Origin of the sequence: Paraflavitalea pollutisoli, from assembly GCF_029360705.1 — a bacterium.
GTDB classification, from domain to species: domain Bacteria; phylum Bacteroidota; class Bacteroidia; order Chitinophagales; family Chitinophagaceae; genus Paraflavitalea; species Paraflavitalea pollutisoli.
In genome coordinates this window covers 1-57671 of record NZ_JARKMX010000002.1, presented here as the reverse complement: position 1 = coordinate 57671, position 57671 = coordinate 1, and the positions used below count along the sequence as shown (strand labels likewise).

The window sequence follows — 57671 nt, the reverse complement described above, 5'->3', positions numbered from 1 at the left end:
CAGGGAGTATCGTTTTCGCCGTTCTCTTTATTGCCGGAGGAAGGCTGAGCGCTTCGGGCAGCAAAGACGCCGGTGCCGCCTACGGCTACTTCCGGGCTGACACCCAGCACATTACTCAATACATCGGCAAATACAGCGTCAGACTCTGCGTCGGCCTGGGTACTGGCTTTGGCGAAGGTGGCCTGGTCGTCTTTACCTGGATCATCAGCCTGGTTATCTTTCTTACAGGCGGTAAACAGGAGGGCTGCGGCAAGGGTAGCGGCAGCGCCCTTTTGGAGGAGCAGATGCGTGATTTTCATAAAAACGGGATTGTTGGTTGTTATTTAACGTCTTCAGACGAGATATAGAGGTGGTAGTTTAAAGGTTCTTTCGATTAATTTTGCGGGGACGAAAACAGGAATAATGCAAATAATTGATACTCATACCCATTTATACGGAAACGCTTTTTTGGGGGATATAGATGCGGTGATAGCCAGGGCAGAAGCGGAAGGGGTGGGAAAAATGTACCTGCCGGCGATCGATAGCGAGACCCACGAGGCCATGCTGAAGCTGGAAAGTAGGTACCCTGGTAAATGTATAGCGATGATGGGGCTGCACCCTTGTTCTGTAAAGGAAGACTATAAGCAGGAGTTGGCGATCATTGAAGAATGGCTGGGTAAAAGAAGCTTTGCAGCGGTAGGGGAAATTGGCCTGGATTATTACTGGGATAGAAATTTTGACAAACAGCAAATAGAGGCATTTCACCAGCAGATCGAGTGGGCCTTGCATTACAAGCTGCCTATTGTTATCCATTCCCGTGAATCGATGGAAGACAGTATTACGATCGTACGCGAGCACCAGAAAGGGGCACTGGGCGGCATCTTTCATTGTTTTACGGGTACAACGGACCAGGCTCGCAGGATCATCGATGCCGGGTTTTACCTGGGGATAGGCGGGGTGCTGACGTACAAGAAATCCGGTTTGCCGGAGGCGTTGGTAGATATACCGCTGGAATCGATGGTGCTGGAAACGGATGCGCCTTATTTACCGCCCGTGCCTTACCGGGGAAAAAGGAATGAAAGCAGCTACCTGAAATACATATTGGAAAAGTTGGCGGAGGTAAAAGGGGTGTCGACGGAAGAGGTCGCAAAAATAACTTCGGCAAATGCCCAAAAAATATTCGGTTGATAAGGGCCGAACCTGTATTTTTGCCACCCATTTTTAAGGTACATGCCTGAGAGTGGGAGTTTCAACCTGGAGACGTGTCCGAGTGGTTGAAGGAGTCCCGATAGCAATCGGGAGAAAGTGTGAAGATCGAAAGGGTACTATAGTTCTTGAATTGATTTTTCTAAATATTGGAGACGTGTCCGAGTGGTTGAAGGAGCACGCCTGGAAAGTGTGTATACTCGAAAGGGTATCGCGAGTTCGAATCTCGCCGTCTCCGCTTCAAATTTCATCTGTGTATGGCGCACAATGAAAAATTTTATGTGTATGTCCTTCAGTCTCTGAAGGACTTTTCTTTTTATATAGGTCAGTGTGACGACCTCGACTGCCGGATGAGCAAGCATACTGACGGCTTGAGTCAATACACCTCGGGTAAAGGCCCCTGGCGACTGCGATATTTTGAATGCTTCAAATCCCGGTCCGAGGCTATCCTTCGCGAAAAAGCCATCAAAAAGAAAAAATCCCGAAAGTACATTGAATGGCTGGTTAGTAGCAGGTTTGAACATGCGATAGTAGATTTTGAATAGAATTCGAGTGGTTGACGGAGTCCCGACGAATGTCGGGAGAAAGTGTGTATACTCGAAAGGGTATCGCGAGTTCGAATCTCGCCGTCTCCGCCAGGAAAATATAAGCCCCGCTTTTGGCGGGGTTTTTTGTTTTTGGACTGTTTTCCAGCTTGTGCCCTAAAACGGATGCCTCCTGGATTTGCAATTATTTTAGGGTCGCCATCATTACCTGATTGCCTGTTCTTCCCGCCCCGCTTCTTTTGCCATCTGTTCTTTTGTATCAGGCCCGACTTCTGTATATTTATGCGAACGGGCTAACCCTAACCAGGATGTCTAGCCAATTTTACCATTACTGACGGGAATAAGGCAGTTCTGCTTAAATAAAGAATCTATGAACAGGAATTTACTGGTATTGATGATAGCTATGCTATTGGGACAGGTTTCGTTTGCCCAAATGATAGACTCCACGACCTACTTGCATTTACGCAACGCTGATAAAGATGAGTTTATGAAGTATGCGAAATCTGTTGGCCTGACCACCGATTATGACACAACCGCACAGTCTTTGTTTGCGAAAAAGAAAGGATGTATTTATACAAAACCAGCTGACGACAAGAATAATAACGAGTACTATGATTTGGTATTGATCGTTTCCACGCAAAACAAAGAGAACAACAAAGTAATATTGAAAGGTGCTACAGAAATGACAGACAAAAAAGGGTTTTGGCTCGATGGGGCTTATTTATACAGGGAATGGGATACGGAGAATCCTATCTCAAAAGAGATGTGGTATAAGGTGTTGGTATACAAAAGGAAAAAATAAGTTAAAGCTCGATGATTTCTTTCCAGCAACCTTGGGACGGTGAATATTACACATAATCATTGTGGCGTCACCTGCTGAATGGGTAACAACAATATAGCGCCTATGGCCCCACCTACAAATAAACTCATTTTTACGCTATGCAGCTTGTTGCTGACGATTGCCGCGGCTGGGCAATCTGTTACGGTTAAACTTGCACTACAAGTCAATGGGGATTCGACAGGAAATCATGTATTTCGCGTGACAGTTAAGAATAACCGGTTCGAGCGGTACTATGTACAGGATACCACAATTATTCAGTCCCATCGCTGTTTTTTATACCAATTTTCGATGACGACAGACATTGAGCGAAAGAGCAAAGGGAAATATGAGCTGGTAGACGATAGATGCTCGAGCGGTGACCCGGCTCCAGATCAATGCCTTCTGAATTGTTGTACTTGCGTAAGGCTGCTGAAAGGGGATCAGGTTCACTTTGATGTCAAATTGATCGACTGCTGCACATTGACTAAAGGTAACTATCGGGTTAGATTGAGGATATTCCCCATAACCATTCCGGCGGACGCGGGTAAGGACGAAGACCTTTGGTTTAAGTCGAATTATGTCGATTTCTCTATCCCTTAGTGAAGAAAAGTGAAGACCTGGTCGAGCACCAAAATCTTTTTTCAAAGAATTTCTCATGAATAGGTTGAATCTGTTGCTGATTCTTTTCACAGTATTAGGGATAAACTCGGGCGCTCAGTCCGTTTCAGTAAAGCTCACCATGCTGAAAAGCGGCGATTCTGCAGGAGGCTCTCATCGCTCGCCCGGTCACCGATGCACCTTGGGAAAGGTTGACTTGTAATTTCTAAATCTGGCCTATTAGCCGCGTGAAAATAGCAGCCCTTCCTTTTGGCGGGGCTTTAACTTTTGGGGTAGGCTGTCTTTAATATATTTACGGATACCCCTGACAATACAAACCGTAATGCTGTTTAGAAGCCTTTTCACCATACTATCGGTAACCATTTCGATATTGACTCTTCCTGTCTCTCCTTGCATGGCTCAAAATATTAATGATACTTCTCTATTCCTTACCCGGTTTAATCGCGGGGAAACCAGTTCATATAAAATACCTCTTACGAAAGCCTGTTTCATACGAGAGGCAACGCTGGACGCGCAATATACCGGTGGGTGGATCATGAAGTGGGAGGTTACGAAGAAAGCCCATTCAAATTTGCTATTCCTGGAAATGAATAGCTCTGAGGTGAAAGGAGGGTGGGGGCAGGGAGATGTGAGTGGATCTGTACAATTGATGTTTGAGTTGCCTGCCATAAATGATAGTATCGTCATGACCAACCTGTCCTATAAGGCAAACGGTGTGCACGCGATTAATAATTATGGAGGCATCGATGCTAAACGGGAATACTTGACAGGAAATGTGAAGCTAGTTCGCGATGGTGATAAAATGGTGTTGACCGCTTTTATTGACCTTGTTACCCAAAATCCAGATACCAGGCAGCAAATAGTACTTGCTAATCATTCGATGCAGTCGTTCAGCTGCGAAGAATACCAGCACTACATGAATCAAAAGGATTCAATCCAAAAAAAGGAAAATGATGAGCTCGTTAATGCCATCACCCAGGCCGTCATTGCGAGGGACTCAATATTGGAAGCCGGGAATAAGCGTATACAGGATTCACTAAAGCTGCATCCCTATACAGGTCCATTCAGGTTTTGGGTGTCAAAAGTCGACAAACCTGAATACTTACGGACGACCTATTCGGTCAACCAGGATTCAATTGTCGTCAAAAAAGGGCCCTATGATTTCATATACCTGGCAAAAAATTATCCGGCAGATGCTGTCTATTTTAAACGCGCGTTGACAAAAAAGGAAAAGAAAGCATTGGCAGCGCTTGAGCAACAAGCGGGTTTGGATAGTTTGGAACGGTTCTATTCGAATAATTGCATTTTAGACGGCCTGATACTCGTTTTCGATATGGCGTCGGCCGCTTTCTCAAAAGAAGTATCTGTTACAAATTACTACCAGGAAAGCCTTGGTGCTGTTGTTCGGTTTTTGAACGATATCGTACCAAAGCCATACCGGATTTGGTACGATAAGAAGCAGCTTGTAAAAGACCAGAATGCATGCGGCAGATAGAGGTGTGCAACAATGCTACTCCAGCATCCTTTTTACCTGCTCCTTCTTCAATTTCGAGATCGGGATCTTCGAGCCATTCTCCAGCAATAGGTAACCGCCATCCTGCTTGATCAGGCTTTTAATAAACCGTTTGTTGACCAGGTGTGTCTGGTGGCAACGTATAAAACCATACCCCTGCAACACCTCTTCATATTCAAAGATCGGCTTGGAGGTGACAATGACCTCGCCATGCTGCAGGTAAAAGGTAGTATAGTTGTTAGAAGATTCACAGCGCACGATCTCCTGCGTCCGCACAAACCGCGTCTCCCTGGCCGAAGGCAGCGCAATGCGATGTTCCTCTTTTTGGTGCTGATGTTGCAGCAGTGCCAGCAGGTTCTCCAGTTGCCTGTTTTGCTTTTTCTCCAGGATCCTGCCGATCGCTTTTTCCACGGCCTTCTTTAACTCGTCTTCTTTGATCGGTTTAAGCAAATAATCGATAGCGGAAAACTTGACCGCCTGAATGCCAAACTGATCAAAGCCCGTAACAAAAATGAGTTCGAAGTGATGGTCCGGTAAAGAAGTCAACAGCTCGAACCCGTTTTTCTGCGGCATCTGGATATCCAGGAATACAATATCTGGCTTCCCTTGTAGGATCAGCTTTTCTCCATCCATACCATTCGTTGCCACCCCCACGATCTCAAGATCCGGAAACAACTTCTTCAGCAGTATAGATAGGTTGTCGATATTGTTCCTTTCATCGTCGATGACAACAGCCCTGATCGCCATACTATAACCAGTTTTTGAATGCTAAATGTACAATTGTTTCTCTGTCCTGCTTTCGTTCGATCGTTAGTTCGATGGGCTGCTCCCGCAATGTCTGGGCCAACAGTGATATCCGGTTCCTGGTCAATTTCAAGCCATACCCCTCGGCTTCCCTCGATACGTTGAACGTACGGCCATTGTCTGTAATAGACACGAGCATGTCCTGCTCCCGTTTTATAAACGCTATTGAAATAAGCCCTTTTTCACCCAATGGCCCGGCGCCATGCTTAACCGCGTTTTCCACCAGCGGTTGTAACAGCAGGTTGGGTATTTCGGTGCCATTTTTATCTATCGCCTCGTCAATACTAATTGTGTAGTTAAATCCAAACCTGAGCTGTTCCAGGTTGAGGTAGGAGTCCAACAGATGTGCCTCACTAACAAGCGGAACCATTTCTTTTTCGGAGTTATGCAGCGTATCCCTTAACAGGCTGCTAAACTCAGTGAGGTAGCGGTTGGCCGCGGAAATCTCGTTTTTGTTGATCAGCCCCTGGATAGACGACATGGCATTGAATATAAAATGCGGGTTGAGTTGGGAGCGTATGGCTTTGACCTCCAGAGAAAGTTGTTCCCTGCGCCGCCTGCTCCTCGTTAACTGCCGCCTGTAAATGAATAGCCAGGTAAGTAACCCGCCCAAAAGTAATACACCGGCAAAAATGATCTTTGTCTGCGTCGTCTGGTACCATTGGGGAACTACATAGATCGTATGCTCCTGCCCATCGCTGGGGTGAAACTCATAACGGACTTGAATCCTATATTGATCACCGGCAACCAACTGCGGAATAACCAGTCTGTGACCGGTTTTTTTCCAGCTGGTATCGCTAATCGACTTGCTTAGCAACCTGAATTCTAAAGAAGAGTCTGGATAACCACGCTCGTTGTTGAAATACAATACCAACTCGGATGTCTTGTAAAAAGGCTCATAGTTGAGCATCTTGGGGATGTCCGGTTGTTTAGAGGGTTCCTTGTCTATAACCTGCCCATCCTTGATATCGATATTAGGTAAGGCGATCAGATTTTCGCGGACCTTGTGAAAAGAGTCAATGATCTTTTTATTGGATTCTTCCTGAGTTGCCAGGATCAGAAATGGGCTAAGCGGTTCATCGATACCACGGATCTGAAAACGAATAACTTCCTCCTTCGTTTTTTTATTCCTGATACTTGCCTCCACGCCTGGGTATACCATATTCGCTTGCTGACGAAGCTTAAAGTATTTGCCTTTTGTCAATGGAAGCGTTCCAGGCGAAAAAGGAAAAAGAGATAGGGGAGAGTCTTTTTCGAGTAATGGATACGACCGAATATCCTTCCAATTGCCAAAATACAGATCTTCAGGGTAATCGATCTTGAATTCCAAATCCTCTGGCATAATTTCGGACGACTCGTTATGATTTTTGTTCAACTTAACAGTCCTTACAGGTTGGAAAAATGGCTGCAGGTTCGCTGTGACGTAAATCCGTAACAAATCTCCTTGTGCGGTCAATTTTCGGTGCCTGTCAGGCCAGGTAGCATTGGCAGACGGAAAATCCAGGACAGAGTCGGTGATGTGTAGCGCACCGAGAATAATGCTGAATTGATCAAACTTATATACGACCACCGACCGATGCGTGAGTGAATCCTGGGCGCTGGCCCGAAGGCCAGCTGCTACCAACAGGATTACGAATACTATTCTTCGCATGGTCCTAAAGTTAATGGTAAATAGTGCTTAATAACTCATCAAGTTTGGCATCGTTATCACCTCCGTTAAACCGGCCAATAATGTAGCCGCAGGGGTCGATGAGTATCTTCGTTGGAAAAACATGAACGCTGAATTGTCCGGCGATGGTTGGACTGCCTTCAGCCGGTGGTCCTGCAATCGGACTGCTCAGGATATTATGCCATAGACCAATGCCATCTTGCTGAATCGCCTTCCTCCAAGCGGAATCAGTTTTGTCGTATTCAGTGGCGATGCCGATGATCTCGAAGCCCTTGCCCGAATACTTTTTGTACAACTCGATGAGGTGTGGATTAGACGCCCTGCACGGTACACACCAGCTTCCCCAGAAATCCAACAGCACATACCTGCCTTTAAAGTCCGACAACCGGAGTTCTTTTCCCTGTACATCCAGCGCCGAAAATGCCTTAGCCGGGCGGCCCTCCGCATTGTCCTTCATGGCGTCGAGGTAAGATTTCGTATACTGCCCATATTTGCTTTCCCGGTATTTTACGGGAAAGCGATTGTACAGGTATTGAACCATGTTATTGGGCCATCTGCCACGATAGAAGGATAGTTCATACACGCTGAGGTAGGACCCCGGATTTTTCAGGATATATTGTTCGGAGAAAGCACTGTGCCGCTCTGACAAGGAATCCGTAAACGTCTTATTAATATAGTCGCGCTGCTTTTTCACCTCCTCATATTCAATATGCGTGGCAGATCCGGTTAAAACGATATCCCTGAACTTGTCATTTTCCAGGCTGGCTGTCATGGCTGCCGGTTCCAGAAAAACCTCGGTGATATTCAGGTTTTCATCGTCAGGGATAATCTTTCTGTTGGTTTTCAGCAAAGCCATCGTGGGCTCATCGATGTGGCCATGAAAGGAAAAACGGCCGTTCTCCAGCCCACAACTGTCCGTTACATTTTTCCCTTCGGCATCCTTGTACTGTAAATAGATCATTTTTGCCGGGGAGCCTTTTAGGTGACCGGATAAAGTAAATGCATTGGACCGGGGAGGCTGTGCGCTACACAGCAGGGTTGCGGCGATAAGCGTAAACAGCAGCAAACTTGCCCTCATAATGAAAGGTTTAGATTTGTAAATGATTGTTGACCGGTTAAAAGTAGTGCGCAAGGGTGGCCGTTAGTAGGGCATTTGTGAAACCCGGAAGGCTATTTGTGAATTCGTCCAATAATTGGGTAAATTCAATAATGAGGAGAATATCAGTATGATTCAAACATCCATCAACTGTAGCGCACCCCCCCTGGGATGTATACCTGCACGTGACCGATCCCTACGCACTGGCCGCTGAATTTGCAGCACGTCAGGTCACCTTCTTCAGACCGGTCGAGACCAATAGCGATCATTTAAGGGGATTTGAAGTGCAGGATGCCGATGGGTTTATACTGTATTTTGGAACGCCGCTGCAAATGTCATGACATTTTAGAAAACGCTTGGAAATCCCCTCCATCGCGAAGTATATTTGCGCGCGAAGCAGAAGATTACCTGGTTGTGCAGGTATCGTACCCCAGGCGCTCCCGTACCCATCCCGTACCGTTCCCGTACCGATCCCGTATAAATAGCTCAACTTTTAAAACAAGGCCATTTTCGCTAAAAAAGGAAGGGATCGACGTGTCTGGAGAGAAGTAACACCGACATGTTGGGTGATCTGGAGGGTGCCGCTCCCTACTCGCTTCCATACCGCTCCCATGGCGCTCCCATGGAAGTGTAATGAAAATAGCACAACTTTTCTAAATCAATCTCTTACGCCAAAAGCGATAGGGATGATCGTGTCCAGCCAGTAAATATCCGGGCGAGTGACCTGCCTTCATCGGTCAGGTGGCTTAAACCGTCAATCGATAAACGAGGTCCGGCAACCAGCCACGGTTGTGCGTCACGCAGGTACCTGTTGCTTCACCGCCATCGGCGAGTAACCGAATCTTGACCGGAACGACCGGCTGAAGTGGGAGAGATTTTCAAACCCGCTGTCGAAAGCAGCTTCAGATACCGTTTTGTCGAAGTGGGAGAGGAGATGTAACGCATGTTCCAGCCGTTTTTCCATCAGCCACTTGCCAGGTGTCGTTTGGAACGCCCGTTGGAAATCACGTTTAAAAGCCGAGAGACTGCGGGCACAGAGGCGGGCAAATTCATCGAGCCCAAGATTGAAGCAGAAATTGTCTTCCATGATCCGTTGTAACGACACCGCCTGTGGCTCCTGCAGCAAAGACCCGAAATAAGCATTCAAGGCTTTGTTGGCAGGATTGTCTGCAATCGTTAGGATCAACTCCCTGAACTTTAGCTCGAGCAGACTCGGGTCTGGCTCTCGCACGTTGTCGAAATGGGATAACATCGATTGGAAGAAGGCCTGTACCGCACCATTCGCATCGACAGGCATGAGCGGATCATATTTTTCACCGCTCTTGTACAGCGGCGTTGATTTAGATTGCAACACTTCACAGATAAACTCATCAGGCAGAAAAAATACCAACACACAAAAAGTGGTATCGGCAAAATGTTCTACCACACAGGCGCCCTTGCGGACAAACACACAACTCCCTTTATCCAGCTCAAAGGAGCCTTGGGCCGTATGCCACACCCGATGCCCCTCGATGATGTAGAGCATGTAATTATTGTGACTCCAGAAATTGTCGTACCGGGTTTGGTACAAACAATTGACCTGCGTGATCAACGCATGGCGTCCATGAAGCTGCCGGTAATAGGCAGGATTCTGCTTTATTTTCGAGTAGAGGTTGTACACAACAAAAGGTTTGTGTACTAAAGGTACGGGCAGGGAAAAGCCAGGTCAATCCCCTAATTGGGTGACTCAGCACAAAAGGGCCTCACTCCCGGGAGGGGAGAAAGGCCCTGATAGGAAACATAACTGTCTATTCTATAATGAAACTGGATGGAAGCGACTTAATCAGCACATTCTCTCCTGTTTTGAAACCTTGTTGAAGGCCCGCATCGTTGGATTGCTCATAGTGAATGCCGCCATATAACCTTGATTGAGCGGCCTCTTTGGCGACTGCTGTAAATGAGCTGTAGGTGCGTGCACCAAAATTCAGGTAGTCATAAGTATGATCGGTAATGGAGTGCACACCCGGAAACAACGATTCCAGTACTGTTGCTGTACCGCCCGACAGTGCCGAATGTGCGGACGGATATTCCGGATGCGCCGGCGTGGCCAATGTAGGATTCCATGTAGTAATACCAATCACCTCATGGATATACGTGATAGGTCTTACCTGGTTATATTGATACTTCACCTGGAAGCAGCTGATCAGCGCGTCATTGCCAGCCGCGCCAGACAAGGCATAAGCCAATGCCGCTTTGGCCATCGACACCTGTTTCTTTTGTAGTGTCTGCAATAAGATGCTTAACCAGTGGCCGGGAGACGATACGCCCGGCACATCGCGCCAGTAAAAAGCCATATTGATCTGGTCGGTAGTCAAACCCTGCGATACATCATATACCTTCTTGACCATCTTGTAAAACGGCGATTGAGGATCGGTTGAGTAGGCGATTGGGGCGGGGGCCTGGGTATTGGTCAGACTACCTTTCACAATCGGCCGGTTCTCCCCCCAATACGGTGTAGCGGGTGCGCCGAAAGCAGGCGGCGTAGGTTTCCATTTGCCAGGGCCAGTAGGTACGACATAAGGCCTGCTGGCATTCTTGTAACCATCGGTTTCGCTCCAGGCAAATACAGCACCAGCTATCAATTTGCCATAGTCGGCAGCGGCATTTACTTTATTGCTGGGCGCTTTAGCAAGAAATTGGGTGCGCAGCAATTGCTCCAGCGAATCGATAGCCGATTTGTCGGCAGCTGTAGCATTGGGAAATAAGGACCGGTTGATAGAGGCAAGGGCCGCATTGGCGCTCGCTGGCCAGTAAAATTTGGATGAACCCGTGGCAGCGGGCAAGCCAGTCAAACCATTCCATTGCTTGGCCCATTGACCGCTGCCTGGAACGCCTTCTGCAATGCTTTCCCAGGCTGCGATCCCTGCATAGGCATAAGGTCTTGAGAAACCATGGTTGGGAATACCCGTGGCATTTTTCATCAATCGTAATTGCAGGCTCATCCATTGTTCTATCACGTCCGAGGAGTAAGTCGTTGGCGCGCCAGGTTTGCCATGTCCCCAAAAATCATCCAGCTTGTTGCAACCTGTTAACAAGGTGATCAACAGTGCCACCGGTAGCACACAGGCGATTAGCCGCCTGTTTCCTTTGTAAGTTCTGAAAGTCATAAATGTTGGTATTTGAAATGAATAGATCGAAACCTGTTTAAACTATAAACAGGTTTTTCAATGGATACCTGGAGCTGCAAATTGATGATAAAACACGCAACCCATTTGTCTGCAAAGTCCGCAGATTGTGCTGTAGAGTTCAGGCTGCGCCAACGAAAACCGGTATATTACATCAATGAATGTCACGATAGCGAGAGCAAATGCCATTGGTATACTACAGGCGGGGATACAAGCCGTGCAGCCGGGTCACCTGATACCCCGGTACATCAACAGAAGTGGGGATCAGGTACACATAAACGGGGTACTGGCGCAAGGTAATATCTATGTCATTGGTGCCGGCAAAGCCGCAGCAGCCATGGCGCAGGCCACGGAACAGGTATTGGGGGATAAGATCACTGCCGGTGTAGTGACAACGAAATACGGACATAGTTTACCCACAGCAATCATTCGTATTGTCGAAGCCGCCCATCCCATCCCGGATGAGAATGGTTTGCAGGGAGTAAAGGCGCTCATTGGATTATTAACCAACGTAACGGCAGAGGATACAGTACTCTGCCTGCTGAGCGGCGGTGCTTCTGCCTTGTGGCCCGACCTCCCATCAGTTACCACCCTGACAGAACTTCAAGCCTTATCCGACCAACTGATTCGTTCCGGCGCGTCTATTGCAGAGATCAATACCGTGCGAAAACACCTCTCATCGATCAAAGGCGGGCAACTCGCCAAATTATGCCATGGTGCGCAGGTACATGCTTTGATCATCAGCGATGTGCCGGGCGACGACCTGAGTGTGATTGCCAGCGGCCCTACCGTGGCAGATGCCTCCACCTACAACGACGCAATTGCGATACTGGAGCGCTACGAACTTTGGCAGGGGATACCCGTCAGCCTGCAGAAGCATCTTGAAGACGGCAGCAAAGGAATAAACCCTGAAACACCCAAGCCAGGCGATCCCACCTTCGATAAGGTGCACAACACCATCATTGCTTCCAACAACATTGCCTTAGCCGCTGCGGTAAAAAAAGCCGAAGCCCTCGGCTATTACACCATCGTCCATCCCTTCGAAACCGGCGACGCAGAGCTAGCGGCAGAAAAATTACTGCAAGCGGCCTTGGAATACGATGGGCCGCTACCGGCCTATATATTACAAGGAGGTGAGACAACCGTAAAGGTCACCGGCAACGGATTGGGTGGCAGGAATCAGCATTTTGTATTGACTGCTCTAAAAAAAATGCAGGAAGCAGGTCCGCGCGATGTAGTATTTACAGCATTGAGTGCTGGTACAGATGGCACCGACGGACCCACCGATGCCGCTGGCGCAATAGGCGATTGGTATACGCTGCAACGTGCCGGCCAGGCAGGCCTGGATATCGCATGTTACCTGCAGACACACGATGCTTATCATTTTTTTCAAAAGACCGACAGCCTCCTCATCACCGGACCCACGCAAACAAACGTGATGGACCTGATGATGGTGCAGATCTCCTAAAATATTTCGGATGACCAATTCCTATTACCTGTTATTTCTCCTGGTGGTGAGCATTAGCTTTATCGTCTGGTTCACAGCTTACAAAAAGGTAAATGCGTTCTTCGCCCTGCTTATTGCCGCATTGGCGGTTGGCCTCTCGAGCGGACTGGCGCCCGACAAGATCCTGTCTACCTTGAAAACAGGCTTTGGCCACACGATGGAGAAAATAGGGCTGCTCATCCTGTTGGGTACTACACTCGGCGTGATACTCGAAAAAACAGGCGCCACCATCAGCATGGCCAATGCCATCCTGCGAAAAGTAAAAGAAAAGAATGCGCCGCTGGCCATCGGAATCACCGGTTTCATTGTTGGTCTGCCAATATTTTGCGATAGTGGTTTTATCATCCTCAGCGGTCTCAATCACTCGCTGGTGAAGAAAACACGTGTCAGCATGCCCACCATGGCCGCTGTACTGGCCACCTCCCTATATGCAGTACACTGCCTGGTGCCACCACATCCCGGCATTACCGCCGCAGTAGGTACGTCCGGCGGAAACCTTGGCCTGGTCATGATCTGGGGCATCGTCCTCGCGCTGCCGGCAGCCATAGTAGGATACATTTGGAGTGTTACAAAAGGAGCAAAAGTTGAACATACCTATACAGCGCCGCAGGAAACAACAGCTGTAGGCACCACGTTACCACCTGCAGGACTTTCCTTCCTGCCTGTATTATTACCCATTGCCCTCATTGCTGTCAAGTCGATCGTACTGCTGTTCATCACGACGCAGGAGTTGTCTGCCAATATCGCCCTACAGATCGTTTCCTTTATCGGCGATCCGGTCATGGCCCTGGTCGTCGGTATCCTGGTCTCGCTGACCCTCATACGCGGCGAGCACAAACACGAATGGTCACATTGGCTCACGGCAGGTGTCGAAAAAGCAGGCATGATCCTCGCCATCATCGCAGCCGGTGGTATGTTTGGTGAAATGCTGCAAGCCACCGGAATGGGCAAGCACCTCGGTGACCTGCTCGGCGGCCTGTCACTCGGCATCTTCTTTCCCTTCCTCATAACCGCTATACTCAAAACAGCCCAGGGATCATCGACGGTCGCCGTCATTACGGCAGCGTCCCTCGTTACGCCATTATTAGGTAGCCTTGGTATCAACTCCCCGACGGGACTAACCCTTGCTATTCTTTCCATGAGCGCCGGTAGTATGGTGATCAGCCATGCCAATGATGCCTACTTCTGGGTCATCAGCCGTTTTTCAAACCTCGAAACGGCAGCCACCCTCAAGGCGTATAGCCTGGCAACCCTGCTGATGGGCGTTACAGTACAGCTGATAATTTGGGTACTTTTTAGCGCATTTGCCTGACAATTCATCGCTTAACACTTGGTGGAACGGTTTTTATGTATGGCTTCAGGTATAATGCTGAAACCATATTATTGAATCCAAATGTTTCTATATGAACCATTTCCAACGTGTCTTCGCCATATGTTGCCTCATGATAATCTCCTTGTATACTTTCGCGCAGGATGGTTCCGGCAGTAAATTCTACCTCAAAGCAGCCGGCGGTTATTTCTTCAGTGTTTCCAACGGACAGTTTCCCAACGTAGGTCCCTATCCGCCACACGATGTCAGTGCAGCGGTTAATCCTACGACGGGTGTGTCGACGACCCTGCGGGATAAGGTGCTGACAGGCTCTTACGGGCAAGGTGTACGGGGAGGACTGTCCATCGGTTATAACATCAACAAGTACTTCGCCGTAGAAGGCACCTTCAATTATTATCACAGCAAGAAGAACCTCATGACCCGAAATGTGTCTACCATACAGGGCACCAGCACAGTGGTGGGCAGCATCGAATCAAATGGTCATGTCAATGCCGTGGATTTCGCACCCAGTCTTGTGCTCAGTCCCGGCTATACCAAACTCAATCCCTACATGCGTTTTGGGGTCGTAGTACCGCTCTGGGGACGTCTTATTATTGAAACCGATGCGACCAGAACCAGTGCCGTACCCAATCAGCCACCGGTGGTCGTTGCGCAAACAGTCATTCACCGCGAAGAAGAGATTAAGCCATATCCCACCATCGGCTTTCAGGGTGCCATCGGCGCTACCTACGCACTCAATAGCCGGTTCGATCTTTTCGTCGAAGCAGAATACCGCAACGTGCCTGTCAAAAGCCATAGCAAAGAGATCACGACCTACAATGAGGTGACGAAGTTTGTGAATACGGCCAATGGACAGGAAGTAGCGCCACAACGTACGCGCGGACTCAACGACCTGAATGTCGCCGAAAGGAATACCGACTACGTGACCACAATCGACCAGAATTCCAACACGCCTACCGGCACTTCCGGTACCACCACCAATTACAAAGACAACAACAAACCAGCCAACGACTTTATTTCCTTTATCAACATCGGCGGACTCGGCGTCAATCTCGGTGTGCGCCTGCGGTTGAGATAAATAAAATAACTTATTGGTATGCCCGAAACCCGGTCCCACAAAGGATTGCTAAACTGGATACTGCGATCATCCCGTTGCGCCTCGATCATTTTGTAACTTCAGTCAAACAAAGCATATGAAAATAGCCGTTGCACAAACCAGTCCGGTAAAAGGAGATATAGCCGCCAACCTGTCGAAACACCAGCAAATGGCCGAGTCGGCGGCAGCCCTGGGCGCTCGCCTGGTCGTGTTTCCCGAACTGTCGATAACCGGCTATGAGCCAGAACTGGCGAAGGAACTGGCGGCAGATCAAAACGATCCCCGCCTGGAACCGCTGCAATCATTAAGCAACGAATATGGAATAACGATTGGGGTAGGTATGCCGATCGCTGTGGAAGGATCATTACCCCAGATCGGCCTGATCTTCTTTCAGCCCGATCAGCCACGTATCACCTACGCCAAGCAACACCTGCATGCCGACGAAATACCATACTTCAGTCCGGGCAATCAGCAGGTTTACCTGGAACTGAGCGGATTCAAAATAGGCTTGGCCATTTGTTATGAACTATCAGTACCCGAACATGCTGCCAATGTACACCAGGCAGGTGCAGACATCTACCTGGTTAGCGAAGCCAAAACAGTACCCGGTGTTGAAAAGGCCATACATACTTTGACAGATACATCTGCCCGCTATGACATGGCCGTGCTCATGTCCAACTGTATCGGTCTTTGTGATAACACGATTTGCGGTGGCCGGTCTGCCGTATGGGACAACAAGGGTAATCTACTGACGGAGTTGGAAGCAGACCAGGAAGGCATCCTGGTGCTCGATCTCGCATCGTGGGAAACCCAGTCCATTATCGGATAAGCCAATGCTCACCTACAGTTTGATGTGCAGGAACAGGTTCACGCCCGCTGCTTCCTGCGCTATGCTTACCTGTTCTTTACGCGCACCAGCTTCCAGTGCCAGCGCCTCCAGGGTAGCTGCAGATCGGTGATGCAGGAACCAGTCACCAAATAGTTCCATAAAGCCCTGGCTGGGGTTGGTATCGCTGAAGTTGCCAACGATGATCTCGCCGCCTGGTTTAGTCCAGCGCATGAACCGACGCAATATCTTCACAAATACGCTGTCGGTGAAATAGTCGAACAGCCCCGCACTCCACACGATATCATAGCTTCCGGCAGCGTCATAACGGAATATATTCTGCTGGATAAAGTTGATCTGGTCGATATGCCCTGCGTTGAGCGTACGCGCATAGGCAATCGCCCGTTCATCCGCCTCAATACAGGTAGTGTGCAGCTGCGCAGGATTGATCATCCCGTATAGTTCTGCCAGATCCCTCGCCGGGCCGCTGGCCACATTCAATAGTTGAAGTGACTTACCGGTTGCCAGCTGCCGGGTCATTAGACTTTTAAAATAGTCCTTCCGATTGCGGACAGCCTTCGTGGCATCGAGGTGGTGCCATAACCGGTCCCAGTTGGCATACCGCTCGTCCGTAGTAACATGCTGACGATAGATCTTGTCGATGATCAGGAAGTCGCCGGCGTAGCCAAAGGGTTTACGGATGGAATGACCATGCAGGGTTTGTGCGAGGCAATCGTCACTAAAGGAAGATTGAAGCACTTGCAGATCTACAGCAGAATATTCCCCTGCCAGGTAGGCGGCATACAGTTCCTGGGTAGCGCTGGTCAGCGACGCATATTCCTGTACGCTGGGACCTCCCCGGGCAATCAGTTGGTGTAACAAAGTGGCTGGATGAGTAATGGCATGGCTGGTGGTAAGCATCGTAGTTTGTTTTATTGAGGTGTAAAGATGCAGCCACCCCAAGCCATCCTTCAGGCCCACTTAACCAATAAGCCATTGTACTTAACGATTGCCCACACTGTCTTTCTTCAGCAGGGCCAGCAGACGTGCCGTCTCATCGGGGTAGATCCTGATGAGGTGTGTGCGGATCATGTCAGGCGTAGGACTTTGCTGCCCGTTCGTCAGTAGCGCGATCTTATTGGAAGCCTGCAGCGGCATATGGCAGTCGATACAGTTGATGGCCAGCGTGGCAGCCGGCAGTTCTTTAAACGTACAGAAGGAGGTGCTGGCGGGCGCATGGCAACTTTGGCATTTGGCCGATAGTGCTGGTAGATTGTTGCGCTCCGTGGTATGGGTATTGTGACAGGAAGAACAGTTCATGGCTGTGCTTTTGCGAAAGCAGACACTGGCAGTAAAGAGCTGGTATTGGTTGCCGTGTACATCCATTTCGTCCGCCTTATTGCTGCGGGTAAAGTCGGGATAATAATAGTCGGTCAGTGCATCCCCCGGTTTGAAATTGAACATCGATTGCTGGGTGGCCTTCAGGCCAGAATGACACAACGCACACTGGTCCAGCTTGGCCTGGTTACTAAGGGCAGCGATCCGAACGATATGTTGTGCCTTCTTCTCCTTGGGATGTTGCTGGTGAAAGTTGACATGCTCCGCCGCCGCACCATGACAACGTTCACAATCGATACCGTATACGATCTGGTTATCTTCAAACTCTTCCACGGCCGTCACGCCCTGTTGCTTAACGGCTTTCACCCCCACCATAGAGCTATGACACCCGAAGCAGGTGCTCGGTATCACCCGGTCAAATTTGGGATGCGTAGCCGGAAACCCCGGACTATTGGCCCAGCTATGCGCCGGCACAAAATACGATACCGGTAGTTGTTTGAATTGACCGCCCAGCCAGTACAGATAGGTTTGCGCTTTACGGCCCGACCCGATCGCCACATCGAAGGGAAAACTGTTTTGCATGGCGCCCCCAATGTAGCTAGTCTGGTACAAGCCGCCTGCTTTGTCTTCCATCACCACCCGGTTGTCGCCCGAATAGGTAAATACATTATCGGGCGGTGCAAACGAGCCCTTTATGGATTGGCGGTTACCAGGATGAGAGGTGTTGGCGTGTGCCGTACTGTGGTAACTGTCTACAATGTTTTGATGGCAACCGGCACAAGATGCTGATCCTGCAAAGGCAGGACCCCGGAGATCTTGCGTGCTGGCCTTGCTATCAACGCATTGCGATAAAATGGTGATGCAGGCGGCAATAAGGCCAATAATGGAAAGCAGTCGTTTGTTCATGTCCCCGGTATGATACTTAAATATAAGGAACCGCCGGCTTTTATACAATTCAACCGCAGGATACCACAACTCAATAGAAATTCATTGGCCCTCCGCACCTGATTGACCACATTTGTAGGGCATACAATAACGGTCATTGTACCACTAAAAGTAATAGCATGAAAGCAATTCCCTCCCTGGTATGCCTGCTCGCGCTGGTGGCCTGGAACACAGCGCCCAACGACGGCGATTTCAAACTGGTGAAGCAGGATAAGATCATATCCCTGTATGAACGCTGGATACCTGGCCCGGGAGAAGACCAGATCCGGGAAGTGAAGGCTGTTTTTGAAGTAAAGGCCGATATGGAGGCTGCCATTACCTTACTCACCGATCAGGCGAAAGGCCAGGAATGGAATGCCAATGCCAAACAATACAAGGTGATCGTAACCGGCGCTCGCAGCCAGTGGATAACCTATACCCGCTACAATATCCCCTGGCCATTTGGCGACCAGGATTGTTGCCTGCAACATCAGGTGTATAAAACAACAGGCAGCCAGCGGTCGGGTACCATTCAGTTTGAAAGTATCGCCCACACCCAATTTCCGGTGACGGGTTCGGTAACACGTATACAGGGCACCCGCGGCAAATGGTATTTCGAAGAACTGCCTGGCAACAAGATGCGAGTTTCCTATATCATATCTACCAACCGTAGCAAGAAAGTTCCCCGCTGGGTAGCCGACCCCATCGTGCGCAATAACTTATTCAGCTCGATGACCAGTTTTCGCACAATGCTGGAGAAACCCTGAATAACTTACCGGAATAACAATACCAGCAATGCCGCAAAGAGGGTAGTGAAAAGGTTGACCAGGTCATTGTGGAGCAGCTGTTTTCTTTCCAGCGCAGCACCCAGTACGGAGTCGAACAGGTTGCCGGCAGTTCCGGTGATCATGATGACGAGGAAGCCACGATCTAAGCCTACGAACAGGGCATAAATACCAGCTATAATCGTACTGCCGGCAAGGCCCAGCAACGTTCCCTCCACGCTGACCACGCCATCAAGCCCACGCTCTTCTTTACGGAAATGGAGGATGTTGAAAAAACGTTTGCCGTATACCGTCCCCAACTCGGAAGACAACGTGTCGGCGGTGGCGGCAGAAAGACTGGCTGCCATCATCAGTACATATAATGACCTGTGTGTAGGATCCAGCAAGGAGATCAACCCCACCATGGCCGCTACGCCGCCATTCGCCAGCACCTGGCTGGCCTTTCTTTTTTCGCTATCTGGTTCGTTGCCGGACACCTGCGCTTTGTTTGCTCGCTGATGACGGGTGGCCAATACCCCCAATACAAAGAACGTGACGAGCAGGCTGAGTCCCGCATAGCCACCACCCACCAATACCAGGAAGCCCACAATGCCGGCGGTTACAGAAGCCGCTACAGTTAGTTTGCCGGCTTTTACACTCAGCCACATGCCGGTCAGGATGCACAAACCTGTTACCAGGTATCCGAGATGCGTAGTAGTTACTGTCACGGCGCTAAGCTAAATAAAATACACTGCTTCTTAGGCAACTCTTAATGGACTGTACGTGTCGGCCCGATCAATTTCCATTTTAACGTTTCCTAAATACAATAAATACCGGCCCGCCTCCGTTTTTGCGCGCACTTTTCAAAAGAGCCTCACTCACTCATTATTCTCTTAATGAATTCCTAAAGGCTTAGCGTGCAAGGGCTTTTAAGGTTTCTTTATCACTCGTCAGCTTCATAATCTTCTACATTTAAGGCCTGATACACCTCCCTGTAATTTTTGGATAAAACAACCCGCTTTTATGAAGAGACGTCCAGGTGATATTTGGGGCGCCATGCGTAACTGGCTTGTACCGGAAAGTACCCGGGAAGTTCCGGTGCCATTGACCAATAACGATATGCTGCATGAACTGGTCGATTGCTTCGACGGTTCCTGCAAAACCGAATCGGTAGGCGCTAGTCTGGTATTCAACATGCATTTCCTGGTCATCCTTCATCCCGATGTATATGAACAACGGTTGCCTTCTTTTCCCGTAGTCGTGAAAGAAGCGGTGAAGATGTTTTACCGGAAGCTGGAGGGTTACAAAAAGAACTATGAAGACCTGGCGCCAGTTTCTTCACATTGGCAATTCAGGTTTGGCCCCGCTACCGAGTTCAATGGCGAAACCATCGGTCCCTACGATCTGAAGATCGTGGGCATGCTGACCGGCATTCGCACAGGAGCCCCCGCTGCCGACAGGCGGCACACTGCCAAGGTCACGATGAAGTCGAAGGCGACCAATGTATTTGATAAGATGGACATCAACCTCGATGTGTTGCGGCATATCCATTTTGCCGAAAGCGGCAACTTTACCGTCAAGTTCAGCAATGACCTCACGTTAGGCGGTGGCTCCCTGCTGAAACAGGCCCGCAACCTCGATGGCGGCCTGGCACGTATCGAATACCACCTGGGTGATAAGAACAAGAGCGATGTGTATACCATGAAGGATACCGAGATCGTCATAGCCCGCAAGGAACCGGAAAACCAGGGCTACAACAACTACCTGTTGATTGAGTCCAACTATGTTTCCAATCCCCATGCCCGCATCCGGCTCAACGAAGCCTCCGGCAAGTTTCAGATCGCTTCTTTCAGTGCCAACGAAACCAGGGTCAACGAGGTCGTGATAGCACGCAGTGATGTACAGTCGCCCCGCTGGTTCTACCTCGAGCCCCAAAGCCAGATCCTGTTGAACGGGATCATTACCCTTGAATTTAAACAACAATGAATATGGGAGCCGTGATCAGCACGTCGGTGCTCTGTGCATTCGTATTGTTCCTGTTGATCAGGCATTTCAAAAACCTGCCACGATAAAAGATGAAGAACATCCTCATAAACGGCACCACCGATCCGGGTAAACGACGCAAGGAGAACCAGGACGCCTTCATAGCCCGGCAGCTATGGAATAGCGACAATGCGTTGGTGGCAGTGATCGATGGCGTAGGCGGTTATACCGGCGGGGAAAAAGCAGCGGCGATAGCTAAAGAAAGTATTGCCCAATACATGGAGCACCCAAAGGGCGATACCCTCACCATGCTGCGCGAAGCCCTGATCTACGCCAACAACCGTATTGTGGAAGAAAGGAAGAAAGATCAGCTCATCAGTGAAATGTGTTGTGTGTTGACCGCAGTGGTAGCTGATGCCGCCAAGCAGCAGGTCTATTATGCACACGTAGGCGATACCCGACTGTACCGGTATCGCAACGGACTGCTACAAAAGCTCACGAAAGACCATTCCTTCGTGGGCATTCGGGAAGACGCGGGCGAAATGACCGAGCAGGAAGCCATGAGCCATCCCCAACGTAACCAGATATTGCGCGAAGTAGGGTCGACCCTGCACCGGCTCGATGATGAAGACTTTATGGATTATGGCAGCGAAGCGTTGCTGCCCGGGGACCAGTTGTTGCTCTGTAGCGATGGGCTCACCGATATGATTACTTCAAGGCAGATCACCACCATACTGGGTACTACCCAGGCGCTGCCCCACAAGGTCAACAGCCTGGTGGCATTGGCCAACGAAATGGGCGGCAATGACAACATCACGGTGGTGTTGCTCAAAAGAAAAGCCCCTGCGAAAAAGCAAGTGACCGTCACAGCGCCGGCCATACAAGCCCACGACGCAAAGCCCCATAGCCAGGCAACGCAAGCTGCACAAGAAGAAACGCAGTCTGCGGAGGTGATACAGCCAGTGCGCAGCACCTTCCGCAGAAATATCTATATAGCCGGTATTACGGTAGCCGTATTGGCAGGCATGGGGTGGTTTATGGCCCCGCCGCGCCCCATCGATGTAGCACCACCCCGCATACTGCCCATCGATAGTATTAAAACGGCAGGCGCAGCCGTTCGGGTCAACAATACCGCCGTGCCCGGCCCGGTAGAAGAAAAGACAGACACCCTGAAGATCAGCACCTCGAAAAGCTGGAACTATATCCGGCAATATGCCGATAGCGTTGGAAGAACCCTGGTGATACTGCCCGCTGATAAGAACAAGACCCGTTTTGCCGCCATCACCATCAATGAAAGGTCGGCAAAGCCCGGTGACACCATCCTCCTGAAAAACCTCCGACTTGCTCAGTTCGAAACCGGCTTTAGCGTACAGGTGCCTGTAATGCTGAAGACCGACAACCTCTCCTTCGAGAACATCAAATATCCATTCCAAAATCTTGTGAAAGCCGATAGCAGCCATCCTTCCCTATTGATCATGCACAACATCAAGCGATAACCATGGCTACTTCGATCTTTAAAGAGTATTTCAAAGGCTACGAGATCCTCGGTGAACTGGGCAGGGGTAACGCGCGGGTATTGAAAGCGCGCCATATGCTCACCGGAGAGCTGGTAGCGATCAAACATTTTGCCTTCAACACCGATCCCGATACCCTGCGCAGGTTTCAGCGCGAGTCGGAGATCATGAAGTCGATCCAGCACGACAACATCGTGAAGATCCTGGAAGTGCACCTGGATGCGGAATTGCCCTACATCGTCATGCAATTGATAGAAGGTGGTGACCTGCGCAGCCTGTTGCGGATACACCAAACCCTGGATATACCGGTATTGATCAGGCTGGCCCACCAGATGACCGAAGCACTCGACGCCATACATGCCAAAGCCGTCGTACACCGCGATGTGAAGCCAGAGAACATCATGTACCGTAAGCTACCCTCTGGTGAAGTACAATTCCTGCTCACCGATTTTGGGATCGCCAAATTACGCGAGTCAGACTCCGTCACCGTCACCGGCTCCTCGATGCTGACCTACGACTATGCGTCGCCCGAGCAGTTCAATCAATCCAGGAACGTGTCCACGCCCACTGATTTTTATTCGTTGGGCATTGTCTTATATGAATGTTTGACAGGTGTAGTACCATTCGAATACGAACAGGATGACCTGTTGATGCACATCAACCGGGTGATCGCTTCACCCGTTCCACGTCCGGTACTGCCCATGCACCGGTCCATGCCACCCAGCCTGCAATTACTGCTGGATGGATTGCTGACCAAGCAGGGCTCACACCGGTTGGCCGATCCCGTACAAGTGCGCCACCTGTTGAAGATGGCTGCCCTCGAAGACCTGCGCGGAATGCGTACCCTGGAGCCACCCGTGCGCAACGAGACGGTGAAGTATGTAGCGCCGGTAAAGCCGGAGGCCGGTAAACGCAAGGACATCACGTTTATCGCGGTCGTGCTCTTGCTGGTTAGTGGTGCCGTGTTTTTCTCCTGGACCACATTGGTCAGGTCCAAGGCCAGCGCCGCTGAAACAACCCCACCTGAACTCATGCCCACCAAGGTGCAGGACCCGAAATACAACCTGTCACATGGGCAACGTAGATCACCAGGCGATGCCATCAGTGGTCCCGAGGCACCATTGGCTGATCACCACAGCATGCCCCCCAACGAGCCTGCTGCGCAGCCTGGAATTTCACTCAATAATGGCATTTACTACAACGACTTCAGCAACCCGCTGGACAGTATATGGGATATTGGCAAAGACGAGACCAGTGAGTTTGACCTCGTCGATGGTAAATACGTGATGAAAGGCTTTGCCGATAGTCTCAGCTATTCTACCGCCGCCAAGTTCAACATCGATACCGATAAGGACTTTACCATATCCGCCAATACCACCCATTGGGGAGATAGCGCGGGCGATCCCTTTGGTATCAACTTTTGCGGTGATCAGCAGCAGGATGCCTGGTTCGTATTCTACATCACTTCCAATGGCTACTATTCCATTGGCTCGCTCGTCAAGGATGAATGGCACGTACTCGTCGACTGGACACCATCCGGTAATATCCGGCCCGATGCCGGTATGAATATGCTCACGGTAGAGAAACAAGGCAGCAGCCTTCATTTTCTCATCAACGACCGGCTGGAGAAGACCCTGGCCTTTGACCGCGGCTTCGGCAGCTACTTCGGCATGCGGGTCGATGGCGCGCAAACCGTATCATTCGATCAGCTCATTGTAAAAGGAACTCAATAAATCAACCAGTACAGCTACATGGCCGAGAAGGTAACATACACGGGTAAACAACAACGCAAAGAAGGCTGGTTATTGCTCAGCGGCGCCGCCCTTGTCTTGCTGTTGCTCTTCTTTCAATTGTACAAAGCCCTTGCACCCCAGCTCGATCGCACCGATACCTTGCTACTGGAAGGCAGAGCCGTAACGCTCGATCCATTCATGGATCGTGACCGCCTGCGAAAAGTGATCGGTGACGGCAGCTATTTCTCAGATCCGAAAGACGCGGAGTTATTGGTCGATACCCTTTCAGTACGGTTACTGGCTATCGGTAAGCCCGACAACCTGGGGGCCCTCAATAAAGGGGCTTTTGCCATTACAGCACCCCTTGATTGGAAACCGTCCATTGGTGGCGTCGACTTTGCCGACAGGCTACGTGCCTCCCGCATAAGATTGGGCTTCGATTCAGCACTATATGTACAGGAGCTTTCGGGTGCCACCAATGCCGGCGTAATGAGTGGCGTGTCCTCGGCTACTGCGGGTAAGTCAACCATCGGTACCGGCGATCAGGAGATGAGTGGCCTGGTCCTGAACCAGGATCAACCAATGGCGGGGGTATTGGTGCAACTACGCCAACACATCCCTTCCCTGGAAGAAGATTCGCTGACAGGTATCATTGGGTATGCACGTACCGATGCTCAGGGCAGGTTCAGCTTTGCAGGACTGTACCGCGATTCCGGCTACAGTGTATTGCCGCTCAAGCCAGGGTTTGAATTCGGAAGCCGCAAAGGCACCAGCGCCCTGAATGGCAAAGCCAATTATGCTTTCACCGCAAAGCCGCACAAGCTTCGTTTGATCGGCTCCATCGTATATGGACAGCTAAAGGAAGATGGCGCCCTGATCGTGCGCACACCCGACGACTTTCGCACCAGCTTCCAGATCATTGCCGGTGGCCTCATCCTGGCTTTCCTGCTGGTACAACTGATCCTTTCTGTTCGTAAGAAACAACCAGACGGCTATTTGCTGCCGGTGTTGCTGTTGCTGTGTGGTATCTCAGTGCTTACACTCTTCAGCATACAAAATCCCCTCACGGATTCTTTGCATGCCTTCCAAACCTTGCAAGGTATTGTCGCGGGCTTGGCAGCCTACACCATATTAGCCTCGTTCAATCCCGGTAAATGGTATGCCCGTTGGTGGTTCGATCCCTTGTTCAACTTCCGGCAAAAGAATATCTACCAGCACAAGGGATATACCTGGTTGGCGCTCGCGATACTACTGGCTCTCCTGACCCTGGCGATCGGTACCGGACCGGAAGGCAGCGGTGTAAAGGTCAATATTCAGCTGGCGGGACTCACCTTCCAACCCAGCGAGATCACCAAATACCTGTTGTTATTTTTCCTGGCAGCCTTCTTTGCCGCCAATGAAGAAGGGATCCGCAATTACTCGGATATACGCTGGCGCTTCCTGGTCAATTGGGGCGTCTTCGCAGGGATAGCAGCCATCCTCGGCTTGTACCTGATGATGGGCGATATGGGGCCGGCGTTGGTGGTGTGTTTTACTTTCTTATTCTTCTATAGCATTGCCCGCGGCAACCTCTTGCTCACGGTGCTGGCTGGTGTCGTGTATGGTTTATTGTTGTTGTGGCTACCCGGCTGGATGGCCACGGCGACGGCCTTGCTGCTCGTGTTGGTCACTTCGCTGGCCAAAGGTCATCTGCGCAGTACCAAATGGTATGGTGCTTTCGCCGCCATTGCCGATGCGCCGGTGATCATCATCCTGGTGATCGCTGCTTTCGCTTTTGGCGACCGGGTGCCAGGTATCGGGCAACGCCTGGCCGACCGCAAAGCCATGTGGCTCAGCCAATGGAACAACGATGTGTTTGGTGGTGATCACCTCGCCCATAGTTACTGGACACTGTCGTCGGGTGGATTGACCGGTCAGGGTATCGGCAAGGGATTCCCCAACACCATGCCCGCCTCTCATACCGATATGATATTGCCCAGTATCGGAGAAGAGTTGGGTTGGCTCGGATTGGTGGCTATTCTCTTATTATTCGGTGTACTGATCCATCGTACCTTTTTGATCGCACGCCGCTCAGGCCATCCTTTCACCTTTTATCTCTGCGCCGGCATCGCCATTACCATCGGTATTCAGTTGCTGATCATCGCAGGGGGCTCTATAGGGTTGCTGCCACTGACTGGCGTCGCCGTGCCCTTTCTCAGCTATGGTAAGATATCGCTGATCATCAACCTGGCGGCCATGGGTATCGTGGCCGGCATATCGGCCCGGGAAGGGCAGGAGGTGCAGCGCGAAAGGATTCAACGCTATTATGATCCCGTACTGGCAACAGGCATTGTATTCTTCCTCGCGGGTATCGTGGCGCTCGCGACCAAGGTGCTCACCATCCAGGTGTTGCAGCGCGATCAGTACATCGTGAAGCAGGCGCGGGTAGTGATGCGCAATGGCATACCCGTCTATAGTTACAATCCCCGCATCGATAAACTGATGCGCCTGTTGGCAGCGGGCAATGTATACGACCGGTATGGATTACCCGTAGCAACCAGCGAAACCGAGGTGTTGACCAGTCACCTGGATTCGCTGAAGAAAGCAGGACTGGAAGCCAGTGATTTGTCTGACCTCGTGCACAAACGGGTTCGCCGGTTTTATCCTTTTGCTTCGCAACTGTATTTCTGGACGGGCGATTACAATACCCGCCTCTTCTGGGGGCAGGCCAATGGTTATTTCGCAGAAGCCCGTCACCTGACGGCCCTGCGTGGTTTTGGTATCAGTCGCGAGATACAGGATTCGGTCTACACACAATACCAACCCGACCGATTCACCAAACCATTTTACAAGGCTGTACCCATGGTGTGCTATGACTATACGGCCCTGGTAGAAGGGTTGAAGAGTGGCATCGACAGCAACCAGGCAACCATCAAAGCCATCCGCGACAAAGACAGGGACATATACCTGTCGGTAGATGCTGCCTTGCAGGTAGAATTGCAGGATAGTCTGGCGAACAGTGCGTTCAAAAACCGGCGTATGTCGGTGGTTGTATTGGATGCCGTCTCTGGCGATATACTGGCGTCTGCCTTGTATCCATTGCCCAACCTGCAATCGCCCGAATTGATGGAACTGCCCGACCGGGAGCGACTGCGACTCGAAATGCCGGTTACGGAAAGAGACCTGGGGATGACCTATGCTACGGCACCAGGTTCTACGGCCAAGATACTGACAGCCATGGCCGGCCTTAATAAAATGGGCCTGGCAGCTACAGAAGTAAAATACACGGACATCACCCGCAACGAGATATTCCGCGACAACAAACGGGAGCAGGAACCATTTATTCCGAAAGTACCCTTCGTGGATATGCGCGAAGCGATCATCAACTCCAGCAATATCTATTTCATTCGCCTGGCCAATGAGCAACACCTCGAAGAGGAAATGGCCACCCTGTATGAAGCGACCGGTATGAACCTCGCACAACGGGGAGGGTACAATTACAACAATACCGCCGACAGATTACAGATTTCGGCCGACCTGGCTGCCTGGCGCAGTACCGTATTGAATCAGGACCGCAAGCAATACAATAACCCGAAGTATGCAGGCACCACCAAACGGTATAGAAGTGAGTTCTCTGGTCTCGCCTGGGGACAGAGTGTGTTGACAGCCACACCCGCCTCGATGGCGCGGATGGCAGGTAGTATCGCCAACGGCGGTGTGCTGCAGCCTTCGCGGTATGTGATCCGGGCTACCGGATCCGACGTGCCGGCAGCTACCCCCGTACAGGTAGCAAAGGATACGGCCTATGCGTCGATCCTGCGGCAGTACATGATCGAGCAGTCAAGCACACCCGGTAAGCTGAAGATCAAAGACACCCGTGTAGCTGGTAAGTCCGGTACACCGGAACGTATTGTGCGCGGTGAAAAGCTCTCGGACGGTTGGTATGTATTCTTTGCGCCCAACGCGGCTAATACTTCGTACACGGTTGCCTGTATTCGAATAGAAGAAGGGCAAAGCTCTGCCAACGCGGTATTACTGGCCAATACCATTGCCAAAGTGTTACAACGGCGAAACTATATGGGATCGTTTTAGTTAATTCCGGCAATGACCGGTCACCTATAAAAAGTAGTACAATGAAAAGCCTGATCAACAAACTGAAGAAAAGCTTTGGGCTTACGGAAGATGAGCCGGAAGAAACGCAAACCGCCACAACAACAGATACGGTGCCACCCGCACCCGCCAATACCATAATGCCCGTGACGCCCATCAAACGGGAAGCGATCACCAAATTCATCATACAGGCGTTGAAGCCCTATGTGGATGAACGAGGTATGTCACTGGCCGGCATGCGGCTATATGTGTTGTGTGCTGATCAGGAGCAGGAAGAGGCGGCGAAGATTGCGTTGTATGCAGACAAGCCCGGGGTTTTTCAGGCCGAATACCTGGAACGTAAGCTGGCCAATCAGTTCATACAACTGGAACCCAACTGGTTTTTTGAATACCAGCTGGTGCGAGATCAATTGCCGGCAGAGTGCATCCAGCACGGCACATACGGTATCAAAGTGACGCGTGCCGGTGATCAGGTGAAGGAGAAGTTCACCACGGCGATGCTGCAGATATTGGTGGGTCAGGCAGAACAATTCGAATACCTGCTAGATCCGAACATACAGCTACGCTTTAATATTGGCCGTAGCCGTTCTCCCCAACTGTCCACCGGCAAAGTACAGCTTAATGATATTGTCTTTCTCGCCAGCGGCGAGCCGGGCTACGATGAAGGGATTGGCAAAGCCAACCTGCACGTAAGCCGTAACCACGCATATATCGTGTACGATCCCAAACAGAACAAATACCTGCTGTATCCCGATAAAGGCGGTCTGCCCGATAGTGGCAACAAAGTGAAAGTACACACGGTTGATGATCGCATCAAAATGCTCAATATGTACGGTATCGCCCATCATCTCCAGGATGGCGACCAGATCGAGCTGGGGGGAGAAGCGGTGCTTCGCTTTAAGATTGGTCAGTAACCAGATCAATGTTTGAGTCGCCGATAAAGCCGTCAACGTGGCGCCCTGTTGTGTCCGGCGGGATATACGACCCGGAAGCCCTGGTTGCTGAAAGAGGCGCGGTGATATACGCTGCCAATGTCGTAGCTGTTGAAGAAATGACAGGAGAAGGGACTGCACCACCAGGAGCCACCCCGTGCATGAACCACGGTAGGTTTATGGTTGAGCTTCGTTTTACCGCTGCAAAACTCAAATACGTTCCCATACATATCATACAGTCCCCAGGGATTGGCCGCAAAACTTCCCACCGGGCTGGTAAACAAGTAACCATCCGAGCTGTCGGGTACCAGGTGGTCGGTCCTGTGCCAGGTATTGGCATATTGGCGCAGCAAACTGGTATCTTTTCCGAAGGAGAAGTCAGTAGTGGTACAGGCCCGGCAGGCTACTTCCCATTCATCCAAAGAAGGCAACCTAACGCCGGCCCAGCGGCAATAAGCCAGGATATCCTGGTAGCTGATACAGGTCACCGGGTGATCCATCTTGTGGTCGATGCTTCCGTATGTAATGCCGTTGGGATAGCGCCAGTTAGCCGTAGAGTCGTTGTGCCATTCAAACTCGGCCAGTCCAGGCCGATATACCAGCGCATCGTGCCGGCGCTCGGCATCGGTGATATAGCCGGTCGCTTTTACAAAGGCAGCAAACTCGGTATTGGTCGTCTCTTTTCGGGCAATCCGGAAAGCAGACAGCTTTACTGTCCGGTAAGGATTGATGCCATGGCCTTTTTTACCAACAATATACAGTCCACCGGGAATTACAACGTAGGGTGCAGCCACAGACGACTGTGCCTGGCCGCTCCAGGCATACAGTAGCAGTAGCCACAACAAAACAATATTACTTCGGAAGTTCATTGTAAAAGTCGGTCGCCCGCTTGATGATCAGCTCTTCGTTGGCAGCATTGAATATCAAAAAGCCATCATAGGTGGTGCCGGGAGCATACAATTTCTTATAGGAGAGCGACTCCATGAATACTTTGTATTCGTTGTTCTTCATAAGCAACATCAGTACAGTCAGCATATCATGGTCTTTCTTATTGCTATTGTAGTTGCTGATCAGGAAGGGGATCATTTCCCGTGCATTGATCTCGACGACAATGTGCTTAAGATTAAGGCCAAGCCTTTTACCGGTACCAACGCTTTCCTTGATCCAGGCCATCACGGAGTCTTTATTGGACCGGAAGAATTGGCGTTGTCGCTCTGCCCAGGTGTATTCACCAAAAGGATCGGACAGTTGACCAAATATCTTCTTGTGTTCGTCCTGAATGGGTGGCATGACGTCACAGTTCTGGTTGTAGGTTTCGGCATGGATCGCATGGTAAGTAAACTTCTCCCGCTGGGTTAGTTTCAGGTATTCTGATTGTTTCAGTATTTCAGTACCATCATTGTTCTCTGAGTCCTTAAATTCGATAGCCTTCACTAGTGTCTGAACCTTTTTCAGGCTGAAAGGGGGAAACGTCAGCTGCATACTGTAAGTATGATAAGCCTGGCTCTCTTTACTGGCCTCCTTCCATTCTTCTTGCGCGCACACTGACAATACAGTCGCCAAAAGGCAGATTGATAACAGAAGTCTTTTCATGTGATGGGGTTAAAGGGATTAGCGTATAGTTCACAGCACAAGTTTCTCGTGCAATCTGTTGAGGGTTGTTTGTGGATCGATGCTAAAGCCCGGGTGGATCTTCGAGCTTTGCACAATGGTGCTGCGGGTCGCTGTCAGCCACCGGAACCGCGAAGCCATATCCAGTTTGGCAATGGGCCCGCCGGCCGCTATGCCCTGGCAGATATGGTCAAAAGCGCACAGGTAAGCTTGCACTTCCTCGATGTCGAGCTGCGGGCAGAAAGCACGCAGCCGATCCTTGTCGAGCGTGTATTTCACTTGCAGAAAAGCTGGCCTTCTGCAGTACAGCACTACCCCCACGTTGAGGAATTCCTCCCGTTCCACCCTCGGCACCACGCGGATCACCGCATATTCAAATAAATGTTGTTCTTGCATGTAGTGCTTCTTTTACAAATAGGGAAGAGGAGGCAACCCGGGTTAATAAAAACTGTACATATACTTCACGTCGGGCAGCGGCTGGTTCATCCGCGCCAGTCTCCAGCCATTCGTCGGGAACTAGGTTCACGATGCTGCGGATACGTTCTTCCGTCAGCAACGGTTTGAAAGTGGCATCCACGGCCTCCAGCTCACTGGCCTGTGGCAGCAACACATGATCCCTGACAGGGGCGAAGGGACGTTTGGCCTGTTCTTCCCAATTGGTCCAGCTATGGTGGAAGTAAAGCGCAGCGCCATGGTCGATCAGCCACAACTCCTTATTCCAGATCAACATGTTCGTATTGCGGGCAGTACGGTCTACATTGGTCAGCAGGCAGTCGAGCCAAACGATCTCGGAAGCCAGCCGTGCAGGCAGTTTGGTGACAGCAGGGTCATAGGTAATAGAACCCGACAGATAATGCAACGCCAGGTTGATGCCCACACTTGCCTTCAGCAGGTCCTGGATCTCTTCATCGGGTTCCGTACGGCCAAAGGCCGCATCGAGCCGGGCGAATACGATCTCGGGCACTCTAAACCCCAGGCTGCGGGCCAGTTCTCCGCCGATCAGTTCGGCGATCAAGGCTTTTACACCCTGCCCTGCCCCCCGGAATTTCAATACATACAGAAATTCATCGTCGGCCTCGGCGATAGCTGGCAGCGAGCCGCCTTCCCGCAGCGGTGTCACGTACCGGATCACGTTCACAGTTCTTAATTGCAGCTCATTCATAATTACTAGTCTGTTCGGTATGATACGGGTATTGCCGCCATGCCTGTAAAAGAAATAGTCAAATACGTCATTTGTTAAACAAACCGGGCCTGAAATTAAAGCCAATTTTCAACTTGTACAAACAACAAAGCGGCGCCCATCGCGGTCTTATCCATCATGCGCTGAATTTTCCTAATTTCATCCCCTAAATCCAGGCATTCATGGCGATCACCCCAGTATTGGAAATAGGGAAATCTGTGGCTAATGTACCGTTCGAGATCCATACCATGGACTGGATCGCCCAAAACAGGTTCCAGCAAAACGAAGTACCACACCGCCACAGCTATTTTGTGATCATCTGGATCAAGCATGGATCGGGCGTGCATTATATCGATGTTGACCGGTACGAGCTGGAAAACGATACCGTGTATTGCCTTACACCCGGCCAGATTCACCAATTGAAAGTAACTGGCCCGGCTGATGGCTATGTAATCTCTTTCACCGCCGATTTTCTGGGGGCCAACGAAGACAATGTCAACCTGCTCTTCAATACCGGCTTGTTTTATACCTTCTCCCACTCACCCGTGATCAAAGTGTCGCCCGAAATGGCAGAAGACATGGGCGAGATCGTCGTCAAGATGATGAAGGAGTTTTCCAACTTCTTCCTGCTGCGGTCCGAGATACTGCGCGGGTTCCTTAAGATATTCCTGATCTACCTCACGCGTCAGTTCGAAGGGGTAGAAGCCTATGTACACCAGCCACGCAACGTAGACCTTACCAAGAAGTTCCTTACCCTGCTCGAGCAGCAGTATACTTCCAAAAAGATGGTCGCCGACTATGCCGACCAGTTGGCCGTGACGCCCAACTACCTCAATGAAGTCGTCAAGAAAGTCTCCGGCTTTCCGGCCAGCCACCATATCCAGCACCGCATCATACTTGAAGCCAAACGGCAGGCCGCTTATTCGGATGTCAGCATGAAAGAAATTGCCTGGCACCTGGGCTTCGATGATGTAGCCCATTTCAGCAAATTCTTCAAGAATGTCGCGGGCTCCAGTTTCTCCGATTTCAGGAAGGAATTGACCGTGCGATAGACAGAGGGGATTATTGTGTTGTGAGGGGCCCGCTGATTTGACACGCAGCAATGGCCTGGAAAGCGTATGCCCGCCTGTACTGCAGCCTACAAATGATTTTTACAATTTTTACCCTTATTTAGGAATTGACTTGACCCTGCTTGTCGAAGTATCTTTGTTCTACATCAGAGCAATGGCAATACAATAGAATCCGGTCAGAGTTACAGTAGTTGGTTGTTTAGGTTAGGGTAAAAAAAGGGCTGCCTTCTTAGGAAGTGGCCCTTTCCTGTTTACATATTAGCGATTCTTTTTACTTTTGACTATCGGGCAACAAAATGGCATAAAACGTGCAACCGTGATCAATAACAACGGTAAATTGTACAAGTGTAGCCCTTGTTTATCAATTGCAATTGTATAATACCGACAATACTTTTGGGGGACCTGGTTTGAAAGCGAAGTCACCTAACCGGCAGGACCAGTAGCACTGTCACAATGCCTGGTTGAATAATACGACAGGTTATAATTTTGTATGCATACAACCGATTTTTTCAGCAGGGATCTCAGTTGGCTCTCTTTTAACGAGCGGGTACTGATGGAAGCCGGCCGGCCTACGGTGCCGCTGGCCGAACGGATCAGGTTCCTGTCTATCTATTCTTCCAATCTCGACGAGTTTTATCGCGTGCGTATGCCCGCCCTGATGGCACTGCAGAAGATCAATAAATCGAAAGCCGCGAAAGAACCTATTTATACCGGCGCACTTGAAGAAGCCAAATTGATCATACACCGGCAGCAGGAGTTGTATGGACAAACCATTGCCGGTATACTCCCGCAGCTGGAGCAATACCAGCTCAGGCTATTATATAATACACCACTACCGGTGGAGATATTGCCCGAGTTGTGTGAATACTTCTTTACGCAGGTACTGGCTTTCCTGCAACCCGTTTTCTTGTCCAGCCTGCGGCCCGATTTCTTTCCAGCCAACAACAAGCTGTACCTCGTGGCAGGCCTGCAGTTGCCCGGCAGAAAAACGGAATATGCTATTGTCAACATACCCTCCGACAGTCTGCCCCGCTTCAAAGCTTTTACTGCCAATGGCATAACTTATATCGTTTTCCTGGAAGATATTATCCGGCAACACCTGCCGGCCATTTTCCGTGACGCTACGATTACCGGCGCCTGGAATGGTAAGATCACCCGTGATGCCGAACTGGAGCTTACCGACGACTTTGAAGAAGACATGGCGGGTAAGATCGAGAAACAGATCAGCAAACGGGATTATGGATTCGCCACCCGTTTCCTGTACCAGCCCGGGCTTCCGGCAGATTGCCTCGACGCATTGATCCGGCAGTTTGGATTGACCAATGCCAGTATTGTAGCCGGCGGCACTTACCACAACCTGAAAGACCTCGCGTCCCTGCCGTTCAATAGCCAGGTACCACAGTATCCGGCCTGGCCATCGATCATCCCGGCTGTCGCGGCCAGTAGCCAATCTATTTTTGATGCCATTGCCGCCAAAGACATTGTGCTGCATCCCCCTTATCAGTCCTATAATACCGTATTACGCTTCTTCAATGAAGCGGCCATCGATCCGGCAGTCTCCGAGATCTATGTGACACTGTACCGCGTAGCCGATGATTCGAAGATCGTGCATGCCCTCATCAGCGCCGCAAAGAATGGCAAGCAGGTCACCGTACTGGTGGAGCTCAAAGCCCGCTTCGATGAAGCCAACAACATACGCTGGGCCCGGCGGATGAAAGATGCCGGCGTAAAGATCCTCTATTCCGATGCCTCCCTGAAAGTGCATGCCAAGATCGCCCTCGTGAAAAGAAAGGATAAGATCGGGGTGTATTACGCGGGGTTACTCGCCACCGGCAACCTCAATGAAAGTACAGCACGTTTCTATACCGATCATATATTGCTGACGGCAGACTATGCCATGCTGAAAGAGATGGAACAATTGTTCCAGCTACTTAGCCAGCGCAGGAAGATCGCCGGCGCTTCGCTTAAATTCAATAAGCTGCTGGTAGCCCAGTTCAACCTGCAGAAAGTATTCCTCGACCTCATCGACCGTGAGATCGACCTGTCGAAGAGAGGCATACCTGCTGCCATTACCATCAAGCTCAATAACCTCGAAGAGAAAAAGCTCATCGCCAAATTGTACGAAGCTTCGCAGGCAGGGGTACGTATACAACTGCTGGTACGCAGTATTTGTTGCCTCATGCCCGGGTTACCCGGACTGAGCGAAAATATCACCGTAAAACGCATTGTTGACCGCTACCTCGAGCATGGGCGGGTATTCCTGTTTCACAATGCCGGACAGGAAGAGTTGTACATGGGTTCCGCCGATTGGATGGATCGCAATATCTACCGGCGCATTGAAGTCTGTTTCCCCGTGTATGACCGGGACATCCAGGAAGAGGTCAAACATATCCTGCAATTGCAACTGAGTGACAATGTACAGGCTGTTCAACTGGATGCCAGGCTGCAGAATCACCCGGTACAAAGCGAAGGGGAGAAGGTCCGCTCACAAGAAGCCATCTACCAGTATCTCCGAGTTAAATCAACAACAAAACAGTAAGACGCTACGATAAACGAACTAACTGACCATGAAAAAACAGCTATACACACTTATCTTATTTTTATCTGGCTCTGTGGCGCAGGCACAGGATAGCATAGTACACCGGGTGATACTCATTGGCGATGCCGGAGAGATCAGCCAGGAGCAGCAGCACGTGATACCCATGGCGGCAGAGATGGTGAAGAAAGGAAAGACGACCGTCATGTACCTGGGTGATAATATCTACCCTAAAGGCATGGGCTTGCCGGGCTCCAAAGAAGAAGAAAGCACGCAAAATATCCTGCGGTCGCAGTTTTCTCCCATGCGCAGCAATGGCGCTGCCGTTTATTTTGTACCAGGCAACCACGACTGGGACAGGATGGGATCCAAAGGCCTCGCCAAGATCCAGGCCCAATCAGGTTTCCTGGAACAGCAAAACGACTCCCTGTTGAAGATGCTGCCACCGAATGGCTGCCCCGATCCACAGGAGATCAGCCTGGGCGACAACCTGGCGATCATCGCCTTCGACAGCGAATGGTGGTTATTCCCCTACGATAAAAGCAGCAATGCGGCCGATTGCGGATGCCGTACCAAGGAAGACGTGGTGGCTAAGTTGATCGAACTGCTGTACAAGAACCGGTATAAAATGATCCTGCTGGCCGCACACCACCCCTTCCAATCCTATGGCCACCATGGCGGCTATTATTCTATCGTGGATCACCTGTTTCCCTTTACAGCCATCAATAAGAACCTGTACATCCCCCTGCCAATTGTAGGGTCATTGTATCCCATCCTTCGTAAAACGATTGTCAATCCCGAAGATATGGGTCACCCCTGGTACAAAGAGATGATCAAACAGGTGAGTGCCGTCGCCGACCGGATACCCAACCTGGTTTATGCCGCCGGACATGAACATGGCCTGCAATTCATCAAAAGCAATGAAGTGCAGGTGGTGAGTGGGGCAGGAGCCAAGCGCAACTATGCCAGGAAAGGCAAGAACGCCTTGTATGCTTCGAGCCAATCAGGCTTTGTGACTGCCGATCTGCTACTCAACAACAACCTTCGTTTCACTTATTATGTAGCCACCGAAAAAGGAGTAACACCTGCCTTTTCCTATACACAGGTGTATGTGAAAGTAAAAGAGCAGGAGCAACTGGCCATCAAGGCTATCCCGTCAGACAGCATTACAATGGCACCCGTAGCCCGGTTTGACAGCGTGGGCCGATTCCACCGCTGGCTCTTTGGTGAAAACTACCGGAAGGATTATGCCACACCTACCACCTTCCCGGTGCTGCGTATTTCGGAAATAAAAGGTGGATTGACACCCAGCCGGCTGGGTGGTGGCCACCAGTCGAAATCCTTACGCCTGCTCGATAAAGAAGGTAAAGAGTGGGCCCTGCGCAGCGTAGAGAAATATCCGGATGTGTTGTTGCCCGAGGAATTGCGCGGAACTTTTGTGAAGGACCTGCTATCGGACAACATGTCTTCCAATTATCCTTACGGTGCCGTGATCGTACCGCCAATAGCGAAACAGTTGGGTATTCCACATGCTGAGCCCATCATTGGCTACGTAGCGCCGGATACTGCCCTCGGCATTTATTCCAATACATTCGCCAATACCTTGTGTTTGCTGGAACTGCGGGAGCCACTCGGTGATTCCGACAATACCCCCAAGATGCGGCGCAAAGTAGATGAAGACAATGACAACAGCTTCGATAGCACGGCCTACCTCCGGGCGCGTATGCTCGACCTGCTCATAGGCGACTGGGATCGCCACGAAGACCAGTGGCGCTGGTTCCCGGAGAAAGATGGTAAAGGGAAAAAATACCTCGCCGTACCGCGTGACCGTGACCAGGTCTTCTACGTCAACAACGGCGTGATCCCCGGCATCGCCAAATGGAACTGGCTGTTGCCTTTTCTGCAGGGATTTGAAAGCGACTACCACAACATTCAGGGCATACTGTGGGAAAGCCGTTACCTCAATGGCCGGTTCCTCGTACAGTTCAGTTATGAAGACTGGATGCGCATTGCCAATGAGTTTGTGGCCCAGGTCACCGACTCCGTCCTGGAAGAAGGCTTGAAGCGTTTGCCGGCAGCGGCCTACCAGCTGCGCCACGACGAGTTTCTGCGTATCCTGAAAGACCGGCGCAACAACCTGCCCAAAGCCATGGACAAGTACTACCATTTCATCAATAAGATCGTCGATGTAAAAGCGACCGATAAACATGAGCTGGTAGAGATCACAGATGCTCCGAACAATGGCATCACGGTACAGGTCAATAAATTATCCAAGAGCGGCAAAACAGAAGACCAGCTCTTCAAAAAGACCTTCGACCCAGCCGATACCAAAGAAGTAAGGCTTTACCTGGCCAAAGGCAACGACAGTGTGCGCTTCAACAATACTAATAACGGAATACGTCTGCGCGTCGTAGGTGGTGAAGGCACGAAAGCCTATACGGCGGTCGATGGCAAAGGAGGTATCAAATTGTACAACCGTACAGACAATACCAGCTTTTATGGAGATGCCGGCCGCCTGCGTAAACGTTCTTCCAACGATAGTGCCTTTACGTCTTTCAATCCCGTCGACCTGTACAATGTCACCCAGCCGCTGGGTACGATCGGGCTCAACGTAGATGATGGCTTCCTGTTGGGAGCTGGCTTCCGCCATATCCGCCGCCAGGGTTTCCGTAAAAAGCCCTACACCAAAGTGGCACAATATTCGGGCCTGCAGCAATTGCTGGTATCCCATTCCTTTTCTACCAAAGCCTATAAAGTAGATTACCGGGGCGAGTGGATCCAGGCGTTGGGCAAGGCTGATATCATCACCCAGGCCATCATCAAAGCGCCCAATAATACCATCAACTTCTTTGGTCGCGGCAATGAATCGGAGTTTGATAAGATCGATGGCTTCCGTACTTACTACCGCACCCGCTTCAATACCTACCAGGCCTGGGCAGCGCTGCGTTGGGGTACCACCAAGGGAAGCAGTCTCGCCATCGGCCCAGCCGCACAGATCTACCGGTTCGACGATGAAGGCAATAAAGGCCGTTTCATCGAGAACACGGCAGCTATCGGTTCGTATGACAGTGCGACCATCGCCGACGATAAATCACATGTCGGTATTATCCTGAATTATATCCGCGACAAGCGAAACAATACCGTACTGACCACCTGGGGTTCCTACATCAACGTACGCATACAAGGTTTCAAAGGGGTGAACCAATACTCGAAATCTTTTGCGCAGATCATACCAGAGGTGGCCTTTTACAAACCACTCAACGCCAGAAGTACCATCGTACTGGCCAATAGGCTCGGAGGCGCGGTAACCTTGGGTAAAACTACCTTCTACCAATCGGTGTTTTTGGGCGGTCACGAAAACCTGCTTGGCTACCGGCAATACCGTTTCGCCGGCGACCATAGTGTGTACAACAACCTCGAGTTGCGGGTGAAAATCGCCGATGTCGGTGGTTATGTACTGCCCGGCGTGATGGGTATGGTAGGCTTTTACGATATAGGCCGGGTATGGCAGGATGGCGAGAAATCGGGTAAATGGCACAATGGTGTCGGCGGAGGCCTGTTCTTTGCGCCGGCGCAGATGGTCGTGGTGCGTGCCCTGGCAGGTTGGTCCAGCGAAGGTTGGTTACCCTACATTGTTGTAGGCATGCGTTTCTAATATTCCGTTAATTTGCATCCGGGACCCGAAAACCTGCGAAAGCATGACCGACCAGATACTGATTGTAGAAGATGAATTCATTGTCGCCAATGATCTTAAACTGATCCTTGAGCGCGCAGGCTATCGGGTATGTGGTATTGCAGCTTCGGTCGCGGAGGCTAGGGAGATTATCAGCCGCGAAAAGCCAGGCTTCGTGCTCCTGGATATCTTCCTGAAAGGAAAGGTTACCGGCATCGAACTGGCGCATCAATTGCGTGAGCAACACATCGCCTTCATCTATATTTCTGCCAACTCCAACCAGCAAGTGCTGGAGGCGGCCAAGGCCACGGAGCCTTATGGTTTCCTGGTGAAGCCTTTTCGGGCGCGGGATGTATTGGTGTCCCTGGATATCGCCCGGTACCGTCATAAGCACAGCCTGGAAGCGGGCCTCCGGCAGGAAGCCATTTTGCTGGATCACCTGCATGCGGTGGCCAATCAGCCATTACCGGTACGTGACAAGTTGCTGCTGATGTTGAAAGCGCTGCAGCCCTTTATTCCCGTCGATCTGCTGATGATCAGCAAGGTGGGGCAGGAACCTTTTACCCTCGGTATGCTACGGATTGGATTCGAAGAATACCAGAGTATGGCAGCCGCCGAGTTCCAGACGGTAACCGGTGTGTCGAAGCAGGAATGGGCCCGCTTGCAGCCGGCCCCACAAAACATCACCGCCCAATGGTTCAATGGCGCGGCTTACCAGCAAGCCTGTCAATCTGATCCCCTGAAAGAATTGCTGACCGAAACCTTCGACCTGCAGTCGCTGCTGCAGTTACCGGCCGGTACAGGCAATCATTCCTACAACTATTCCTTTTATAGCCGCAAGCCCGATGCCTGGCATGCCGGTCACCTGGCCCTACTGCAAAGATTGAGTTCGGAATTGGCCACGCTGATGGAAGAAAGGGTTAAAGAACAACCGCTGGAGATGGTACGTCGTGCCGCCACTGGATTGTCCAAGCCCGATAGCCGGGCAGGTTTTGAGGGCATCGTCGGCAACAGCCATCAATTGCTGAGTGTACTGGACCACGTAGCCCAGGTAGCGCCACTCGAAACTTCGGTGTTGATCCTCGGTGAAAGTGGCACCGGTAAGGAAAGAATTGCCCATTGCATACATCATCAATCGCCCAGGTCGGCGATGCCATTTGTCAAGATCAATTGTGCGGCACTGCCCGCTACGCTCATCGAGTCCGAATTATTCGGACATGAAAAAGGCGCCTTTACCGGTGCCATCGACCGGCGCATAGGTAAGTTTGAACAGGCAGATGGCGGTACCCTTTTCCTGGATGAGATCGGCGAAATGCCCCTGGAAATGCAGGTAAAGCTGCTACGGGTACTGCAGGAAAAAGAGATTGAACGTATTGGCGGTAAATCACCGTTTAAAGTCAACGTCAGGATCGTAACGGCTACCAATCGCCTGCTCGAAAAAGAAGTGGCAGAAGGACGTTTTCGGTTAGACCTATATTATCGTTTAAACGTATTCCCCCTCGTATTGCCTCCCTTGCGGGAAAGAAAAGAAGACATCAAACACCTGGCAAATCATTTTGCCACCCTGTCGAGCCGTCGCAACAACAAGCCTTTTATCGGCATCACGCCAGCCATGATGCAGGAGCTCGAGACCTGGCATTGGCCGGGTAATATCCGCGAACTGGAGAATGTGATCGAGCAGGCAGTGATCCTCAATGAGAGCAATGTTTTACTTTCCCTCAAAAGGCCCTTACAGGCAACGGCTTTCCACGCCATTACCAATAGTAATGCAGCCGTGCAAACAGTATCGCAGGCGCAATCACTGACCGACATCAGGAAGATGCAGGATGATGCAGAACGCGAATACATCCTCGCGGTACTGCGAAAGGTTCACGGCCGTATTCGCGGCGAAGGGGGTGCTGCGCAACTGCTCAACCTCAAGCCGACTACCCTCGAGTCGCGCATGCAAAAGCTGGGTATCCGGAAGGAACAGCTATAAGCAACACTGGTTACCTGATAATACACCGTTTTAAACCTTCGGCGCTCCAACTTTGTCGGAGTTTAGTAAAAAAGCTCCGATTTTTTCGGAGTCTCGTACCTACGCTGCACATATACAGCAAAACCGCTAATCGAGCCGGATGCACTCCCAGACTGCGTTTTATACTTCGCCTTGCCCGGTATTTTAATTCCGGCATATTGTGGCTTGGCATTTGGAATCTGGTAGATGTAAACAACATGCCCGTTCACCTGGTCGACTTGCCCGACCACTGCCAAAAACCAATCGATATGTTACGCGAAAAACAACAGGGGAAAACCGTAACCGACCTTAGCGAAAGCATACCATTTCAGGCCAACAACCTGCCCTTTGAGATACGACCCATCGGATGGATGGAACGCAACCGTCAACAGAACCAAGCGCCGCACAGGCACGGTTATTACGAGTTTACCTGGATCAGCGAAGGCCGGGGTACCTACCTTGTCGACCTCACCAGGCATACTGTGGGGGCCAATATGATCTGTTGCGCGGCACCCGGGCAGGTGCACCAGCTGAAAGATTGCGACCAGGTCGGTGGGTATGTGATCTCCTTCTCGAAGGAGTTCCTCTTCCTGGCGCAGGACCGGCCAGGCGGTTGGTTTAGCGATCAGGGGCCTACTACAGCCCCCGGCACACTGGTGGCCACCCTCGATGATGAGTCGGCCCATGAGGTCAACCTGTTGATCCGTAAGATCACCCGGGAGTTTGAAAACTTCTTCCTGCTACGGTCAGAGATCCTGATCGGCTATTTCAAGATATTATTGATCTACCTCGCCCGTCAAACCGACACCAACAGTCAGGCCATCGGGCAAACGAGGAATGCCGACCTGGTCAAGAAATTCTTTAACGTCATAGAGAATAAGTTCATCACCCATAAGAAGGTCACGGAATATGCCGAACACCTGTCCGTGACCCCCAACTACCTCAACGAAGTGGTGAAGAAAGTGTCGGGATTTCCGGCCAGTCACCATATACAACAAAGGATCGTACTGGAGGCCAAGCGGCATGCTACCTATTCCGATTCCAGTATGAAGGAGATCGCTTACCACCTTGGTTTCGATGATATCGCCCATTTTAGTAAGTTTTTCAAGAATGTGTCCGGACAAAGCTTTACCGATTTCAAGAAGCAGACGGCTTACCAGTTCCAGAAGGCCTAGGCAGGCGAAAAGGGCCAGCCTGGCGGCCGGGTACCTATAAAATATACATCTCTATCCTCCAATTGTCAATTGATTGGCGGGGCGGCCGCCAGTAGTTTTGTAAAGCATCATTGCATACCACACAAAACAAAAACTATGGCACCCGCAATAGGCATCGATCAGCAGCACCTGACAGAAGTAGCGCATACCCTGACCAAATTATTGGCCGACGAGTATCTGTTGTACACAAAGACCCGCAACGCGCACTGGAATGTGGAAGGCCCGGATTTTTACTCCAAGCATAAGTTCTTTGAAGCACAGTACGAGCAGTTGGACGAGATCATGGATGATGTGGCAGAACGTATCCGTTCCATCGGACATTATGCACCTGCCACCCTCAAGCAATTCCTGCAACTGACGCACCTCACCGAATTGATCCGCGAACCGAACACCAGCGCGGGGTACGAAAAGGAACTTTTGGGTGATCATGAAAGCATCATCGTCTTCCTGCGCGGCAATATCAATCGTTTTGCCAACGAACTGCAGGATGCGGGTACCAGCGACTTCATCACCGGACTGGTAGAAACCCACGAGAAAATGGCCTGGATGTTACGATCGCATTTACGTTAGTCGATAACAGATGGTTATAACAGCAGCAGTACTAACCGTCACAGGATGCCGGCTTGCGCGGCAACCCGTGGCGGTTTAGTCATAATTAATTTGGCGACAGTACATTACCATATTATATTCACAGCTCATTAAGCAGGCTGCATCGAGGCTCTGCGGTATAAAGGTTAGGTATGGAAGAAAAAAAGAAAGAATCGGTTTGGGTGATCGATCCCGTGCATTCCAGGATCAGGTTCGATACGAAGTATCTGTTGCTGACTCCCGTATCAGGCTGGTTCAACCAGTTCGAAGGATCTGTCGTAACGACCGAAGACAACTTCAACGGAAGCCAGGCCCAGTTGACGATCTATACCAATTCCGTGTATACCGGCAATGAAGAAAGAGACAACCACCTGCGCTCAACCGATTTCTTCGATGCGGCGAACTTCCCCATGATTACCTGGAAGTCGAAACAAGTACGGGTGCAGGGGGATCAGATTGAGGCTAACGGCACCCTGACGATCAAAGGCATCGACCAGGATATTACCCTGCAGGCGCAGCATGTAGGATCTTCTCCCGATCCCATGGGTAATGTAAAAGCTGGATTTACGCTGGATGCCAAATTGAACCGCAAAGATTTCAACATTACCTGGAACCAGCACATCGACAAACACGGCTTACTGCTCTCCGACGAGGTCATTTTGCATTGTGATGTACAACTATTGAAGCTGCCTTCCTAATAACCGCCGACCGCACAGGATCTTTCTGGGTGGACCATCTTTTGCAGCAACGTCACCCAGTCAGCTGAACAGGTACACCGTTCGCTTATTGAAATAAGTGTTTTTCTATTCAATATATTGGTTCTGAATACTTACGTGATGGTGGTACCCTGGAAAAAACGCAGCCCCCTCAACCAGGAACACCACTTTCGAATTTGCTGCTTTTGCCCGCTGTCCGACTACGACCCATAAAATGTACAACTCTTTCCGCCGTATAGCTATTCCCCAAGTCCTATTAATGTTGCAACTTTGTATAGTCAATATGACACAAACACAAATTGATAATCAATAAATTAACACAACATGTCAAAGACTAAATGGATTCTCGATCCAGCACACAGCGAAATTCAGTTCAAAGTAAAACACCTGATGATCACCACCGTGACAGGTTATTTCAAGAAGTTCAACCTCGAAGTGGATACACCTGGCGATGATTTCACGAACGCTTCCAAAATCGAGTTCACGGCCGATGTAAGCTCTATCGATACCAACAACGAACAAAGAGACAATCACCTCCGTTCCGCTGATTTCTTCAATGCAGAAGAATTCAACGAGATCAAGTTCAGCGGTATCAAATACACCGGAACCAAGGAAGAAGGCAAACTGCAAGGTGCGCTGACCCTGAGAGGCGTAACCGGTAATGTAGTGGCCAATGTTGAATTTGGTGGTATCACTGTAGACCCCTACGGACAAACAAAAGCTGGTTTCACCGTAACCGGAAAATTGAATCGTAAAGAATTTGGATTGGGCTGGGGCGCCGTAACAGAAGCAGGAAGTGTAGTCGTAAGTGATGAAGTGAAATTTGCCGGCGAGTTCCAGTTAATTAAACAAGCATAAGGAGACCATTTTTATGAACAACAGGATATTGGGCTTGCACCATATCACTGCCATCGCAGGAAATGCCCAACGTAATTTTGATTTTTATACCAGGGTGCTGGGTTTGCGCTTAGTAAAGAAGACAGTTAACTTTGATGATCCGGGTACTTACCATTTCTACTATGGTAACGAAGTGGGCAATCCCGGAACCATCCTGACTTTCTTTCCCTGGGAAGGTATCACCCCTGGTTATGCCGGCACCGGCATGGCCACCGAGATCGGGTACAGCGTACCAGCAGGTAGCCTCGAATTCTGGAAAGACCGCTTTGATCAGTTTAAAGTAAAACAGGAAGCCACCGGCGAACGTTTTGGTGAACTGTACCTGCCCTTCCAGGATCCGGATGGTTTGAAGCTGGCGCTCAATGTATCCAAAGCTGCCGATAGCCGCAAGGCCTGGACCACCAATGATGTAAAAGAAGAAGCAGCCACCAAAGGGTTTCACAGCATTACCCTCACGCTGAGAAGCATCAAGGGTACCGTAGCCGTGCTGACCGATATCTTTGGTTACAAGTTGCTGGAGCAGGAAGGAAATCGCTATCGTTTTGTAACCGATGCGGTAGAGAACGCAGCGATCGTTGACATCATTGAAGATCCCGAAGGTAAGATCGGACAGGTAGCAGGTGGTACCAATCATCACGTGGCATTCCGGGTGGCCGATGATAATGTGTTGATGGAGTTCAGGGAGAAAGTCGAAAAACGTGGTTTCAACATCACGCCCAAGATCGACCGTAATTATTTCTACTCCCTGTATTTCCGCGAGCCCGGTGGCGTATTGTTCGAAATAGCTTCTGACAATCCTGGTTTTGCCACCGATGAGTCAGTTGCCGAACTGGGTACCAACCTCCGGTTGCCTGCTCAGTACGAACCGATGAGAAAGCAGATCGAAAAGCAATTGCCAGTATTGCACTAATACTCTAAATGCATATGGGAAAGTTAATTACAGGTATTCATCATGTCACTGCCATTGCAGGCGACGCCCAAAAGAACCTCGAATTTTATGCCGGTATACTCGGCACCAGGTTGGTGAAGAAGACGATCAATTTCGATGGACCGGATGTGTATCACTTATACTATGGCGATGAAATGGGAAGGCCTGGCAGTATCATGACCTTCTTCCCCTACAAAGGCTTACAGAGAGGCCGCCATGGTAAGGGCATGTTGAATACCACGACTTTCTCAGTGCCACTCGCTTCGCTCGACTACTGGCTCACCAGGCTTAAAAAGTTTGGGATCGCACACAAAGAACCTGAAGAGCGCTTCCAGAACGAAGTGGTGGTTTATTTTGAAGATACCGATGGGTTGGGAATAGAGCTGGTGTTCAATAACAAAGATGCCCGCCCCGGTTACAGCAACGGAATTATTCCTGCAGAACAGGCCATCAAAGGCTTTTACAACGTAGAGATCTGGGAAGAAGGATACGAACGCACGGCAGGTCTACTGACCGAACAACTCGATCATGTGCTGATCGCCGAAAAAGGTAACCGCTTCCGTTTTGCAGCACAGGATACGCCCGGTAACTATGTCGATATCATCTGCTCACCCGATAGCCTTCGCGGTCTGGGCGGCAGTGGTACCGTACACCACATTGCTTTCAGTACACCCGCCAGGGCCGAGCAGGAAGACATACGCAAAAAAGTATTGGAGCGTCAGCTCAACCCGACACCGGTGCTGGATCGTAAATACTTTACATCGATCTATTTCCGGGAACCCGGTGGCGTATTGTTTGAAATAGCGACGGCAGGTCCTGGGTTTTCGGTCGATGAAAGCCAGGAGCATCTTGGAGAAGCATTGCAATTGCCACCACAGTTCGAGCCCAAAAGGAGCCAACTCGAACAGACACTTGCGCCCATTGGCATCGACCTGGCCAATTACTTGTAAGTAAGGCTCCTCAAAAAGGAATGATATGCACCAAAAGGATATTGTAACAGCAGGCCAACCATTGTCTGCTGCGAAGAAAGTATTGATCATGCTTCATGGAAGGGGCGGTACGGCCGACAATATACTGGGCCTCGCCGAACACCTGAACGTGCGCGATTACGCACTCGTTGCCCCGCAGGCAACGAACAACACCTGGTACCCCTATTCATTTATGGCGCCGATCCAGCAGAATGAGCCCTGGCTTACTTCCGCTATCGGGGTCGTTGACGATGTGGTGAAGGACCTGGTAACACAGGGTTTTAAGAGGGAACAGATTTATTTCCTCGGTTTTTCACAAGGCGCCTGTCTTACGCTGGAGTATGTGACCCGCAACGCTACCCAATACGGCGGCGTGGTAGCCTTTACCGGTGGATTGATCGGTGATAAGATCTACCCCGAACATTACCAGGGAGATTTTAAAGAAACACCGGTCTTTATCGGTACCAGCGATCCCGATATGCACGTACCGGTAGAAAGGGTATATGCCACGTCCAACATACTGAAGGATAAGCATGCAAACGTTTCCGAAATAGTATATCCAAATATGGGCCACACGATCACCCAGGATGAGATCGACAAGGCCAACGCCCACGTATTTAATAAATAGTTCGAATATTTAATGAGTGATCTTTAACTTCACGCGTCAGGACTGCTTTTCCTTATGCGACAAGTTACATCACTCATTATTTTTTGCTTTAGCTGTATTGCCCTATTTGCCCAGAATACGATTGGCATACCTTCTATTGTCAATTATACCCGCCAGGCCTACAATGCGGGCAGCCAGAACTGGCAGATCGCCCAGGACAAAAATGGCTTGCTCTATTTCGCCAATAACAAAGGCTTACTGGTTTTCGATGGCACCAACTGGCGCACCTATCCGCTGCCGGGTGGCACCATCGTGCGGTCGCTGGCCATTGGTGACAACAACCGGGTGTATGTTGGGGGGCAGGGCGATTTTGGGTATTTCTCACCAGGTCTCGATGGCGAACTCCACTTCACTTCCTTAAAGCCGCTGGTGCCAGCCAACGATAATGACTTTGCAGATGTTTGGAATGTCTGCAGCTGGCAACAACGTATCTTCTTCCGCTCCAACAAAAAGATCTTTGAACTGGAAGGACATTCCATTACCGTACACAAAAGCATCGACTGGGCTTTCATGGCCGTCACGCCAGAAGGTCTCATCGCTTATGACTTCACCAAAAAACTGGTAGCCTACAACCGGGGCGAATGGCAACCCGTGATCAACACAGGCGCCCTGCCCAAAGACGTGCGGTTGACGACGGCCCTGCCCATCGGGCAAGACAGCGTGCTGCTTTGTACCCTGAACCATGGCCTGTTCCTGCTGAAGCAGGGGGCCATCAGTTTCTTTGACGCCCCCGGTATCCGGGATATCATCGGTAAGAACATTTACAGCGCTACGTTGCTATCTCCCGATCGCATCGCGCTGGTGACCAATATCGTGGGTTGTGTAGTCATCAACAGGCGGGGAGAGTTCATTCAGCGCTTCTCCAAAAAAGAGGGCATTCAAAGCAACAATATCCTGAGCATTAAATTGGATCGGGACCAGAACCTATGGCTGGGGCTCGACAATGGTATCGACCTCGTGGCGTATAACAACGCCATCAAGAATATCTACCCTGATGGGGAAGACCGCAATGCCGGCTACACCTCTGCCTTGTTCAACGGTCAGTTGTATTGCGGCCTGTCTACCGGACTGTACCGGGTGCCCGTCAACACAGCCGATAAAGACCTGAGTTATGCGAATAAAGCGTTTGCCTTTGTGCCCAAAACAGAAGGCCAGGTATGGGGCTTGTCGGAAGTGAATGGACGATTGCTGGTGGCGCACAACCGGGGCGCCTATGAAGTGATACAGGATGCCATTAAGATCGTCGACGACCGCACGGGCTTCTGGCTGTTCAAGCCACTCTATACCACGCAACCCTCGCCGGTAGTATTCGCCGGAACGTACAATGGGATCAATTTTTACAACTATACCAACGGTAGTTTCTTCAACCCGGTAGTCAATGCCGTGTTCGAATCGGCGCGCTACGTGGCGATTCATCATGACACGATCTGGATTGCCCACCCTTATAAAGGACTGTACAAGGTAGCGTTCAACGTGGCCGGTAAACCGGTCTCCATGCCCTACCAGGACCACGGCGGTATCCTGTCGCCCAACCACAATCACCTGTACAAGATCTTCGATAAACTCGTCATCACTTCCGACAATGGCATCTTCGAGTACGATGAGCAGAAAAAAGACTTTGTACGGTCGGTAGCCTGGGAAAAACTGTTTGGCATGATTCCCAGCTATATCCACGAAGACCGTTTTGGCAACCTGTGGTTTAGCCGCGACAAACATATCGGTATCATCGACCGGTCGGGCAAGGAACCCGCTGTACTGTATATCTCTGAACTCGACGATAAAGTCATGGGCAGTGGTTTCGAACACATCAATGTGATCGACAGCAGCAATGTGATCGTTGCTGCTGAGAAAGGGTTCATTCACCTAAACTACGCCCAATACAGGAAAAACAAACATCCGTTGTTGGCACGTATCCGCATGGTCAGCAATGCCGACAGTGCCATCTATGGGGGGTATAAAAGTGACACGGACGGCGCCACGCCTGCTATCCGGTACCGGCAAAACTCTTTGCATTTTGAAGTGGCTTCCAACCTGTATGGACAGGAGCAGCACACCGAATACAGTTACTACCTGGAGGGGTTCGATGATGATTACCAGCCGTGGACCAAAAAAGCCGACAAAGACTATACCAACCTGCCGGAAGGGAGTTATACTTTCCACGTTAAGTTTCGCAGCGCGGCAGGCAGCGAATCGCAGGTCGCGTCGTGGTCGTTCCGCATCCTGCCACCCTGGTACCGTAGCTGGTGGGCATTTTTATTATATGCGGTGATCCTGTTTGGGTTGTTGTATGTTTTTTACAAACGTCAGCAGGAGAAATACAAAAAGCTACAGCAACTGAAACTGCAGGAGCAGCAACGTAAATACGACGAAGAGCAAAAGCGGTTGCAGATACAACATGAACTGGAAATCGGTAAAAGTGAGAAGCAGATCATTGAACTGAAGAATGAGAAGCTCGAATCAGAACTGTCGCACAAGAATGCCGAGTTGGCCTCATCGGCCATGAGTCTTGTACGGAAGATGGAGATATTGTCCAAGCTGCGGGAAGACCTGGTGATCTATAAAAATACCGCCGGGGCAGACAAAGGAAGCAAGGACTTTCAGCGCATCATGCGCGTCATCGATAAAGAGCTGGACCACGATGGGGAATGGGAACAGTTTGCCAACCACTTCGATACGGTGCACACCAATTACCTGCGCAAGCTCAAAGACGCCTGTCCGGAGATCACGGCCTCCGAATTGAAGCTGGCAGCCTATCTCCGCCTGAGTTTAAGTACCAAGGAGATCGCCCAGCTGATGAATATCTCGATCAGGGGCGTAGAGACCAGCCGATACCGCCTGCGTAAGAAGCTGGGTATTTCCAATGAAGTGAATCTCTTCGACCATCTGATCAATATCACCCAGTAGTAGGAAGGCAACGAGGCAACAGAGGCAGCAAGGCAACGAGGATGAAAGGTGTCTATGATCGGGTCAATCAGGCGGGAGCACTGCGGAGTCGACCAACTTACTAACCATAATACAATAATAAAAAAGCGCCTGGAACCGACAAGGTTCCAGGCGCTTTAATGATAGACCTTTTATAAGTCTTTATGGATCGCATTTAACAGGTAAGTCTTCGGGTCGGAGGAATACTCCCAGAACATGACACCGCCCATCTTGTGTTTCTTCACGTAACGGCATTTGTATTTTACCGAACGCTCATCATCATAGGTCGCGAATTTCTTTTCTTCGGCATTGAAGAGATAAGGGGCTTTGGCATTTTTATCCCAATAAGCCTTAAAACCTTTCTTGTTGGCCAGGCTATCCCTGATATAGGTATAACCACCCACGCGGAAGTTGCCCGTATATTTTTGTTGGAATCCATGATCCGCCACACTGTCTACGGTGCCACCTTTGCCATAAAAGGCAAGTCCCATCACCAGTTTATGAGCCGGCACGCCGGCGGCTATATATGTAGTTACCGCTTTATGGGCCGAATTTTCTTTGTCATAATTCTTCGAAGGAAACAGGTTGGTATGATGCCCTGCCTGACCATAGCTGAAATCATAGGTCATGAGGTTGACATAATCCAGGTACTCCTGTGCCTTGGCCATCTCCGTATGGTCGAGGTATTGCGGAAAGCCACCGGTGGCGGTCGTGAGCAGGTAATACTTGCCGGTTTCCTGCTGTAGTTTGGTCAGCTCCTCACGAATGGCCTGAAACATCAGCGTATAGTTTTGTTTGTCTTCAGGGCGAAACTTGTTGTTGTCGCCATTCATACCGGGATACTCCCAGTCGATGTCGACACCGTCGAGTTTGTATTGGCGTACGATAGCCACCGAGGAGAGGGCAAACGCACGTCGGCTGGTATCCGTCAGTACAGCATCGGAAAAGTTTTTGCTCCAGCTCCAACCGCCGATGGAGATGAGGATCTTCAGATCGGGGTTTTGTTGTTTGAGCAGGTTGAGTGTTCTAAAATTGGTCGTGTCGGTTTTCTCATTGGTGAGAAATGCCCGGTTGCCTTGCACATCGACAAAGGCGTAATTGATATGGGTCAGCTTCTTGACATCGATGATCGATGTATTCACGAGACCGCGGTAACCGCCTACATAACCAATAACCACCGGGCGTTTACCAGTATCCTGGCTCGTCACAGTAGTAGCAGCGCATAGTACAGCAAATAGCAAAGCAAAGGTTCTCATTTGTATCCTGGTTTTGAATGGGTGATCCGGTAGTGTCCGGTATGAATGTTTGGTGGGTGTATGTCTTGGTAGGGTGTGCACCAGGTCACTTCCTGGCTGCCCAATGGATAGCGTTGCTGACCAACCGGGTATAGGCGGCATTCTCCAGCAGATCGGGACCATGTCCCATGAATATATAAACGTTCCGGGCTTTCACGTGGGGATTGGTCCATATTACGGGATGATCGCCCATCGTCGTGTTGCTTTTGGGTTGATAGGTACTTTCGTCCACACTGGCCAGTACCCGCACCTGCGGTCGGGGGCTTTTGTTCCAGGTATACCATTCTTCCCGTTTGATGGTAAAGCGCCGGGGCAATCCGCGCGTCACAGGGTGTGTGCTGTCTTCCACCACAACTTCGCCGGCAGCAAAATCGCCGATATAATTGGTAAAGCGAATATCGCCCATGAATTGCGAAAACCAGTCCCACATCTTGTAGCCGTCAAATTCACCCAGCAGGCCGGCATGGTGAAAACCTACCCATCCACCGCGTCCTTCTTTAATATACCGTTCAAATGCCGCAACAGCGGCTGACGGCCAGGCATACGGCGGGTAGTCGAGCTGGATGATCAATTGGTACCGGGCAAGAAAAGATTCGTTGGCCGAATCCATATTGTTCACATAGTCGATCACAAACTGCGAGTCGGCCGCCAGCTTATCGAGCCAGGGTCTGGCAGCTTTGGAGTAGGCAATATGATGCCCCCCGTTCTCATAGACCGCCAGGGCCCGGAATCTGGGGGCGGGCGCCTGGCCCCAGGATGGTAAGAAGGCTACCAGGCAAATTACAGTTACCAGGCATATACAGGCAAGTTGTCGCATAAGAATTTGATAAGGCGTTGAAAGACGATTATACTGGTTATGCTCCGCACGATTCGTTACTTGATGGTGTAACTTCTGTCGTGCGAATGCTCCCATATAGTGCTATGAAAATAAGCGATGTAACGACGTGACGGTCCAAAGGCGTAGTGCTGAAGGGGCGGAAGTATTAGTAAATGCTTGGTTGTCAATCTTTAATTTTAAAAATGTAGTGGTTTTGGCGTAGTGTGAAATTTGGACCCAACCCCTGTAAATCAGCACTTTTGAGGCGTGTTCCAAAGTCTTCGTTACCGCCCCTAACCGGTTCATAATTCCGGGCAGATTGGTGTCGAAATAGTACCCGGACCATTGAATTATCATTGAATTTTGTAGTAGAAAAAAACTCAGATGAAAAGACTCCTTGCCATAATGATCGTGCCTGCCTGCCTGTCGGCCCAGGCCCAGCAAAAAGTGATGGTGTACACCACTGCCCAGCAATCGGACCTTCGTATTAGTCAGCAAGGTCAGCTGAACTTCAAAGACCTCAAACAACCCCTCGAAACACAGCCCTGTATCTTTATCGATCCCCGCAACAGCTTCCAGTCGTTTATGGGTATTGGTGGAGCCTTGACAGACGCCTCGGCAGAAACCTTCGCCAAACTGGGCAAGGCGGAACAACAGGAGTTTATGACCGCTTATTTTGATAAGAATAAGGGCATTGGGTATACGTTAGCCCGTACCACTATACACAGCTGTGATTTTTCCAGTGGCAGTTACACCTATGTGGAAGACAATGATACCGAGCTGAAGACATTTAGCGTGGCCCACGACGAGCAATACCGCATTCCTTTTATCAAACAGGCCATCACGGCAGCCGGTGGTAAATTGCCCTTGTACGTGAGCCCCTGGAGCCCACCCGCCTGGATGAAAGACAACAACAGTTTGTTGCAGGGTGGTAAGCTGAAGCCCGAGAATCGCCAGCACTGGGCCAATTACTACGTGAAATTTATCAAGACCTATGAGGCAAAAGGCATTCCCGTCTGGGGCCTTTCTGTGCAAAATGAACCTATGGCGAAGCAACGCTGGGAGTCTTGCATATTCAGTGCAGAAGACGAGCGTGACTTTATCAAGCAATACCTCGGACCCACCCTGCAAAAGCAGGGATTGGGCAGCAAAAAGCTGATTGCCTGGGATCATAACCGCGACCTGCTTTTTCAGCGCGCCAGTGTGATCCTGAACGATAAAGAGGCTGCCAAATATGTATGGGGTGTTGGTTTTCATTGGTACGAAACCTGGACCGGTGGTCCGATGCAATTCGATAACCTGCGCCTTGTGAACCAGGCATTCCCCGATAAGAACCTGATCTTTACAGAAGGTTGTAAAGAGAAGTTTGACCTCGATAGCGTCAACAACTGGTCGTTGGGTGAACGTTATGGCTATTCGATGATCAACGATTTCAACAACGGTACCGTAGCCTGGACCGACTGGAACATCCTGCTCGACGAGAAAGGTGGTCCCAACCACGTTGGTAATTTCTGCTTTGCGCCCATTCATGCCAATACACAAACGGGCAAGCTGATCTACACCAATGCTTATTGGTACATTGGTCATTTTTCGAAGTTTATCCGTCCCGGGGCCAAACGTATTGCAGCTTCTGCCAGCAGGGCACAATTGCAAACCACGGCTTTTAAGAATACCGATGGCAGTATCGTGGTGATCGTGATGAATACCACCGACCAGAAACTGCCGTACCACCTATGGCTCGATGGTAAAGGAGCGCCAACAGAAAGCCTGCCGCATTCGATCAGTACCCTAGTTATCAATTAATCCACGCGTTTGCATATGATAAAGCCATTGATGAAAACCGCCTTGTTGGGCTGTTGCCTGACGATCGCCGCCGTGGCCACTGCACAAAAAGGTGCCGTGACCACCTACCTGACCGACCCCGCTAACAATATCCTGTTTCAGCAGCAGACGGCAGCGCCGGTATTTTCCAAGAAGAAAGCCGGTGCCACCGTTATCACCGTAGACGACGGCCCTAAATACCAGGGCATCGACGGGTATGGCTGGGCGCTTACTGGTGGCAGTGCCGGCCACCTGATGGGCATGAGCCAGGCTGCCCGCACCGCTTTGTTGAAGGAATTGTTTTCGCCCGAAGACAATGGCATTGGCGGCAGTTATATCCGCCTGAGCATCGGCGCCTCCGACCTCGATGAAAAAGTGTTTTCCTACAACGACCTGCCTGTCGGCGAAACGGATACCGACATGAAGCGGTTTGACCTGGGTCCCGACCGGGTCGCAGTGATACCCATCGTGAAAGAGATACTGGCCATCAACCCTGAGATCAAGATCATGGGCTCGCCCTGGTCACCTCCGGTGTGGATGAAGACCAATGGGGATGTGAGAGGGGGAAGCCTGAAAAAAGAATATTTCCCGGCCTATGCGAAGTACTTCGTGAAATATATCCAGGCAATGCAGGCAGAAGGTATTCGCATCGAGTCCATCACTGTACAGAATGAACCCCTGCACCCCGGCAACACGCCGAGCCTGCTGATGCTGGCGCCAGATCAGGGAGAATTCGTGCGCGATCACCTGGGACCTGCCTTCCAGCAGGCGGGTGTCAAAACCAAGATCATCATCTACGACCACAATGCCGATAAACCCGAGTACCCCATCTCGATACTCGACGATCCCGGCGCTAAGAAGTACATCGACGGATCGGCCTTCCACCTGTACGGTGGCAAGATCGAAGCGCTGTCGAAGGTACACGAAGCCCATCCCGACAAGAACCTGTATTTCACCGAGCAGTGGGTAGGTGCACCTGGTAATATGAAACGGGATATTGCAGAGCATGTACGCAACCTCATCATTGGCGCCAGCCGTAACTGGAGCCGTACCGTGATCGAGTGGAACCTGTCTTCCAACCCACAGTTGAAACCGCATACCGATCGGGGTGGCTGCGACCGCTGTTTGGGCGCTGTGACTATCGACAAGGATGAGGTGGAGCGTAACCCGGCTTATTACTCGATAGCCCATGCCGGCAAATTCGTACGTCCGGGTTCTGTACGCATCGCGAGCAATGTTCCGGGATCATTAACCAATGTGGCATTTCAAAATCCACAGGGGCAATTGGTGCTGGTGGTGCTCAACGACAGTAAAGAACCGTCCACCTTCGACGTGCAGTATAAGAAGAAAACATTCACCGCCACGCTGCCCGCCGGCGCGATGGCTACCTATGTCTGGAAAAAATAAAACGCGGCACTGCTGCGTTATGATCACCCATAAATCGTAAACCCGCTTCTATGCGCAAGACCCTTTCATTGCTGGCCATTGTTTCACTTGCTGTTACTACTTACGGACAAGGGTTCCTGAAAACCCGTGGTAAAGATATCGTCAACGAAAAAGGAGAGAAAGTTATCCTGCGGGGCATGGGCCTCGGCGGCTGGATGCTGCAGGAAGGATATATGTTCAAGCTCAGTAATATCGGTACCCAGCACCGCATTCGGGCAAAGATCGAAGAAGTGGTGGGAAAAGAAAAAGCCGACCAGTTCTATGAGGCCTGGCTCGCCAACCACACCACTAAAACGGATATTGACAGCATGGCTGCCTGGGGTTTCAACTCGATGCGCCTGCCCATGCACTACAATCTCTATACGCCACCGGTAGAAGAGGAACCGGTAGCAGGTCAGCAAACCTGGCTCGAGAAAGGTTTTGCCATGACCGACGCGCTGCTGCAATGGTGTAAGGCCAACAAGATCTATTTGATCCTTGACCTGCATGCGGCTCCCGGTGGTCAGGGCAACGACCTGAATATCTCCGACCGTGATCCCAACAAACCATCCACCTGGGATAGTGAGGCCAACCAGCAGAAAACGATCGCGCTCTGGCGTAAGCTGGCTGAGCGGTATGCCAACGAACCCTGGATAGGCGGCTATGACATCATCAACGAGCCCAACTGGGGTTTTGAGGATCCCAAGGATACACGCGGCACTGCCGAGAATAAGAATATCCCGTTGCGCAAGCTGATGGTGGACATTACAAAGGCCATCCGTGAGGTAGACAACAACCACATCGTGATCATCGAAGGCAATGGCTTTGGTAACAATTACCGCGGTGTTATGCCTGTTTGGGACAACAACATGGTATTGAGCTTTCACAAATACGGCAACTTCAATACCGATGATGCCATTCGCGGTTTCCTCAAGTTGCGCGACCAGGAAAATGTACCGGTATGGTTGGGAGAGTCGGGTGAAAACTCCAATACCTGGTTTACAGAAGCGATCGGACTGGTAGAGGGCCATGGCATTGGCTGGGCCTGGTGGCAGAATAAGAAGATGGGCCGCAACCAACCACTCGAGATCAAGATACCCCAGGGCTATCAGCAACTGCTGGACTACTGGGCTGGCAAAGGCCCCAAGCCTTCCGAAGCAGATGCCTGGAAGACTTTGCAGGAATTCATCGAGAACATCAAGATCCAGAACAATATCCTGCACCGCGATGTGGTAGATGCCATGTTCCGTCAGGTACAATCGACAGCCACCCTGCCTTTCAAAACGGTGGTGGTAGGACCGAAGACAACCATCGCAGCGGTTGATTTCGATCTGGGCCGTCAGCGTCACGCTTATTACGATAGGGATTCTGCGAGCTATCATTATACCCCCGGCGTCAATACCCGCGGTAATCGGGGTGGCGCTTATCGCAACGATGGGGTGGATATACAGGCTGATGACAACGGCGCCTATATATTTTCCATCGAAGACGGCGAGTGGATGCAATACACGGTAAGCCTGGCCAGGGAAGGGAGATACGATGTGGCATTTGAAGTGGCTGCCGGCAACGATTCAGGCCGCATTGCAGTACTGATCGGTGATACACCCGCGCCTTGGGAGGTGCTGGTACCCAATACCGGTGGCGAAAAGAACTGGCAATACACCAAGCCCGCGTATGTGTACCTGAAAGGAAAAACCCTTTCCATCCGGGTGCTCGCCAATAAAGGTAATTTCAACCTGCGCAGCATACAGCTGACGCGCAAGAAATAAGTAATACAGGGAGGGTGTACCAAATGCACTGCCCCCAAAAAGTTAGACACTATTTGGGGGCTTTTTTTATGGTTAAATACAGAAAACACAAATCCGACTTTAAGTTAAAGATTGTTAACGCGCATATT

General features: G+C 50.5%; 44 protein-coding genes and 1 tRNA gene (1 of these 45 running past the window's edge). 30 read left to right on the top strand and 15 right to left on the bottom strand.

The features are described from left to right. A protein-coding gene (locus P2W70_RS04985; RefSeq protein WP_276480335.1) for a hypothetical protein crosses the window boundary here: on the bottom strand, positions 1–299 show its beginning. Its footprint begins 616 nt before the window's first position; only the first 299 of its 915 coding nucleotides appear in the window; the start codon lies at positions 297–299; its stop codon lies beyond the left edge, outside the window. 103 nt (positions 300–402) lie between these two features. Here P2W70_RS04985 and P2W70_RS04980 point away from each other — a divergent pair, with 103 nt between their 5' ends. The 5 genes from P2W70_RS04980 (at position 403) to P2W70_RS04965 (ending at position 4663) form a co-directional block, all read left to right on the top strand. Beyond that, entirely contained in the window at positions 403–1167 is a 765-nt protein-coding gene (locus P2W70_RS04980; RefSeq protein WP_276480334.1) for a TatD family hydrolase, read from the top strand. 169 nt (positions 1168–1336) lie between these two features. Further along, positions 1337–1423: transfer RNA gene (locus P2W70_RS04975), tRNA-Ser, on the top strand. 19 nt (positions 1424–1442) lie between these two features. After that, positions 1443–1730 (top strand): GIY-YIG nuclease family protein, encoded by a 288-nt coding sequence (locus P2W70_RS34405; RefSeq protein WP_420832384.1) that lies wholly within the window; start codon positions 1443–1445, stop codon positions 1728–1730. 370 nt (positions 1731–2100) lie between these two features. Beyond that, positions 2101–2532: a hypothetical protein gene (locus P2W70_RS04970; protein WP_276480333.1), complete on the top strand. Its 432-nt coding sequence runs from the start codon at positions 2101–2103 to the stop codon at positions 2530–2532. A gap of 1222 nt (positions 2533–3754) precedes the next feature. Continuing rightward, a complete protein-coding gene (locus P2W70_RS04965) occupies positions 3755–4663 on the top strand; it encodes a hypothetical protein (protein WP_276480332.1) in 909 nt (302 codons plus the stop codon). 15 nt (positions 4664–4678) lie between these two features. Here the strand turns inward: P2W70_RS04965 and P2W70_RS04960 are convergent, their stop codons facing one another. The 5 genes from P2W70_RS04960 to P2W70_RS04940 all read right to left on the bottom strand — a co-directional run bounded on the left by P2W70_RS04960 (position 4679) and on the right by P2W70_RS04940 (position 11396). Further along, positions 4679–5428, bottom strand: coding sequence for a LytR/AlgR family response regulator transcription factor (locus P2W70_RS04960; protein WP_276480331.1), 750 nt, complete (start codon positions 5426–5428; stop codon positions 4679–4681). A gap of 1 nt (position 5429) precedes the next feature. Further along, positions 5430–7055, bottom strand: a complete 1626-nt coding sequence (locus P2W70_RS04955) for a sensor histidine kinase (RefSeq protein WP_276480330.1) — start codon at positions 7053–7055, stop codon at positions 5430–5432. Positions 7056–7146: 91 nt separating this feature from the next. Continuing rightward, positions 7147–8232 (bottom strand): DUF4369 domain-containing protein, encoded by a 1086-nt coding sequence (locus tag P2W70_RS04950; RefSeq protein ID WP_276480329.1) that lies wholly within the window; start codon positions 8230–8232, stop codon positions 7147–7149. Positions 8233–9046: 814 nt separating this feature from the next. Next, positions 9047–9910, bottom strand: a complete 864-nt coding sequence (locus P2W70_RS04945) for a helix-turn-helix domain-containing protein (protein WP_276480328.1) — start codon at positions 9908–9910, stop codon at positions 9047–9049. Between the two features lie 127 nt (positions 9911–10037). Continuing rightward, positions 10038–11396: a vanadium-dependent haloperoxidase gene (locus P2W70_RS04940; RefSeq protein ID WP_276480327.1), complete on the bottom strand. Its 1359-nt coding sequence runs from the start codon at positions 11394–11396 to the stop codon at positions 10038–10040. 175 nt (positions 11397–11571) lie between these two features. On the opposite strand from P2W70_RS04940, the gene P2W70_RS04935 reads away from it, so the two are divergent. From P2W70_RS04935 to P2W70_RS04920, 4 genes are all read left to right on the top strand, one after another. Further along, entirely contained in the window at positions 11572–12882 is a 1311-nt protein-coding gene (locus tag P2W70_RS04935; RefSeq protein ID WP_276480326.1) for a glycerate kinase type-2 family protein, read from the top strand. A gap of 10 nt (positions 12883–12892) precedes the next feature. Further along, positions 12893–14233: a GntP family permease gene (locus P2W70_RS04930; protein ID WP_276480325.1), complete on the top strand. Its 1341-nt coding sequence runs from the start codon at positions 12893–12895 to the stop codon at positions 14231–14233. Between the two features lie 91 nt (positions 14234–14324). After that, positions 14325–15329, top strand: coding sequence for an outer membrane beta-barrel protein (locus tag P2W70_RS04925; RefSeq protein ID WP_276480324.1), 1005 nt, complete (start codon positions 14325–14327; stop codon positions 15327–15329). Positions 15330–15444: 115 nt separating this feature from the next. Beyond that, positions 15445–16176, top strand: a complete 732-nt coding sequence (locus tag P2W70_RS04920; RefSeq protein ID WP_276480323.1) for a carbon-nitrogen hydrolase family protein — start codon at positions 15445–15447, stop codon at positions 16174–16176. A 12-nt stretch (positions 16177–16188) separates the two neighbouring features. Here P2W70_RS04920 and P2W70_RS04915 read toward each other — a convergent pair whose 3' ends face one another. Together P2W70_RS04915 and P2W70_RS04910 are read right to left on the bottom strand one after the other, a co-directional pair. Then, entirely contained in the window at positions 16189–17094 is a 906-nt protein-coding gene (locus tag P2W70_RS04915) for a class I SAM-dependent methyltransferase (RefSeq protein WP_276480322.1), read from the bottom strand. Positions 17095–17175: 81 nt separating this feature from the next. Beyond that, entirely contained in the window at positions 17176–18417 is a 1242-nt protein-coding gene (locus P2W70_RS04910) for a multiheme c-type cytochrome (protein ID WP_276480321.1), read from the bottom strand. Positions 18418–18575: 158 nt separating this feature from the next. Between P2W70_RS04910 and P2W70_RS04905 the strand changes: the two genes are divergently transcribed. Continuing rightward, positions 18576–19202: an SRPBCC family protein gene (locus P2W70_RS04905; protein ID WP_276480320.1), complete on the top strand. Its 627-nt coding sequence runs from the start codon at positions 18576–18578 to the stop codon at positions 19200–19202. Positions 19203–19207: 5 nt separating this feature from the next. Here the strand turns inward: P2W70_RS04905 and P2W70_RS04900 are convergent, their stop codons facing one another. Beyond that, on the bottom strand, positions 19208–19927 hold the full coding sequence (locus tag P2W70_RS04900; protein WP_276480319.1) for a DUF92 domain-containing protein: 720 nt from the start codon (positions 19925–19927) through the stop codon (positions 19208–19210). A gap of 295 nt (positions 19928–20222) precedes the next feature. Here P2W70_RS04900 and P2W70_RS04895 point away from each other — a divergent pair, with 295 nt between their 5' ends. From P2W70_RS04895 to P2W70_RS04875, 5 genes are all read left to right on the top strand, one after another. Further along, complete coding sequence (locus tag P2W70_RS04895) at positions 20223–21185, top strand: FHA domain-containing protein (RefSeq protein WP_276480318.1); 963 nt, start codon at positions 20223–20225, stop codon at positions 21183–21185. An 89-nt stretch (positions 21186–21274) separates the two neighbouring features. Then, complete coding sequence (locus P2W70_RS04890; RefSeq protein WP_276480317.1) at positions 21275–22678, top strand: PP2C family protein-serine/threonine phosphatase; 1404 nt, start codon at positions 21275–21277, stop codon at positions 22676–22678. A 2-nt stretch (positions 22679–22680) separates the two neighbouring features. Further along, positions 22681–24429 carry a serine/threonine protein kinase gene (locus P2W70_RS04885; RefSeq protein WP_276480316.1) on the top strand — a complete coding sequence of 583 codons (1749 nt, stop codon included), beginning with the start codon at positions 22681–22683 and terminating at the stop codon, positions 24427–24429. Between the two features lie 18 nt (positions 24430–24447). After that, positions 24448–28500, top strand: coding sequence for an FtsW/RodA/SpoVE family cell cycle protein (locus P2W70_RS04880; RefSeq protein ID WP_276480315.1), 4053 nt, complete (start codon positions 24448–24450; stop codon positions 28498–28500). Between the two features lie 41 nt (positions 28501–28541). Beyond that, the gene (locus P2W70_RS04875; protein ID WP_276480314.1) at positions 28542–29432 is read left to right on the top strand and encodes an FHA domain-containing protein; all 891 of its coding nucleotides are present in this window, start codon (positions 28542–28544) and stop codon (positions 29430–29432) included. Between the two features lie 32 nt (positions 29433–29464). Here P2W70_RS04875 and P2W70_RS04870 read toward each other — a convergent pair whose 3' ends face one another. Genes P2W70_RS04870 through P2W70_RS04855 form a run of 4 tightly spaced genes read right to left on the bottom strand, consistent with a single transcriptional unit; the run spans position 29465 to position 32223 of the window. Next, the gene (locus tag P2W70_RS04870) at positions 29465–30292 is read right to left on the bottom strand and encodes a formylglycine-generating enzyme family protein (RefSeq protein WP_276480313.1); all 828 of its coding nucleotides are present in this window, start codon (positions 30290–30292) and stop codon (positions 29465–29467) included. A 10-nt stretch (positions 30293–30302) separates the two neighbouring features. Next, on the bottom strand, positions 30303–31043 hold the full coding sequence (locus P2W70_RS04865) for a hypothetical protein (protein WP_276480312.1): 741 nt from the start codon (positions 31041–31043) through the stop codon (positions 30303–30305). Positions 31044–31073: 30 nt separating this feature from the next. Continuing rightward, positions 31074–31457 (bottom strand): DUF3037 domain-containing protein, encoded by a 384-nt coding sequence (locus P2W70_RS04860; RefSeq protein WP_276480311.1) that lies wholly within the window; start codon positions 31455–31457, stop codon positions 31074–31076. Next, positions 31435–32223, bottom strand: a complete 789-nt coding sequence (locus P2W70_RS04855) for a HipA family kinase (RefSeq protein WP_276480310.1) — start codon at positions 32221–32223, stop codon at positions 31435–31437. The genes P2W70_RS04860 and P2W70_RS04855 overlap by 23 nt, the downstream gene beginning before the upstream one ends. A gap of 200 nt (positions 32224–32423) precedes the next feature. On the opposite strand from P2W70_RS04855, the gene P2W70_RS04850 reads away from it, so the two are divergent. From P2W70_RS04850 to P2W70_RS04795, 12 genes are all read left to right on the top strand, one after another. After that, positions 32424–33293 (top strand): AraC family transcriptional regulator, encoded by an 870-nt coding sequence (locus P2W70_RS04850; RefSeq protein WP_276480309.1) that lies wholly within the window; start codon positions 32424–32426, stop codon positions 33291–33293. Between the two features lie 508 nt (positions 33294–33801). Then, a complete protein-coding gene (gene ppk1 / locus P2W70_RS04845) occupies positions 33802–35850 on the top strand; it encodes a polyphosphate kinase 1 (protein WP_276480308.1) in 2049 nt (682 codons plus the stop codon). Between the two features lie 28 nt (positions 35851–35878). Then, positions 35879–39502 (top strand): BamA/TamA family outer membrane protein, encoded by a 3624-nt coding sequence (locus P2W70_RS04840; protein WP_276480307.1) that lies wholly within the window; start codon positions 35879–35881, stop codon positions 39500–39502. Between the two features lie 43 nt (positions 39503–39545). Then, a complete protein-coding gene (locus P2W70_RS04835) occupies positions 39546–41498 on the top strand; it encodes a sigma 54-interacting transcriptional regulator (RefSeq protein ID WP_276480306.1) in 1953 nt (650 codons plus the stop codon). A 287-nt stretch (positions 41499–41785) separates the two neighbouring features. After that, positions 41786–42691, top strand: coding sequence for an AraC family transcriptional regulator (locus P2W70_RS04830; RefSeq protein ID WP_276480305.1), 906 nt, complete (start codon positions 41786–41788; stop codon positions 42689–42691). A 135-nt stretch (positions 42692–42826) separates the two neighbouring features. Then, positions 42827–43300 (top strand): Dps family protein, encoded by a 474-nt coding sequence (locus tag P2W70_RS04825; protein ID WP_276480304.1) that lies wholly within the window; start codon positions 42827–42829, stop codon positions 43298–43300. Between the two features lie 170 nt (positions 43301–43470). Beyond that, positions 43471–44016 carry a YceI family protein gene (locus P2W70_RS04820; protein WP_276480303.1) on the top strand — a complete coding sequence of 182 codons (546 nt, stop codon included), beginning with the start codon at positions 43471–43473 and terminating at the stop codon, positions 44014–44016. A gap of 342 nt (positions 44017–44358) precedes the next feature. Next, complete coding sequence (locus P2W70_RS04815) at positions 44359–44892, top strand: YceI family protein (RefSeq protein ID WP_276480302.1); 534 nt, start codon at positions 44359–44361, stop codon at positions 44890–44892. Between the two features lie 13 nt (positions 44893–44905). Next, positions 44906–45841, top strand: coding sequence for a ring-cleaving dioxygenase (locus P2W70_RS04810; protein ID WP_276480301.1), 936 nt, complete (start codon positions 44906–44908; stop codon positions 45839–45841). A gap of 14 nt (positions 45842–45855) precedes the next feature. Beyond that, positions 45856–46809, top strand: coding sequence for a ring-cleaving dioxygenase (locus P2W70_RS04805; RefSeq protein ID WP_276480300.1), 954 nt, complete (start codon positions 45856–45858; stop codon positions 46807–46809). Positions 46810–46834: 25 nt separating this feature from the next. Next, the gene (locus tag P2W70_RS04800; protein WP_276480299.1) at positions 46835–47455 is read left to right on the top strand and encodes an alpha/beta hydrolase; all 621 of its coding nucleotides are present in this window, start codon (positions 46835–46837) and stop codon (positions 47453–47455) included. Between the two features lie 54 nt (positions 47456–47509). After that, entirely contained in the window at positions 47510–50398 is a 2889-nt protein-coding gene (locus P2W70_RS04795) for a ligand-binding sensor domain-containing protein (protein WP_276480298.1), read from the top strand. Positions 50399–50568: 170 nt separating this feature from the next. Here P2W70_RS04795 and P2W70_RS04790 read toward each other — a convergent pair whose 3' ends face one another. Together P2W70_RS04790 and P2W70_RS04785 are read right to left on the bottom strand one after the other, a co-directional pair. Then, positions 50569–51672 carry a glycoside hydrolase family 18 protein gene (locus P2W70_RS04790; RefSeq protein WP_276480297.1) on the bottom strand — a complete coding sequence of 368 codons (1104 nt, stop codon included), beginning with the start codon at positions 51670–51672 and terminating at the stop codon, positions 50569–50571. Positions 51673–51757: 85 nt separating this feature from the next. After that, positions 51758–52528: a ThuA domain-containing protein gene (locus P2W70_RS04785; protein ID WP_276480296.1), complete on the bottom strand. Its 771-nt coding sequence runs from the start codon at positions 52526–52528 to the stop codon at positions 51758–51760. Positions 52529–52912: 384 nt separating this feature from the next. On the opposite strand from P2W70_RS04785, the gene P2W70_RS04780 reads away from it, so the two are divergent. From P2W70_RS04780 to P2W70_RS04770, 3 genes are read left to right on the top strand one after another with little or no spacing between them, the layout of a single operon-like run. Further along, a complete protein-coding gene (locus tag P2W70_RS04780; protein ID WP_276480295.1) occupies positions 52913–54331 on the top strand; it encodes a glycoside hydrolase family 30 protein in 1419 nt (472 codons plus the stop codon). 15 nt (positions 54332–54346) lie between these two features. Then, positions 54347–55756 carry a glycoside hydrolase family 30 protein gene (locus P2W70_RS04775; RefSeq protein ID WP_276480294.1) on the top strand — a complete coding sequence of 470 codons (1410 nt, stop codon included), beginning with the start codon at positions 54347–54349 and terminating at the stop codon, positions 55754–55756. A gap of 50 nt (positions 55757–55806) precedes the next feature. Then, positions 55807–57543 (top strand): cellulase family glycosylhydrolase, encoded by a 1737-nt coding sequence (locus tag P2W70_RS04770; RefSeq protein WP_276480293.1) that lies wholly within the window; start codon positions 55807–55809, stop codon positions 57541–57543. The last annotated feature ends 128 nt before the right edge of the window (positions 57544–57671 follow it).

Excerpts from the sequence above, each read along its gene's own strand:
- P2W70_RS04980 (WP_276480334.1), top strand. The coding sequence starts at position 403 with ATGCAAATAATTGATACTCATACCCATTTATACGGAAACGCTTTTTTG.
- P2W70_RS34405 (WP_420832384.1), top strand. The coding sequence starts at position 1,443 with ATGGCGCACAATGAAAAATTTTATGTGTATGTCCTTCAGTCTCTGAAG.
- P2W70_RS04970 (WP_276480333.1), top strand. The coding sequence starts at position 2,101 with ATGAACAGGAATTTACTGGTATTGATGATAGCTATGCTATTGGGACAG.
- P2W70_RS04965 (WP_276480332.1), top strand. The coding sequence starts at position 3,755 with ATGAATAGCTCTGAGGTGAAAGGAGGGTGGGGGCAGGGAGATGTGAGT.
- P2W70_RS04960 (WP_276480331.1), bottom strand. The coding sequence starts at position 5,428 with ATGGCGATCAGGGCTGTTGTCATCGACGATGAAAGGAACAATATCGAC.
- P2W70_RS04950 (WP_276480329.1), bottom strand. The coding sequence starts at position 8,232 with ATGAGGGCAAGTTTGCTGCTGTTTACGCTTATCGCCGCAACCCTGCTG.
- P2W70_RS04940 (WP_276480327.1), bottom strand. The coding sequence starts at position 11,396 with ATGACTTTCAGAACTTACAAAGGAAACAGGCGGCTAATCGCCTGTGTG.
- P2W70_RS04935 (WP_276480326.1), top strand. The coding sequence starts at position 11,572 with ATGAATGTCACGATAGCGAGAGCAAATGCCATTGGTATACTACAGGCG.
- P2W70_RS04930 (WP_276480325.1), top strand. The coding sequence starts at position 12,893 with ATGACCAATTCCTATTACCTGTTATTTCTCCTGGTGGTGAGCATTAGC.
- P2W70_RS04925 (WP_276480324.1), top strand. The coding sequence starts at position 14,325 with ATGAACCATTTCCAACGTGTCTTCGCCATATGTTGCCTCATGATAATC.
- P2W70_RS04920 (WP_276480323.1), top strand. The coding sequence starts at position 15,445 with ATGAAAATAGCCGTTGCACAAACCAGTCCGGTAAAAGGAGATATAGCC.
- P2W70_RS04915 (WP_276480322.1), bottom strand. The coding sequence starts at position 17,094 with ATGCTTACCACCAGCCATGCCATTACTCATCCAGCCACTTTGTTACAC.
- P2W70_RS04910 (WP_276480321.1), bottom strand. The coding sequence starts at position 18,417 with ATGAACAAACGACTGCTTTCCATTATTGGCCTTATTGCCGCCTGCATC.
- P2W70_RS04905 (WP_276480320.1), top strand. The coding sequence starts at position 18,576 with ATGAAAGCAATTCCCTCCCTGGTATGCCTGCTCGCGCTGGTGGCCTGG.
- P2W70_RS04895 (WP_276480318.1), top strand. The coding sequence starts at position 20,223 with ATGAAGAGACGTCCAGGTGATATTTGGGGCGCCATGCGTAACTGGCTT.
- P2W70_RS04890 (WP_276480317.1), top strand. The coding sequence starts at position 21,275 with ATGAAGAACATCCTCATAAACGGCACCACCGATCCGGGTAAACGACGC.
- P2W70_RS04885 (WP_276480316.1), top strand. The coding sequence starts at position 22,681 with ATGGCTACTTCGATCTTTAAAGAGTATTTCAAAGGCTACGAGATCCTC.
- P2W70_RS04880 (WP_276480315.1), top strand. The coding sequence starts at position 24,448 with ATGGCCGAGAAGGTAACATACACGGGTAAACAACAACGCAAAGAAGGC.
- P2W70_RS04875 (WP_276480314.1), top strand. The coding sequence starts at position 28,542 with ATGAAAAGCCTGATCAACAAACTGAAGAAAAGCTTTGGGCTTACGGAA.
- P2W70_RS04865 (WP_276480312.1), bottom strand. The coding sequence starts at position 31,043 with ATGAAAAGACTTCTGTTATCAATCTGCCTTTTGGCGACTGTATTGTCA.
- P2W70_RS04860 (WP_276480311.1), bottom strand. The coding sequence starts at position 31,457 with ATGCAAGAACAACATTTATTTGAATATGCGGTGATCCGCGTGGTGCCG.
- P2W70_RS04855 (WP_276480310.1), bottom strand. The coding sequence starts at position 32,223 with ATGAATGAGCTGCAATTAAGAACTGTGAACGTGATCCGGTACGTGACA.
- P2W70_RS04850 (WP_276480309.1), top strand. The coding sequence starts at position 32,424 with ATGGCGATCACCCCAGTATTGGAAATAGGGAAATCTGTGGCTAATGTA.
- ppk1 (WP_276480308.1), top strand. The coding sequence starts at position 33,802 with ATGCATACAACCGATTTTTTCAGCAGGGATCTCAGTTGGCTCTCTTTT.
- P2W70_RS04840 (WP_276480307.1), top strand. The coding sequence starts at position 35,879 with ATGAAAAAACAGCTATACACACTTATCTTATTTTTATCTGGCTCTGTG.
- P2W70_RS04835 (WP_276480306.1), top strand. The coding sequence starts at position 39,546 with ATGACCGACCAGATACTGATTGTAGAAGATGAATTCATTGTCGCCAAT.
- P2W70_RS04830 (WP_276480305.1), top strand. The coding sequence starts at position 41,786 with ATGTTACGCGAAAAACAACAGGGGAAAACCGTAACCGACCTTAGCGAA.
- P2W70_RS04825 (WP_276480304.1), top strand. The coding sequence starts at position 42,827 with ATGGCACCCGCAATAGGCATCGATCAGCAGCACCTGACAGAAGTAGCG.
- P2W70_RS04820 (WP_276480303.1), top strand. The coding sequence starts at position 43,471 with ATGGAAGAAAAAAAGAAAGAATCGGTTTGGGTGATCGATCCCGTGCAT.
- P2W70_RS04815 (WP_276480302.1), top strand. The coding sequence starts at position 44,359 with ATGTCAAAGACTAAATGGATTCTCGATCCAGCACACAGCGAAATTCAG.
- P2W70_RS04810 (WP_276480301.1), top strand. The coding sequence starts at position 44,906 with ATGAACAACAGGATATTGGGCTTGCACCATATCACTGCCATCGCAGGA.
- P2W70_RS04805 (WP_276480300.1), top strand. The coding sequence starts at position 45,856 with ATGGGAAAGTTAATTACAGGTATTCATCATGTCACTGCCATTGCAGGC.
- P2W70_RS04800 (WP_276480299.1), top strand. The coding sequence starts at position 46,835 with ATGCACCAAAAGGATATTGTAACAGCAGGCCAACCATTGTCTGCTGCG.
- P2W70_RS04795 (WP_276480298.1), top strand. The coding sequence starts at position 47,510 with ATGCGACAAGTTACATCACTCATTATTTTTTGCTTTAGCTGTATTGCC.
- P2W70_RS04790 (WP_276480297.1), bottom strand. The coding sequence starts at position 51,672 with ATGAGAACCTTTGCTTTGCTATTTGCTGTACTATGCGCTGCTACTACT.
- P2W70_RS04785 (WP_276480296.1), bottom strand. The coding sequence starts at position 52,528 with ATGCGACAACTTGCCTGTATATGCCTGGTAACTGTAATTTGCCTGGTA.
- P2W70_RS04780 (WP_276480295.1), top strand. The coding sequence starts at position 52,913 with ATGAAAAGACTCCTTGCCATAATGATCGTGCCTGCCTGCCTGTCGGCC.
- P2W70_RS04775 (WP_276480294.1), top strand. The coding sequence starts at position 54,347 with ATGATAAAGCCATTGATGAAAACCGCCTTGTTGGGCTGTTGCCTGACG.
- P2W70_RS04770 (WP_276480293.1), top strand. The coding sequence starts at position 55,807 with ATGCGCAAGACCCTTTCATTGCTGGCCATTGTTTCACTTGCTGTTACT.